57 protein-coding genes and 1 riboswitch (1 of these 58 cut by a window edge) are annotated in these 57671 nt (G+C 53.8%); of the genes, 38 read left to right on the top strand and 19 right to left on the bottom strand.

Annotated features, from left to right (window positions below; all coding sequences use genetic code 11):
* The 3 genes in view from ftsX to ftsY are tightly spaced (at most 2 nt apart) and all read right to left on the bottom strand, a layout consistent with a single transcriptional unit that may run on beyond the window.
* A protein-coding gene (ftsX, locus tag HV302_RS01400) for a permease-like cell division protein FtsX (RefSeq protein ID WP_016154839.1) crosses the window boundary here: on the bottom strand, positions 1-931 show its 5' portion. The gene continues 128 nt to the left of window position 1, outside the view; the window shows 931 of its 1059 coding nt (coding positions 1-931); the start codon lies at positions 929-931; its stop codon lies off the left edge, out of view.
* Entirely contained in the window at positions 924-1592 is a 669-nt protein-coding gene (ftsE, locus tag HV302_RS01395; protein WP_003023420.1) for a cell division ATP-binding protein FtsE, read from the bottom strand. The genes ftsX and ftsE overlap by 8 nt, the downstream gene beginning before the upstream one ends.
* A 2-nt stretch (positions 1593-1594) precedes the next feature.
* Complete coding sequence (ftsY, locus tag HV302_RS01390) at positions 1595-3121, bottom strand: signal recognition particle-docking protein FtsY (protein ID WP_181626830.1); 1527 nt, start codon at positions 3119-3121, stop codon at positions 1595-1597.
* A gap of 276 nt (positions 3122-3397) precedes the next feature.
* Between ftsY and rsmD the strand changes: the two genes are divergently transcribed.
* Positions 3398-3994, top strand: coding sequence for a 16S rRNA (guanine(966)-N(2))-methyltransferase (gene rsmD / locus HV302_RS01385; RefSeq protein WP_016157666.1), 597 nt, complete (start codon positions 3398-3400; stop codon positions 3992-3994).
* The gene (locus HV302_RS01380) at positions 3984-4259 is read left to right on the top strand and encodes a DUF1145 family protein (RefSeq protein ID WP_016154842.1); all 276 of its coding nucleotides are present in this window, start codon (positions 3984-3986) and stop codon (positions 4257-4259) included. The genes rsmD and HV302_RS01380 overlap by 11 nt, the downstream gene beginning before the upstream one ends.
* A gap of 84 nt (positions 4260-4343) precedes the next feature.
* Here HV302_RS01380 and HV302_RS01375 read toward each other — a convergent pair whose 3' ends face one another.
* Positions 4344-4718: a DUF2500 domain-containing protein gene (locus tag HV302_RS01375; protein ID WP_016154843.1), complete on the bottom strand. Its 375-nt coding sequence runs from the start codon at positions 4716-4718 to the stop codon at positions 4344-4346.
* Positions 4719-4859: 141 nt separating this feature from the next.
* Here HV302_RS01375 and HV302_RS01370 point away from each other — a divergent pair, with 141 nt between their 5' ends.
* Positions 4860-5486 (top strand): lysoplasmalogenase, encoded by a 627-nt coding sequence (locus HV302_RS01370; RefSeq protein ID WP_016154844.1) that lies wholly within the window; start codon positions 4860-4862, stop codon positions 5484-5486.
* Between the two features lie 74 nt (positions 5487-5560).
* Entirely contained in the window at positions 5561-7759 is a 2199-nt protein-coding gene (gene zntA / locus HV302_RS01365) for a Zn(II)/Cd(II)/Pb(II) translocating P-type ATPase ZntA (protein ID WP_181626829.1), read from the top strand.
* 46 nt (positions 7760-7805) lie between these two features.
* On the opposite strand, the gene tusA is transcribed toward zntA, so the two are convergent.
* Positions 7806-8051 carry a sulfurtransferase TusA gene (tusA, locus tag HV302_RS01360; RefSeq protein WP_003827551.1) on the bottom strand — a complete coding sequence of 82 codons (246 nt, stop codon included), beginning with the start codon at positions 8049-8051 and terminating at the stop codon, positions 7806-7808.
* 168 nt (positions 8052-8219) lie between these two features.
* Between tusA and HV302_RS01355 the strand changes: the two genes are divergently transcribed.
* The gene (locus HV302_RS01355; protein ID WP_019078120.1) at positions 8220-8885 is read left to right on the top strand and encodes a 7-cyano-7-deazaguanine/7-aminomethyl-7-deazaguanine transporter; all 666 of its coding nucleotides are present in this window, start codon (positions 8220-8222) and stop codon (positions 8883-8885) included.
* Positions 8886-8957: 72 nt separating this feature from the next.
* The gene (locus HV302_RS01350) at positions 8958-9515 is read left to right on the top strand and encodes a DcrB family lipoprotein (protein ID WP_016154847.1); all 558 of its coding nucleotides are present in this window, start codon (positions 8958-8960) and stop codon (positions 9513-9515) included.
* Positions 9516-9518: 3 nt separating this feature from the next.
* Here the strand turns inward: HV302_RS01350 and HV302_RS01345 are convergent, their stop codons facing one another.
* Positions 9519-10736: an MFS transporter gene (locus HV302_RS01345; protein WP_181626828.1), complete on the bottom strand. Its 1218-nt coding sequence runs from the start codon at positions 10734-10736 to the stop codon at positions 9519-9521.
* A gap of 133 nt (positions 10737-10869) precedes the next feature.
* On the opposite strand from HV302_RS01345, the gene HV302_RS01340 reads away from it, so the two are divergent.
* From HV302_RS01340 to acpT, 20 genes are all read left to right on the top strand, one after another.
* Positions 10870-11916 carry an AI-2E family transporter gene (locus HV302_RS01340; protein ID WP_181627428.1) on the top strand — a complete coding sequence of 349 codons (1047 nt, stop codon included), beginning with the start codon at positions 10870-10872 and terminating at the stop codon, positions 11914-11916.
* 470 nt (positions 11917-12386) lie between these two features.
* Complete coding sequence (locus HV302_RS01335; protein WP_029139728.1) at positions 12387-12764, top strand: hypothetical protein; 378 nt, start codon at positions 12387-12389, stop codon at positions 12762-12764.
* A 68-nt stretch (positions 12765-12832) separates the two neighbouring features.
* Positions 12833-13894: a class I SAM-dependent methyltransferase gene (locus HV302_RS01330; RefSeq protein ID WP_103928718.1), complete on the top strand. Its 1062-nt coding sequence runs from the start codon at positions 12833-12835 to the stop codon at positions 13892-13894.
* Positions 13895-13934: 40 nt separating this feature from the next.
* The gene (locus HV302_RS01325) at positions 13935-14657 is read left to right on the top strand and encodes a beta-ketoacyl synthase chain length factor (protein WP_019078117.1); all 723 of its coding nucleotides are present in this window, start codon (positions 13935-13937) and stop codon (positions 14655-14657) included.
* Complete coding sequence (locus HV302_RS01320) at positions 14636-15469, top strand: lysophospholipid acyltransferase family protein (RefSeq protein ID WP_181626827.1); 834 nt, start codon at positions 14636-14638, stop codon at positions 15467-15469. The genes HV302_RS01325 and HV302_RS01320 overlap by 22 nt, the downstream gene beginning before the upstream one ends.
* Positions 15450-15707 carry a phosphopantetheine-binding protein gene (locus tag HV302_RS01315; protein ID WP_016154854.1) on the top strand — a complete coding sequence of 86 codons (258 nt, stop codon included), beginning with the start codon at positions 15450-15452 and terminating at the stop codon, positions 15705-15707. Before HV302_RS01320 ends, HV302_RS01315 begins: the two co-directional genes overlap by 20 nt.
* A gap of 12 nt (positions 15708-15719) precedes the next feature.
* Positions 15720-15971, top strand: a complete 252-nt coding sequence (locus HV302_RS01310; protein WP_016154855.1) for an acyl carrier protein — start codon at positions 15720-15722, stop codon at positions 15969-15971.
* A gap of 6 nt (positions 15972-15977) precedes the next feature.
* On the top strand, positions 15978-16559 hold the full coding sequence (locus HV302_RS01305) for a hypothetical protein (protein WP_016154856.1): 582 nt from the start codon (positions 15978-15980) through the stop codon (positions 16557-16559).
* The gene (locus tag HV302_RS01300) at positions 16556-17917 is read left to right on the top strand and encodes an AMP-binding protein (protein WP_016154857.1); all 1362 of its coding nucleotides are present in this window, start codon (positions 16556-16558) and stop codon (positions 17915-17917) included. Before HV302_RS01305 ends, HV302_RS01300 begins: the two co-directional genes overlap by 4 nt.
* Entirely contained in the window at positions 17904-18257 is a 354-nt protein-coding gene (locus HV302_RS01295; RefSeq protein WP_016157672.1) for an ApeI family dehydratase, read from the top strand. Before HV302_RS01300 ends, HV302_RS01295 begins: the two co-directional genes overlap by 14 nt.
* On the top strand, positions 18248-19939 hold the full coding sequence (locus HV302_RS01290) for a glycosyltransferase family 2 protein (RefSeq protein WP_181626826.1): 1692 nt from the start codon (positions 18248-18250) through the stop codon (positions 19937-19939). Before HV302_RS01295 ends, HV302_RS01290 begins: the two co-directional genes overlap by 10 nt.
* Positions 19940-19942: 3 nt before the next feature.
* Positions 19943-20365, top strand: a complete 423-nt coding sequence (locus tag HV302_RS01285) for an acyl-CoA thioesterase (RefSeq protein ID WP_003827529.1) — start codon at positions 19943-19945, stop codon at positions 20363-20365.
* A complete protein-coding gene (locus tag HV302_RS01280; RefSeq protein WP_019078114.1) occupies positions 20362-20967 on the top strand; it encodes a LolA family protein in 606 nt (201 codons plus the stop codon). Before HV302_RS01285 ends, HV302_RS01280 begins: the two co-directional genes overlap by 4 nt.
* On the top strand, positions 20936-23254 hold the full coding sequence (locus HV302_RS01275) for an MMPL family transporter (RefSeq protein WP_181626825.1): 2319 nt from the start codon (positions 20936-20938) through the stop codon (positions 23252-23254). Before HV302_RS01280 ends, HV302_RS01275 begins: the two co-directional genes overlap by 32 nt.
* Complete coding sequence (locus HV302_RS01270; protein WP_077249789.1) at positions 23251-23925, top strand: DUF3261 domain-containing protein; 675 nt, start codon at positions 23251-23253, stop codon at positions 23923-23925. The genes HV302_RS01275 and HV302_RS01270 overlap by 4 nt, the downstream gene beginning before the upstream one ends.
* 1 nt (position 23926) lies before the next feature.
* Positions 23927-25096 (top strand): beta-ketoacyl-[acyl-carrier-protein] synthase family protein, encoded by a 1170-nt coding sequence (locus tag HV302_RS01265; RefSeq protein ID WP_049271830.1) that lies wholly within the window; start codon positions 23927-23929, stop codon positions 25094-25096.
* On the top strand, positions 25093-25569 hold the full coding sequence (locus tag HV302_RS01260; RefSeq protein WP_016154864.1) for an ApeP family dehydratase: 477 nt from the start codon (positions 25093-25095) through the stop codon (positions 25567-25569). Before HV302_RS01265 ends, HV302_RS01260 begins: the two co-directional genes overlap by 4 nt.
* Positions 25566-26297, top strand: coding sequence for a 3-ketoacyl-ACP reductase FabG2 (locus HV302_RS01255; RefSeq protein ID WP_181626824.1), 732 nt, complete (start codon positions 25566-25568; stop codon positions 26295-26297). The genes HV302_RS01260 and HV302_RS01255 overlap by 4 nt, the downstream gene beginning before the upstream one ends.
* A complete protein-coding gene (locus HV302_RS01250; protein ID WP_016157680.1) occupies positions 26294-27523 on the top strand; it encodes a beta-ketoacyl-ACP synthase in 1230 nt (409 codons plus the stop codon). The genes HV302_RS01255 and HV302_RS01250 overlap by 4 nt, the downstream gene beginning before the upstream one ends.
* A 1-nt stretch (position 27524) precedes the next feature.
* Positions 27525-28115: a 4'-phosphopantetheinyl transferase AcpT gene (gene acpT / locus HV302_RS01245; RefSeq protein ID WP_046274499.1), complete on the top strand. Its 591-nt coding sequence runs from the start codon at positions 27525-27527 to the stop codon at positions 28113-28115.
* On the opposite strand, the gene HV302_RS01240 is transcribed toward acpT, so the two are convergent.
* Positions 28107-28613, bottom strand: a complete 507-nt coding sequence (locus HV302_RS01240; RefSeq protein ID WP_019078109.1) for a phenolic acid decarboxylase — start codon at positions 28611-28613, stop codon at positions 28107-28109. The two genes, acpT and HV302_RS01240, sit on opposite strands and share 9 nt — an antisense overlap.
* Before the next feature lie 99 nt (positions 28614-28712).
* Between HV302_RS01240 and HV302_RS01235 the strand changes: the two genes are divergently transcribed.
* The gene (locus HV302_RS01235; protein WP_103928725.1) at positions 28713-29573 is read left to right on the top strand and encodes a LysR family transcriptional regulator; all 861 of its coding nucleotides are present in this window, start codon (positions 28713-28715) and stop codon (positions 29571-29573) included.
* A 91-nt stretch (positions 29574-29664) separates the two neighbouring features.
* Complete coding sequence (gene nikR, locus HV302_RS01230; protein ID WP_005121550.1) at positions 29665-30066, top strand: nickel-responsive transcriptional regulator NikR; 402 nt, start codon at positions 29665-29667, stop codon at positions 30064-30066.
* 79 nt (positions 30067-30145) lie between these two features.
* Here the strand turns inward: nikR and HV302_RS01225 are convergent, their stop codons facing one another.
* From HV302_RS01225 to HV302_RS01215, 3 genes are read right to left on the bottom strand one after another with little or no spacing between them, the layout of a single operon-like run.
* Positions 30146-31270, bottom strand: a complete 1125-nt coding sequence (locus HV302_RS01225; RefSeq protein WP_065554376.1) for an ABC transporter permease — start codon at positions 31268-31270, stop codon at positions 30146-30148.
* Complete coding sequence (gene rbbA, locus HV302_RS01220; protein ID WP_181626823.1) at positions 31270-34017, bottom strand: ribosome-associated ATPase/putative transporter RbbA; 2748 nt, start codon at positions 34015-34017, stop codon at positions 31270-31272. The genes HV302_RS01225 and rbbA overlap by 1 nt, the downstream gene beginning before the upstream one ends.
* Positions 34014-35081, bottom strand: a complete 1068-nt coding sequence (locus tag HV302_RS01215) for an HlyD family secretion protein (protein WP_016154872.1) — start codon at positions 35079-35081, stop codon at positions 34014-34016. Before HV302_RS01215 ends, rbbA begins: the two co-directional genes overlap by 4 nt.
* Before the next feature lie 411 nt (positions 35082-35492).
* A riboswitch (M-box (ykoK) riboswitch) is annotated at positions 35493-35676 on the top strand.
* Between the two features lie 55 nt (positions 35677-35731).
* Between HV302_RS01215 and HV302_RS01210 the strand changes: the two genes are divergently transcribed.
* Positions 35732-36745 carry a magnesium transporter gene (locus HV302_RS01210; RefSeq protein ID WP_046274494.1) on the top strand — a complete coding sequence of 338 codons (1014 nt, stop codon included), beginning with the start codon at positions 35732-35734 and terminating at the stop codon, positions 36743-36745.
* Positions 36746-36783: 38 nt separating this feature from the next.
* On the opposite strand, the gene HV302_RS01205 is transcribed toward HV302_RS01210, so the two are convergent.
* Positions 36784-37977 carry an NAD(P)/FAD-dependent oxidoreductase gene (locus tag HV302_RS01205; protein WP_016154874.1) on the bottom strand — a complete coding sequence of 398 codons (1194 nt, stop codon included), beginning with the start codon at positions 37975-37977 and terminating at the stop codon, positions 36784-36786.
* 229 nt (positions 37978-38206) lie between these two features.
* Here HV302_RS01205 and pitA point away from each other — a divergent pair, with 229 nt between their 5' ends.
* Entirely contained in the window at positions 38207-39706 is a 1500-nt protein-coding gene (pitA, locus tag HV302_RS01200) for an inorganic phosphate transporter PitA (protein WP_016154875.1), read from the top strand.
* A gap of 64 nt (positions 39707-39770) precedes the next feature.
* Here pitA and uspB read toward each other — a convergent pair whose 3' ends face one another.
* A complete protein-coding gene (gene uspB, locus HV302_RS01195; RefSeq protein ID WP_003023371.1) occupies positions 39771-40106 on the bottom strand; it encodes a universal stress protein UspB in 336 nt (111 codons plus the stop codon).
* Positions 40107-40499: 393 nt separating this feature from the next.
* Here uspB and uspA point away from each other — a divergent pair, with 393 nt between their 5' ends.
* Together uspA and dtpB are read left to right on the top strand one after the other, a co-directional pair.
* Positions 40500-40937, top strand: coding sequence for a universal stress protein UspA (gene uspA / locus HV302_RS01190; RefSeq protein WP_003023368.1), 438 nt, complete (start codon positions 40500-40502; stop codon positions 40935-40937).
* Positions 40938-41218: 281 nt separating this feature from the next.
* Positions 41219-42691: a dipeptide/tripeptide permease DtpB gene (gene dtpB, locus HV302_RS01185; protein ID WP_016157689.1), complete on the top strand. Its 1473-nt coding sequence runs from the start codon at positions 41219-41221 to the stop codon at positions 42689-42691.
* A 199-nt stretch (positions 42692-42890) separates the two neighbouring features.
* Here dtpB and HV302_RS01180 read toward each other — a convergent pair whose 3' ends face one another.
* A complete protein-coding gene (locus HV302_RS01180; protein WP_016154877.1) occupies positions 42891-43394 on the bottom strand; it encodes an RrF2 family transcriptional regulator in 504 nt (167 codons plus the stop codon).
* 232 nt (positions 43395-43626) lie between these two features.
* Here HV302_RS01180 and HV302_RS01175 point away from each other — a divergent pair, with 232 nt between their 5' ends.
* A complete protein-coding gene (locus HV302_RS01175; RefSeq protein ID WP_181626822.1) occupies positions 43627-44826 on the top strand; it encodes an NAD(P)/FAD-dependent oxidoreductase in 1200 nt (399 codons plus the stop codon).
* A 44-nt stretch (positions 44827-44870) separates the two neighbouring features.
* On the opposite strand, the gene rsmJ is transcribed toward HV302_RS01175, so the two are convergent.
* Both rsmJ and prlC read right to left on the bottom strand, forming a co-directional pair.
* On the bottom strand, positions 44871-45620 hold the full coding sequence (rsmJ, locus tag HV302_RS01170) for a 16S rRNA (guanine(1516)-N(2))-methyltransferase RsmJ (protein ID WP_181626821.1): 750 nt from the start codon (positions 45618-45620) through the stop codon (positions 44871-44873).
* Positions 45621-45628: 8 nt separating this feature from the next.
* Entirely contained in the window at positions 45629-47671 is a 2043-nt protein-coding gene (gene prlC, locus HV302_RS01165; protein ID WP_181626820.1) for an oligopeptidase A, read from the bottom strand.
* A 214-nt stretch (positions 47672-47885) separates the two neighbouring features.
* Between prlC and HV302_RS01160 the strand changes: the two genes are divergently transcribed.
* Together HV302_RS01160 and gorA are read left to right on the top strand one after the other, a co-directional pair.
* Positions 47886-48728, top strand: coding sequence for a 23S rRNA (adenine(2030)-N(6))-methyltransferase RlmJ (locus HV302_RS01160; RefSeq protein ID WP_016154881.1), 843 nt, complete (start codon positions 47886-47888; stop codon positions 48726-48728).
* Between the two features lie 104 nt (positions 48729-48832).
* The gene (gorA, locus tag HV302_RS01155) at positions 48833-50185 is read left to right on the top strand and encodes a glutathione-disulfide reductase (RefSeq protein WP_019078096.1); all 1353 of its coding nucleotides are present in this window, start codon (positions 48833-48835) and stop codon (positions 50183-50185) included.
* Between the two features lie 66 nt (positions 50186-50251).
* On the opposite strand, the gene dinQ is transcribed toward gorA, so the two are convergent.
* Both dinQ and HV302_RS01145 read right to left on the bottom strand, forming a co-directional pair.
* Positions 50252-50335 carry a damage-inducible type I toxin DinQ gene (dinQ, locus tag HV302_RS01150; RefSeq protein WP_003837776.1) on the bottom strand — a complete coding sequence of 28 codons (84 nt, stop codon included), beginning with the start codon at positions 50333-50335 and terminating at the stop codon, positions 50252-50254.
* Between the two features lie 381 nt (positions 50336-50716).
* Positions 50717-52111, bottom strand: coding sequence for a cytochrome-c peroxidase (locus HV302_RS01145; protein WP_181626819.1), 1395 nt, complete (start codon positions 52109-52111; stop codon positions 50717-50719).
* 425 nt (positions 52112-52536) lie between these two features.
* Here HV302_RS01145 and HV302_RS01140 point away from each other — a divergent pair, with 425 nt between their 5' ends.
* On the top strand, positions 52537-54186 hold the full coding sequence (locus HV302_RS01140; protein WP_103928732.1) for an alpha,alpha-trehalase: 1650 nt from the start codon (positions 52537-52539) through the stop codon (positions 54184-54186).
* Between the two features lie 27 nt (positions 54187-54213).
* On the opposite strand, the gene HV302_RS01135 is transcribed toward HV302_RS01140, so the two are convergent.
* Entirely contained in the window at positions 54214-55803 is a 1590-nt protein-coding gene (locus tag HV302_RS01135; protein WP_094168834.1) for an STY4199 family HEPN domain-containing protein, read from the bottom strand.
* A gap of 167 nt (positions 55804-55970) precedes the next feature.
* Between HV302_RS01135 and HV302_RS01130 the strand changes: the two genes are divergently transcribed.
* Both HV302_RS01130 and HV302_RS01125 read left to right on the top strand, forming a co-directional pair.
* The gene (locus tag HV302_RS01130; RefSeq protein ID WP_181626818.1) at positions 55971-56525 is read left to right on the top strand and encodes a GNAT family N-acetyltransferase; all 555 of its coding nucleotides are present in this window, start codon (positions 55971-55973) and stop codon (positions 56523-56525) included.
* 71 nt (positions 56526-56596) lie between these two features.
* Positions 56597-56947: a glycoside hydrolase family protein gene (locus tag HV302_RS01125; RefSeq protein WP_016154888.1), complete on the top strand. Its 351-nt coding sequence runs from the start codon at positions 56597-56599 to the stop codon at positions 56945-56947.
* An 18-nt stretch (positions 56948-56965) separates the two neighbouring features.
* Here HV302_RS01125 and HV302_RS01120 read toward each other — a convergent pair whose 3' ends face one another.
* Positions 56966-57568 carry a helix-turn-helix transcriptional regulator gene (locus HV302_RS01120; RefSeq protein WP_016154889.1) on the bottom strand — a complete coding sequence of 201 codons (603 nt, stop codon included), beginning with the start codon at positions 57566-57568 and terminating at the stop codon, positions 56966-56968.
* Positions 57569-57671: the final 103 nt, after the last annotated feature.

Raw genomic sequence — 57671 nt, 5'->3', positions numbered from 1 at the left:
TTCCAAAAACCTGCGCCACCTCAGTAACCGCTGACGACAGGCGCATCACCAAAATTTCTGACAAAATTAGTGAAAGAAATGCGCCGGAAAAACCGAGCAGCGCACCGCCGTAGAGGAACGGACGCAGGATAAACCCATCCGTCGCGCCAATCAGTTTCTGCACGTTAATGGTATCGCGACGCGCAAAAATACTCAGCCGCACACTGTTACCGATGACGAGGAAGACCGCCGCTACCATCAGCACGCCAATCATCGCGGAGACGCGTCCGACAAGGCCCGTCAGCGCCGCCAGACGGGCAAACCAGCTGTCATCCATGCGCACTTCATCAATACCGTTGATTTGTGCGATACGGTCGCGCAGCGTGTTCAGCGACTCCGTGCCCTGGAAGTCCAGTTTCGGGATAACTACCGCCACGGCCGGTAGCGGGTTCTCTTCCAGCATATCCAGCGCGCCGCCAAAGCCGGACCAGTTACGGAATTCGCCCAGCGCGTCATCGCGGGAAAGGTAATTCACTTTCTCCACGCCCTGCTCGGCCTGCAACTGACCAACCACCCGCGCCGCTGCATCATCATCCAACGTTTTTTGCAGGTAAACGGTGATCTGCGGAGAAGGATAATACTGGCTTGCCGCATGGTCGACGTTCTTATAAACCATGTAGCATACGCTTGGCAGCGTCAGGGAGATGGCAATAACCATCACCGTCAGGAACGTCGCCAGCGGCTTGCTTTTCAGGTCCTGTAACGCGCCCTGGAACGCGTAGCGTACCTGCTCGTTAAAAACATTGGTTTTACGCGAGTTCGGCTTTGGCGCGGCTTTCGCCCGCTTTGGCGCGTTACGACCGCCATCTCCCGGCGCGCCGCCCGATTTACGGAAGCGATCCAGTCGGCCGCCGAACTGTTTGATTTGATTAATAGCGTCACGTCTATTCATGCGCCAGGCCTCCATGCAGATGTCCATCGCTCAGAACCATTTGGCGATAGGAGCGACGGGAGATCAGGCCAATATCGTGCGTGGCCATCAATACCGTGACCCCGACGCGGTTAAACTCTTCAAACAGGCGAAGGATCCCTTCCGACAACGCGTCATCCAGGTTCCCTGTTGGTTCATCCGCCAGCAATACCGCTGGTTTGTTCACCACCGCACGGGCGATGCCCACGCGCTGTTGTTCACCGCCGGAGAGCTGAATAGGGAAGTTTTTCGCTTTGTCCAACAGTCCGACCTTATCCAGCGCCGCTGACACGCGACGACGAATATCGTCCCCGCTGGCGCCCGCGATGATCAGCGGGATTGCCACGTTGTCAAACACGGTTCTGTCCATCAACAGGTGGTGATCCTGAAAAATCATGCCAATCTGACGACGCAGAAACGGCACTTCACGGTTTTTCAAACGGCTGATGTCATGCCCGCTGAAGTAGATTTTCCCGGCGCTGGGCCGTTCAATTCCACAAATCAGCTTCAGCAGGGTACTTTTCCCCGCGCCAGAGTGGCCGGTCAGAAATGCCATCTCGCCAGGCTGCATATGGAAGGTAACTCCCTGCAGCGCTTGTCTCCCACCGAGATAGGCCTTGCTGACATGTTCAAAGCGAATCATTGTTAATCCTCTCGGGCAAAAAGTGCCTCTATAAAATCGTCCGCCTTAAACGGACGTAAATCCTCGATACGTTCGCCCACACCGATATAGCGGATAGGGATGCCAAACTGATCGGCAACCGAGAAGATGACCCCGCCCTTCGCTGTACCGTCCAGCTTAGTCAGGGTGATACCGGTTAAGCCCACGGCTTCATGGAACAGTTTGGCCTGGCTTATCGCATTCTGCCCGGTGCTGGCGTCGATAGTCAGCATAACTTCATGCGGCGCATCTTCGTCGAGCTTCTTCATGACGCGAACGATTTTTTTCAATTCTTCCATCAGGTGCGATTTGTTCTGCAAACGCCCTGCGGTATCAGCGATCAGCACATCTACATTACGCGCCTTCGCCGCCTGGATGGCATCAAAGATGACGGACGCGGAATCCGCGCCGGTATGCTGAGCAATCACCGGGATGTTGTTACGCTGACCCCAGACCTGCAGCTGCTCTACCGCCGCCGCACGGAAGGTATCGCCCGCCGCCAGCATCACCGATTTACCCTGCTGCTCAAACTGACGCGCCAGCTTTCCGATAGTGGTGGTTTTACCCACGCCGTTGACGCCAACCATTAAGATAACAAACGGCGTCTTGCCATCAACATTCAGCGGTTCTTCCACCTTCGCCAGAATCTCGCCCATCTCTTCTTTCAGCAGGCCGTACAGCGCTTCCGCGTCTTTGAGCTGCTTACGGCTGGCACCTTCCGTCAGATTCGCAATAATCTTGCGGGTCGTTTCTACGCCCACGTCGGCGATCAGCAGTTGCTCTTCCAGCTCTTCAAACAGATCATCGTCGATCTTTTTACCACGGAACAGACTGATAAATCCGGAACCAAGGTTTTCTTTTGTTTTCAGGAGGCTGCGTTTCAGACGCGCAAAGAAACCTTCTTTCGTTGGTTTTTCCTGCTCCTGGACTCCCTCTTCTTCTGTCGGTGCTTCTACGGCAGGTTCTTCTACCGGCACCACCATCACGGCTTCTTCAGCTGCCTCAGCAGCCAGCGCCTGCGCTTCCAGCTCTTCATCAGTCAGGTGCGGTTCGTTTTCGGCTTCTTCTTCAACCGCCTCAACGATTTCCACGGTTTCCGCTTCGGCCTGCCACTCTTCGGCAGAAACCTCTTCGGTTTTCACCTCTTCCGGCAGCGGCAATTCTTCGCGTTCGATAACCGTCGCTGCTGGCGTTTCCACAACGGGTTCTGCTGCAGGTTCAGCAACCCGCTCAATCTCCGGCTGCGATTGTTCGGCAACAGGTTCTGCTTCCGGCTGCAGTTTTTCGATTTCCGCAACCTGTTCAGTCACTTCAACAACTTCAGCTGCAAAAGCTTCTGTTTCCGCCTCGCTACGGGTTTCCTCGGCGTGCGGCTGTTCGTCAACGACGGTAGTTTCTTCAGCAACCGGTTGTTGTTCTTCGTTTTTTAATTCTGTCTCGTTTTCCGGTGCCTGCTCTTTTTGACCAAAGCCCAGCCAGGAAAAAAAGCCACGTTTTTTCTCTTTCGCCATTTGCGACTACACTCCCCCGCTGTTGCTTCATGGCACAGCGTCAACGCTATGTACATAGCAGCTAAAAAAATGATGAAATAGTCTATCACTTATACCCAATGAATTTCGAGTTACGTCAAGGTGGCAAGCGCACGAATCCCGATGAGCTTACTTTTAGTAAGTGATTCGGGTGAGTAAGTGCAGCCAACGAAGAGGTAACTTGAAAGGCGACGGGTTAACTTAACTCACATCACCGCCTGGAATGACACGTCAGCAGCGGATTGAGCAATAATTGAAATGAAAAAACCGAATCACTCTGGTAGCGGCCAGATCCGCATTATTGGCGGCCAATGGCGTGGCCGTAAACTCCCGGTTCCGGATAGTCCCGGTCTGCGCCCAACCACCGACCGCGTACGCGAAACCTTATTTAACTGGCTGGCCCCGGTAATGGTCGATGCTCACTGCCTGGACTGCTTCGCCGGCAGCGGCGCGCTGGGGCTGGAAGCCCTCTCTCGCTATGCGGCAAATGCGACGCTTCTGGAAATGGATCGCGCGGTATCACAGCAGCTACAAAACAATCTCGCCACGCTGAAAGCCCCCCATGCCCGGGTCGTCAACACCAATACCCTGACATTTTTGGCCCAGACGGGTACGCCGCATAACGTGGTGTTTGTTGACCCGCCGTTTCGCAAAGGATTACTGGAAGAAACATTAACTCTTCTGGAAACTCATGGCTGGCTGGCAAATGAAGCGTATATTTACGTTGAAAGCGAAGTAGAAAACGGTTTGCCGCCGGTTCCGGTGAACTGGTCGCTGTACCGTGAAAAAGTCGCCGGACAGGTCGCCTATCGCCTTTACCAACGTGAAGCACGAGGAGAACACGATGCTGATTAACCTGGGACGCCTGCTGATGTTGTGCGTCTGGGCATTTTTACTACTCAATATTTTCCAACCCTTTCCACGCCCGCTTAACATCTTCGTTAACGTCGCACTGATTTTTATGGTGCTGATGCACGGCATGCAACTGGCGCTGTTAAAAAGCACCATGCCTAAAGATGGCCCGCAGATGACCCGCGGAGAGAAAATCCGTATTTTTCTGTTCGGCGTCTTTGAGTTACTGGTTTGGCAGAAGAAGATTAAAGATCAGTTGAAAAAGTAACTGTGATCTTTTCGCCCGGCGGCGCTTAGCAGGCCGGGGCGACAAAATCTCCAGGCCGGACAAAGCGTAAGCCGCCATCCGGCATCAGTCAGATGAAACCTTAGCGTTCACTGTAAAATCAACAAAACGCGAACCTTTGTAACTCAGCGTTCCCTTATCCCCGACCGTTAACGCATGGTACTGCTGGGCATCCAGACGAAACGTCTGCTCGAAGCCGCCACTTTGTGGCTTAAAACTGACTTCATAGCGCATGCTGGTCCCCGCCGGGCTCACTTCCTGCTGGCGGGATCGCCGATCGTTAAGCGGTTTTTCCCGTTTGTTACTCACCACCACCTGCTTTTGCACTAACGGCGCCGTATCATTATCGGCTTTTTCACGCCGCTGCTGAACGAAGCGAAACGACGCAGCAACAACGATTAAGACAATGATAACAATGAAAAAAAGTGGTGGTTTGCTCATATTATTAACCCATCAGAAAATGCGGAAATAAGCATACATTGCCTGTTATGGTGTTGTCATCTGGCAGTGTCGACCTCTACACTGAACAGTAGAGCCGTGAGCACCCCGCTTACGAAAAAATAACGAATTCAAGGAACTAAGATGCTTTGGTCGTTTATCGCTGTCTGCCTTTCCGCATGGTTGTTCGTGGATGCTTCTTATCGTGGGCCCGCCTGGCAACGCTGGGTCTTTAAACCCCTAACCTTACTCCTGCTGGCGCTGCTGGCCTGGCAGGCGCCAATGTTTAATGCTGTCAGCTATCTGGTGCTGGCTGGCCTGCTTGCCTCGCTGCTGGGCGATGCGCTGACGCTGTTACCGCGCCAACGCCTTTTGTATGCCGTGGGGGCATTCTTCCTGTCGCATCTGCTGTATACCATTTACTTCGCCAGCCAAATGACGCTGTCGTTCTTCTGGCCTTTGCCGTTGGTGCTGGTGGTGCTGGGGGCGTTGCTGATTGCCGTGATCTGGACGCGACTGGAAGAGCTACGCATCGCTATCTGTACCTTTATTGGTATCACGCTGATGATGGTCTGGATGGCTGGTGAGCTGTGGTTCTTCCGCCCGACCGCTCCGGCGCTGTCGGCCTTTATGGGCGCATCACTCCTGTTCATCGGCAACATTGTCTGGCTGGGTAGCCATTACCGTCGCCGCTTCCGCGCCGATAACGCAATTGCTGCCGCCTGCTACTTCGCCGGACATTTCCTGATTGTTCGTTCGTTGTATCTTTAAAACGCTTGACTCTGGAGTCGACTCCAGAGTGTATCCTCCGGTTAATATGAAATGATTATCAACCGGAGGATGCCATGTCGACACCCGATTCCAGTGGCAAAAAAGCCCCACAATTTTCTTCTTTCAAGCTAGCGCCTGCGCCACAAAAGGCTGACGACTGCTGCTGCGAAGGAAGTTGCTCCACCCCACCACCCGTATCCGGTACCGTAATGGGTACCCGCTACTCCTGGAAAGTGGCAGGCATGGACTGTGCAGCCTGCGCCCGAAAAGTGGAGAATGCGGTCCGCCAGGTCAACGGCGTCAACCAGGTCCAGGTTCTGTTCGCCACCGAAAAACTGGTAGTCGACGCGGGTTCCGATATCCGCCTGCAAGTTGAAAGCGCAGTGCAAAAGGCAGGCTATACCCTGCGCGATGAGCAAGCGCCAGACGCCGCCCCCGAGTCGCGGTTTAAAGAGAACCTGCCGCTGATTTCGCTGATTATCATGATGGCGATTAGCTGGGGGCTGGAGCAGTTCAATCACCCCTTTGGCCAGATAGCATTTGTCGCCACCACGCTGGTAGGTTTGTATCCGATTGCCCGTCAGGCCCTGCGTCTGATGAAAACCGGCAGCTACTTTGCCATTGAAACGTTGATGAGCGTGGCCGCCATTGGCGCACTGTTTATCGGCGCGACGGCCGAAGCCGCCATGGTGCTGCTGCTGTTTTTAATTGGCGAACGCCTGGAAGGATGGGCCGCCAGCCGCGCCCGTAAAGGGGTCAGCGCACTGATGGCGCTCAAGCCGGAAACCGCCACGCGCCTGCGTAACGGCGAGCGCGAAGAGGTTGCTATCAATACTCTCCAGCCAGGCGATGTTATCGAGGTTGCCGCGGGTGGGCGTTTACCTGCCGATGGCAAGCTGGTCTCCGGGTTTGCCAGCTTTGATGAAAGCGCCCTGACCGGCGAATCGATACCGGTTGAGCGCGCCACCGGTGAGAAAGTCCCGGCGGGTGCCACCAGCGTGGACCGTCTGGTAACGCTGGAAGTACTCTCCGAACCGGGTGCCAGCGCCATTGACCGTATTCTGAAATTGATTGAAGAAGCGGAAGAACGCCGCGCCCCCATTGAGCGCTTTATTGACCGTTTCAGCCGGATTTACACCCCAGCCATTATGGCGGTTGCGTTGTTGGTCACCCTTGTACCACCGCTGCTGTTTGCCGCATCCTGGCAGGAGTGGATTTATAAAGGGCTGACGCTGCTGCTGATTGGCTGCCCATGTGCGCTGGTGATTTCCACACCCGCAGCCATTACCTCTGGCCTTGCCGCCGCGGCACGTCGTGGCGCGTTAATCAAAGGCGGGGCCGCGCTGGAGCAGTTGGGTAGGATAACGCAGGTCGCGTTTGATAAAACCGGCACCCTGACCGTCGGTAAACCGCGCGTCACGGCGATTCACCCGGCAAGCGGTATTGGCGAGGCAGAACTGCTGGCGCTGGCGGCAGCAGTAGAGCAAGGCGCGACGCACCCGCTGGCGCAGGCGATTGTTCGGGAAGCCCAAACGCGCGAACTGACTATCCCTGTCGCAAAAGATCAGCGGGCGCTGGTTGGCTCTGGCATTGAAGCACTGGTCAACGGCGAACGCGTGCTGATTTGCGCCGCCGGTAAGCAGCCTGCCGATGCTTTTGCCGGGCAGATAAGCGAGCTGGAAAGCGCGGGTCAAACGGTGGTGCTGGTGCTGCGTAACGATGCCGTTCTCGGCGTGCTGGCTCTACAGGACACGCTGCGCGACGACGCCCGTAGCGCCATCAGCGAGCTTAATCAGATTGGCGTGAAAGGGGTGATTCTGACGGGCGATAACCCGCGAGCGGCGGCAGCTATTGCCAGTGAATTGGGTCTCGAATTCAAAGCGGGTCTATTACCGGAAGATAAAGTACAGGCCGTTACCCATCTTAACCAACAGTCGCCGCTGGCGATGGTCGGCGACGGCATCAACGACGCTCCGGCAATGAAAGCAGCCACCATTGGCATTGCGATGGGAAGCGGGACCGATGTCGCGCTGGAAACCGCCGATGCCGCCCTGACCCACAACCGCCTGCGTGGTCTGGTGCAAATGATTCAGCTGGCCCGCGCCACCCACGCCAATATTCGCCAGAACATTGCGATTGCGCTAGGCCTGAAGGGGATTTTCCTCGTCACCACGCTGCTCGGGATAACCGGACTGTGGCTGGCTGTGCTGGCAGATACGGGCGCGACGGTACTGGTGACCGCTAACGCGCTGCGGTTACTACGTAAAGGATAATGCGTCTGTGCCGGACGGCAGTTGCATTAGCGCCATCCGGCTAAGATTACTGGCCTTTGCGCACCAGATAGCGGTACGGCAGAGAGTCGGTCTCTTTTGCTACCAGCTCATGCTCCATAAAGGTACAGAAGCCGGGAATGTCACGGGTTGTCGCCGGATCGTCGGCGACAATCAGCAGCGTTTCACCCGCTTGCATGCCGCGCACGGTTTTACGCACCATCATTACGGGTTCCGGGCAGCGCAGCCCCTGGGCATCAAGAGTATGGTCGGGAGAGGTAAACAGATCGCTCATCGTAGTCTCGTTCATTCAAAAACGGCGTTATTTTACGCTCTGTTGTGGCGTAAGCCAATCAGGTTAACGATTGCGTGAAAAACAACCATTGCAATGTGCTATTAAAGCAGTATCATGCGACGGTTTTTTATTGGGTTCCCTCACCCCATCCAACAAAAAGGTCACAATATGACTCCGTTTACACAATCTCAACGCGTAAAAGCGTTGTTTTGGCTATCGCTATTTCATCTGCTGGTGATCACCTCCAGCAACTATCTGGTGCAGCTACCGATCTCCATTTTTGGTTTCCATACCACATGGGGCGCTTTCAGCTTTCCGTTTATTTTCCTCGCGACCGATCTGACCGTGCGTATTTTTGGCGCACCGTTGGCACGACGTATCATCTTTGCGGTAATGATCCCCGCGCTGCTGATCTCCTATGTCGTTTCATCACTGTTCTATATGGGATCGTGGCAGGGATTCGGCGCACTGCTGCACTTTAATCTGTTTGTCGCCCGTATCGCCGCCGCCAGCTTTATGGCTTACGCGCTGGGTCAAATTCTGGATGTGCATGTCTTTAACCGCCTGCGTCAGAACCGTCGCTGGTGGCTGGCGCCAACGGCTTCCACGCTGTTTGGCAACATCAGCGATACGTTAGCCTTCTTCTTTATCGCTTTCTGGCGCAGCCCGGATGCCTTTATGGCCGAGCACTGGATGGAAATCGCGCTGGTCGACTACTGCTTCAAAGTGCTGATCAGCATTATTTTCTTCCTGCCGATGTACGGCGTGCTGCTGAATATGTTACTGAAAAGGCTGGCAGATAAATCCGAAATCTCTGCATTGCAGACGAGTTAAAGGTTCATTTTCCGAGTTGTGATAAGATGGACGAATGAGCCGTTATGGCCGTTTATCGAAAGGAAGAAGTCAATGCGCAATCTGGTTAAATATGTCGGTATTGGCCTGCTGGTTATGGGGCTTGCGGCCTGTGATAATAGCGATACAAAAGCGCCAGCAGAGGGTGCTGCCGCAGAAAGTAGCGCCACCGGACAACCGGTCAGCCTGTTGGACGGTAAACTCAGTTTTTCCCTGCCAGCGGATATGACCGATCAGAGCGGCAAACTGGGCACCCAGGCGAACAATATGCACGTTTATTCTGACGCAACCGGCCAGAAAGCGGTGATTGTGATTGTTGGCGACAATACCAACGAAGACCTGGCTGTGCTGGCAAAACGCCTGGAAGATCAGCAGCGTAGCCGCGACCCGCAGTTGCAGGTCGTCACCAATAAATCTATTGAGCTGAAAGGCCACACTCTGCAGCAGTTAGACAGCATCATCTCGGCCAAAGGCCAGACCGCTTACTCTTCCGTGGTGTTGGGTAAAGTCGATAACCAACTGCTGACTCTGCAAATCACGCTGCCTGCTGACGATCAGCAAAAAGCGCAGACTACCGCAGAAAACATCATTAACACGCTGGTTATCCAGTAACAGTTAAGACGATGACTCGGCCTCCGGTGACACCACCTGAGGCCGTTTTTTTAATCGCCAGGTCAGCAATAACGCCACCGCCACCAGCCCTGCCGCCGCCAGATAGATAACCGGCACGCCCGCCCAAGTCATGACCAGCCCAGCCAGCGGCCCCGTAATTCCCAGTGATAAATCCATAAACACCGTATACGTCGCCAGCGCAGCGCCCTGATTTTGCTGCGGGACGGCTTTTACCGCCACCACGCCCAGCGCCGGGAACACCAGCGAAAACCCTGCACCGGCCAGCAGGACGCCGCTTTTCGCCATCCACGGCATGGAAGCCATCCCCACCAGCAGCAGCCCAACAATCTCGACGGTAAAGCAGATCATCGCCACATTTAGTCCACCTAAACGGTTGATACCATTTGGGAATAACAGGCGGGTCCCCACAAACGTGCAGCTAAAAAGCGTCAGCGCGAAAGCGGCGCCGTCCCAGCCTTTGGCATCATAAAACAGGGTAATGAAAGTGGCGATCACGCCAAATCCGGCTGAGGCCAGGGCCAGCGCCATGCCGTACAACCAGACACGCCCAAGCACCGCGCGAAACGGCAATGGTTTGCCTTTGCTGGCCTTCACCGCCGGACGAGGGAGCGCCAGCAGTATTGCCAACAGCGCCACGCCCATCACGGTCAGCGCCAGTCCCTGTAAGCCACCCCAGGCATAAAACAGTACACCCAGCGGAGCGCCTATCGCCATCGCGCCATAGGTCACGATGCCGTTCCACGAAATCACCCGTCCGATGTGCATTGAACCAACGACCCCAACCCCCCACAGCGTAGAGCCAGTCCCGGCAAAGCTTTGCCCGATCCCTAGAATCACGCGCCCCAGGCATAACAGCAGCAGGCTGGCCAGCGGCCAGCCATTCGTGAAGCCCGCCAGGAAGTAGCCCAGACCACTTAAAAAACAGCCACACAGTCCGAATACCACAATCTTCTTTGGCCCCAGCAGGTCGGCATAGCGACCGGCATGTGGACGGCTCAGCAGCGTAGCGAAATATTGCAGGCTGATGACCAGCCCTGCCCAAAAAGCACTAAATCCCATCACATCATGGACATAGCCTGGCAATACAGCGAGCGGCAGACCAATGGTCAGGTAGCTGGCGAAGTTAAACATCACCACAGAGACAATACGCAGATTAAGGCGTAAACCGCTAAGCGTCGGTTCAGCGACGGGTTCGGGCATGGAGGATCACCACGTTTTCACAACAGTGTTTCATTTCTACCATGTTGCCGGGCAGAAATCAGTAGTCAGTTTAGGAATATCAGTCGCAAGCCAGCCGCTACACTTAATGCAAAAACGCAAACAGGAAGACGACATGACAACCGCCCAGCCCGATAAAACGGGTTTGCACATTCTGCTCAAACTGGCCGCTCTGGTGGTGATCCTCGCGGGTATTCATGCCGCGGCAGATATCATCGTACAGCTTCTGCTGGCCCTTTTTTTTGCCATTGTATTGAATCCGCTGGTCACCTGGTTTATTCGCCGGGGTGTACGTCGGCCAGTCGCGATAACGTTAGTCGTGGTGGTAATGCTGATCGTTCTTACGGCGTTAATCGGCGTTCTGGCGTCATCCATTACTGAATTCATGGCCATGCTGCCAAAATACAACAAGGAGCTGACGCGCAAGGTTCTGTATCTGCAAGAAATGGTGCCTTTTCTGAATCTGCATATGTCCCCGGAGCGCATGCTGCAACGTATGGACTCCGACAAGCTGATGACCTTCACAACCACGCTGATGACAAGTCTTTCCGGTGCCATGGCCAGCGTCATTCTGCTGGTGATGACGGTGGTCTTTATGTTGTTTGAGGTGCGTCATGTCCCCTATAAGCTGCGCTTTGCGCTGAACAACCCCCAAATCCATATTGCGGGGCTCCATCGGGCGCTGAAAGGTGTTTCTCACTATCTGGCGCTGAAAACGTTGCTCAGCTTATGGACCGGTGCCATCGTCTGGCTGGGACTGGCGCTAATGGGGATTCAGTTTGCTCTGATGTGGGGTGTGCTGGCATTCCTGCTAAACTACGTGCCCAACATTGGCTCGGTCATTTCCGCCGTTCCACCCATGATCCAGGCGCTGCTGTTCAACGGCGTTTACGAATGTGTGCTGGTTGGGGCGCTGTTTCTGGTGGTGCATATGGTAATTGGCAACATCCTCGAGCCCCGCATGATGGGGCACCGGCTGGGATTATCGACGCTAATCGTGTTTCTCTCTCTGTTGGTGTGGGGATGGCTGCTTGGTCCGGTAGGTATGCTGCTCTCCGTGCCGTTAACCAGCGTGTGTAAAATCTGGATGGAAACCACCACAGGCGGTAGCAAACTGGCAATTTTGCTGGGACCCGGCAGACCCAAAAGTCGGCTACCCTGAAAACTACCAACCGAGGTAGTTATTATATTTCCATATTGACGTTAAAATGACGTCAACACAGCTATATACAGTGGCTTATCTTAAATAAAGAGTGAAAAGGAATTCATTCTTTTATAAAGGAAACATATAATCCATATGCATTATTCTTTGCTAAAACACATAAAAATAACGAACACCTCCAAAGCATTTAACTTAAACTATCCACTTAGATTTAAAGGTTATTTTATTTGATACGTTTTCTCTAAAAATCTATACTTCTCGCCGATGATGACGCTGAAAAATTTCTGTTGAAGAAAGTCATAGAATATTATCATCCGGTCATCTCATTGCCTCGCTATCAACAGAGTGAAATAAAACGCTAATTTAGTTTAAATAAAATTGCAGGTGATAAAGGGTGCATCATGATTCCGGAGCTTATAAGTTAACATGTATAAACGGTACTTTGAGAGGGAGTTTTAATGAAACAGTATATTAAGTGGTTTGCAGCCATTGCCGTTGTCGGTGCACTGGCGGGTTGTGCACGTACTGCGCCGATTGATCAAGTTCACACCAGTGTGAGCGCGGGACATACTCAGGACCAGGTTAAAACCGCGATCCTAAAAGCCGGTATTCAACGCCAATGGGTCATGTCCGAAGCCGGACCAGGTATTATTAAAGCTCGCCAACAAACCCGCGATCATGTGGCTGAAGTCCGTATCACTTATACCGCCACCAGCTATGACATCAAATATGACAGCAGCCTCAACCTGCAGGCTTCTGGTGGAAAGATTCACAAAAACTACAACCGCTGGGTACGCAATCTGGATAAAGACATCCAGCTTAATCTGTCAGCCGGCGCCAATCTGTAATTACGCCTAAAGTCGGGCCGAAAAGGCCCGATACTCTTACTATCTGCCATTTAACAGGTTGTCCCCACATGTACGAACAGGATTCGCTTAGCGCACTGGATGCCATTACTGAAGCACAACGTATCGCCTTTGCCCCTATGCTATTTCAAACCGCGTTGTGTCTGCGAAATGCTGGAGTACTCACCTGGCTGGACAAGCAAGGTAAACGCGGCGCCACGCTCGACGAGATTACCGCAAACAGCACCATCAACGAATATGCCGCCAGCATCCTGTTGGATATGGGGTTAAGTGGGCGCATCATTACCCACAAAGAGGGATATTATTACCTCGCTAAAGTCGGTCATTTTCTTTTACATGACACGATGACGCGTGTGAATATGGACTTCACCCAGGATGTTTGTTATCAGGGGCTGTTCTATCTGGAAAATGCACTGAAAGAAGGAAAACCCGCAGGGTTAAAAACTTTTGGCGACTGGTCAACAATCTATCCTGCACTATCACAATTACCGCTGGCTGCGCGTGAAAGTTGGTTTGCTTTCGATCATTACTATTCAGATGGAGCATTTGATGCCGCATTGCCATATGTATTCGCCAGCGCCCCTGCAACCCTGTACGATGTCGGCGGAAATACCGGGAAATGGGCATTACGTTGTTGTCAACATGATGACAATATTACTGTCACCCTATTAGATTTGCCGCAACAAATTGCACTTGCCCGCGAAAATATAGAAAATGCAGGATTATCTCATCGCATAAATTTCCATGCTGTGGATATGCTTAGCGACTCGCCTTTACCTGCCGGCGCTGATATCTGGTGGATGAGTCAATTTCTGGACTGTTTTTCTCCGGAACAAATTATCGCTATGCTGCGCAACGTTGCCCGGGTGATGAAACCGGGCGCGAAGCTGTTCATTATGGAACTGTTTTGGGATGCCCAAAAATTTGAAGCGGCCTCATTTAGCCTGAATGCGTCTTCGCTTTATTTTACCTGTATGGCGAATGGCAACAGCCGTTTCTACAGCGTAGAGAGGTTTTATCACTATCTGAATCTGGCAGGTTTTCAGGTAGATGAACGCCACGACAACTTAGGTGTTGGGCATACTTTATTGATATGTCAGAAGAAAAAATAAGAAACAATCGGAACAACCGATTTACCGCGGATACGCGTTGATGAAATTTGCTTTCAACATTATAGACTGGCAGGCCAGGGCGCCAGGGTTAAGCGAAACAGAACAGTGGCATGAATGGTCACGGCTTTCGCACGCCATCGATCCCACTGCGCCATTGGCTAAGCTCAACGAGTTACCGATGATGACGGCTCGCCGACTCAGTTCCGGCAGCAAACTGGCCGTCGATTGTGGGCTGGCGATGCTACGCCGCCATGATATCAATGCTGTTTTGTATACAAGCCGCCATGGTGAACTGGAGCGTAACTACAGGATCCTGCACGCCCTGGCGACTGGGCAGGCACTCTCACCAACCGATTTTGCCCTCTCTGTACATAACTCTGCTGTGGGTAACCTGACGATCGCTGCGAAAAAACCGATTGCCTCCTCCTCGCTTTCTGCTGGCAGGGATACGTTCCAGCAAGGGCTATGTGAAGTCATCGGGCTGTTGCAGGCGGGATATCAGCGCGTATTGATGGTCGATTTCGACGGTTTTCTGCCCGAGTTTTATCACCCACAGTTACCACCAGACATGCCAACATGGCCGTTTGCCGTCGCGCTGGTCATTGAATCCGGTGATAGCTGGCAATGTGAAACCCGTCCGCACTGCGGGCGGGGTGAGACAACGTTGCCGCAAAGCCTATTGTTTTTACAACATTACTTGCAAGATACCAAGGCGTTTACCCTGTCTGGCGAACGCGTACAATGGCAGTGGAGTCAGGGATGAACACGATGCTCCTGCGACTTAACCGGGTATGGCGACTGGTGATGACCGGTCTTTGCTTTGCCCTGTTTGGCCTCGGCGGACTCCTTCTTTCTACGTTCTGGTTTAACGTCTTGCTGATCGCGATATGGGATAAAGCCCGACGTCGGCGTATCGCCAGACGCAGCATCGCCGCCAGTTTTCGCCTCTTTTTAACGGTGGCGAAACGGCTTGGTGTGTTGGACTACCAAATTGAAGGACGAGATATTTTACGCAATGAACAAGGATGCCTGGTCGTCGCCAACCACCCGACGCTCATCGATTACGTGCTACTGGCATCGGTAATGCCCGAAACCGACTGTCTGGTGAAAAGTGCACTACTAAAAAATCCGTTCCTCAGCGGCGTGGTCCGGGCGGCAGATTATCTGATTAACAGCCAGGCTGACGCGCTATTGCCCGCATGCCAGCAACGTCTGGAACAAGGCGATACTATTTTAATTTTCCCCGAGGGAACCCGTACACGCCCCGGAGAGGAAATGACGTTACAGCGTGGTGCGGCGAATATCGCCGTGCGCTGCAGCAGTGATTTACGCATAGTGACCATTAAATGCAGCGAACAAATGCTGAACAAAGAAAGCCAATGGTACGACGTCCCATCGGTAAAACCCATGTTTACCATTTCAGTACACGATCGGGTTAAGATCGACCAATTTTACGACGCAAATTCACAAGAACCGGCGCTGGCCGCAAGGCAGTTGAACCGGCATCTTTTGCTTCAATTACAACCAGGTACTTTACCTCTTTCAGGAATTAATGATGCAAGCGCTTTATCTTGAAATCAAAAATCTCATTATAACGACATTGAATCTCGACGAACTAACAGCTGACGATATTGAAACCGAAGCGGCACTCTTTGGCGATGGCTTAGGCCTGGACTCAATCGATGCCCTGGAGCTGGGTCTGGCGGTGAAAAACGAGTATGGCGTGGTCCTCTCAGCGGAGAGCGAAGAAATGCGTCAGCACTTCTTCTCCGTCGCCACGCTGGCATCTTTCATTCACGCGCAACGTGCCTGAGGATAGTCCGTTATGACCGAACAAAAAGCCATTTACGAAGAAGTCTCCTCACTGCTGGTCAAGCTGTTTGAAGTTGACCCGCAAGATATTAAGCCTGAGGCGCGCCTGTACGAAGATCTGGAACTCGACAGCATCGACGCAGTCGACATGATCGTGCATCTTCAAAAGAAAACCGGTAAGAAAATCAAGCCGGAAGAGTTCAAAGCAGTACGCACCGTACAAGATGTCGTCGATGCGGTTGAACGCCTTCTCATAGAAGCGTAATTCACCGTGTCAGGCACTCGCTCCCTGCCAGTCGTACAACTGCTGACAGGTCTACTGTTGTTGGCCTGGCCGTTTTTGATCTGGTTTGGCCTGGCGCATAACAGTCTGCACTGGTTGCTGCCGTTAATGGCGCTACTCCTTTTTTTACGCTTTCGCCAGGTCCGGCGACAGGCGGGACCGTTGCGCGTCGTGACACAGGTAGTGGTGATCGCGGGTATCACCTTATGCATTGCCAGTTATCTGCTCAAAACACACCAACTGCTGCTGTTTTATCCCGTAGTGGTAAACGCCGTCATGCTGTCGGTTTTTGGTGGTTCTCTGTGGTCAGCGATGCCCATCGTTGAACGTCTGGCGCGGCTGCGCGAACCAAATCTGCCCGAAGCAGGCGTGCGCTACACGTACCTTGTGACACTAATCTGGTGCGCCTTTTTCATCATCAATGGCAGCGTTGCGCTCTTTACTGCATTGAATGGCGATATGACCCTGTGGACGACCTGGAACGGTATGGTTTCCTATCTGCTGATGGGGACATTGATGGTAGGCGAGTGGTTAGTTCGCCAACTGGTGATAAAGCGAGATACCCAATGAAGCAGCCCCTCACACTTGCTCAATGGCTCTGTGCCCCACGACCGGACGACATTCCTGTTGCGTGGCAAGAAGATCATACGTGGACACTTGGCCATCTGCGCCATGATGTGGCCCAGTTGATAACGCAACTGCAGCAGCAGGAAGGTGAACGCTGGGCATTATGCTTCGAGAACAGCTATTTATTCATCGTCGCGTTGCTGGCAACGCTCCATGCTGGCAAAACACCGGTGATCCCGGGACATTGTCGCGTCTCGTTGTTAAACGAGCAGCACTTGCTGTTTGATGGCGTACTGAGCGATAAAGCGCTGGACTGGCAGGGAACGCTGCGAGTGGTCAGCTCTGCCATGACATCTGTGGCCCACGACATCACGTTCCCGATAATACGCAGTGACGCCTTTGTGGAGCTATTCACTTCCGGTTCGACCGGCCAGCCGAAACGCGTAATCAAACCGATTGCTCGTCTGGATAGCGAAGCAGCATTGCTCGCTACGCGTTTTGCTGATCGTCTGGCAGGTTGCCGGGTCGTCGCGTCAGTGGTACCGCAACACCTGTATGGTCTGACGTTTCGTATCTTCTTGCCGATGGCTTTAGGCCTCCCGCTGCATGCGGCGATGCTTTGGTATGCCGAACAACTGGCGGCACTGAGCCCTGATCATCGGTATGCGTTTATCAGCAGTCCGGCGTTTCTGAAACGCCTCGACCACCACCTGACACCGCCGCCAATCGAGTTGATTCTTTCCGCGGGCGGCATGCTGTCCTGGCAGGACGTCAAGCAGGCTGCTGACTGGCTGAATGTCTGGCCCGATGAGATCTACGGCAGCACTGAAACCGGAATCCTCGCGTGGCGCTATCGCCATCAGGATGATGTGACATGGCTGCCTTTTCCCGGAGTCAGATTCCAGTCAGAAGACGACGCGTTTCGTGTGTTTTCACCACTAATTGCAGCTGATGATGGCCTGTTACTCGATGATATTCTTCAGTTTATCGAAAACGGACAGTTCCGCCTGATGGGCAGACGCGGGCGGGTGGTCAAGATTGAAGAGAAACGCATTTCACTCAGCGAAGTGGAGCAACGTTTACTGGCACTGGACGGTATCCGTGAAGTCGCAGCATTGCCCGTCTCACGCGGAGGACGTCAGGGCGTTGGTGTCCTGCTGGTACTGGATGACGAAGCCCGGCAACGCTGGCTTGAGTGCGGTGGTAAACCGCAAGAACTGACCTGGCGACGTTCGCTGCTGCCCTGGCTGGAGCCGGTCGCTGTTCCCCGCTACTGGCGGGTGATTGATGAGATTCCGGTCAACAGTATGAACAAGCGTGTCTATGCGCAATTACAGGAGTTATTTCATGAAACCCCATGAAATCGAGCGCCATCAGGCACTGCCTCATCAGGCTGAGATTGTTTTACAACTCGACCCTTCTCTGTTTTGGTTCAGCGGGCATTTTAGCGTGCAGCCACTGCTGCCGGGCGTTGCACAGCTAAACTGGGCGATGGATTACGCCACCACGCTGCTGGTCCCTGGCTGGCGTTTTCACAGTATTCAAAACGTGAAGTTCCAGTCACCGCTATTGCCAGAGGCCACCGTCACCCTGAGTCTGAGCTGGCAGGAAGCGCGTCAGATGCTCACTTTTAGCTACCAGCGCCACGACGGTGACGTGCGCCATACCGCCAGCAGCGGGAAGATTCGGTTATGCCGCTGACCTTTTCCCCATGCGTGTTGATCCCCTGCTACAACCACGGCGCGATGATGTCGGACGTGTTGGTTCGTCTTCGGCCGTTCAATCTCCCCTGCATTGTGGTGGACGATGGCAGCGACGAGACTACACGAGATGAACTGGCACGCCTGGCGACAGAATACAGCAATTTGACGTTAATTCGCCTGCCCATCAACGCAGGCAAAGGCGCGGCGGTTATTCGCGGAATGCAGACGGCAGCAGATGCCGGGTTCAGTCATGCAGTGCAGGTCGATGCCGACGGGCAACATGCCATTGAAGATATTCCCAGGCTGCTTGCATTGGCAAAAGAACATCCGACAGCACTGATTTCCGGACAACCGATTTACGATGATTCGGTTCCTCGCTCGCGCCTGTACGGTCGTTGGGTAACCCATATCTGGGTGTGGATAGAAACGCTCTCGTTGCAGCTCAAAGACAGTATGTGCGGCTTCCGGGTGTATCCGGTGGCTCCCACGCTGCAACTGGCACAGCGTGTAACGCTTGGCAAACGGATGGATTTTGATACTGAAGTGATGGTGCGCCTCTACTGGCAAGGCAACACCAGCTATTTTATCCCCACGCGAGTCACCTATCCGCAGGACGGGCTATCCCATTTCGACGCGCTTAAAGACAATCTGCACATTTCATTGATGCACACTCGCCTGTTCTTTGGCATGTTGCCGCGCATCCCCTCCCTGCTGTGTCGTCGTTCATCGACACACTGGGCGCAGCAGCAGGAAGTCAAAGGGTTGTGGGGAATGCGTCTGATGCTGCTGGTCTGGCGTGTACTGGGCCGCAAAGCCTTCTCCCTGCTGCTGTATCCGGTCGTCGGCGTATACTGGCTCAGCGCTTCAACTGCCCGAAAAGCCTCTCAACGCTGGATTAGCCGCGTAAGAGCGCAACTGATCACACGCCGGATGCCAGTACCGCCAAACCTGACCAGTTATCAGCATTTCCTGCGTTTTGGCGGCGCGATGCTGGATAAGATTGCCAGTTGGCGCGGTGAACTGCACTTCGGTCGCGATGTGATTTTTGCACCAGGCGCAGAAAAAACGCTAAATGTCAGCGATCCTCGGGGAAAACTGCTGCTGGCTTCACATCTTGGCGATGTCGAAGCCTGTCGGGCACTGGCCCAGCTACAGGGCAGTAAAACAATCAATGCGCTGGTATTTAGCGATAACGCCCAACGCTTTAAACAGATCATGCAAGAGATGGCGCCGCAGGCTGGATTAAATCTGCTCCCGGTGAACAGTATTGGTCCAGATACTGCCATTCTGCTCAAAGAGAAACTGGAGCGCGGTGAATGGGTAGCCATCGTAGGCGATCGCATCGCAGTCAATCCCCAACGCGGCGGCGAGTGGCGTGTGTGCTGGAGCCGCTTTATGGGGCAAAACGCGCCATTCCCTCAGGGCCCGTTTATTCTTGCGTCTATTTTACGCTGCCCTGTAGATCTGATTTTTGCCCTGCGCCAGCAGGAGAAACTCCACATCTACTGCGAACCGTTTGCCGACCCGCTGCTCTTACCGCGCGCCACACGACAACAGGCATTACAGAATACTGTCGATCGATACGCCGAACGCCTTGAGCACTATGCGCTTCAGTCGCCCCTCGACTGGTTTAACTTTTTCGATTTCTGGCAACTGCCGGACACCAATGACAAGGAGTAAAGGGTGCTTAACGATCCCCGTTTTACGGCTGAAGTCGAGCTAACTATTCCGTTTCACGACGTCGATATGATGGGCGTAGCGTGGCATGGTAACTACTTCCGTTACTTCGAGATTGCCCGTGAGGCACTGCTGAACCAATTCGATTATGGCTATCGGCAGATGAAAGAATCTGGCTATCTGTGGCCCGTGGTCGACACTCGGGTGAAGTATCGCAATGCGCTGACTTTCGAGCAGCGTATCCGTGTACGCGCCCAAATTAAAGAGTACGAAAATCGCCTGCGAATCGGCTACGAAATTTTTGATGCCGAAACAGGTAAACGTGCTACAACAGGCTACACCATCCAGGTCGCCGTCGACGAAAAAAGCCGTGAACTGTGCTTTGTCAGCCCGGATATTCTGTTTGAACGGATGGGAGTGACACCATGAAATTATGGCCATTGCTCGTGCTGCTCGTCAGCCCTTTCGTCAGTGCCCTGACGCTCGACTCCCTACAACAGCGTTTTACCGAACAACCGGTGGTTCGCGCCCACTTCGATCAAACCCGGACGATAAAGGATCTACCACAACCGCTGCGATCTCAGGGCAAGATGTTGATCGCCCGCGACAAGGGGTTGCTGTGGGATCAAACGTCCCCGTTCCCGATGCAGCTGCTGCTGGATGACAAACGGATGGTTCAGGCAATTAACGGTCAACCACCGCAGACCGTTACCGCTGAGAATAACCCGCAAATGTTCCAGTTTAATCATCTGCTGCGGGCGTTATTCCAGGCGGATCGTAAAGTGCTGGAACAAAACTTCCGCGTGGAGTTCGCAGACTTAGGAGAAGGTCGCTGGACGCTACGCCTGACGCCAATCACCACACCGCTGGATAAGATTTTTGCGACAATTGATTTAGCAGGAAAGACCTACCTGGAGAGCATTCAGCTCAATGATAAACAGGGCGATCGCACCGATATCGCGCTTTCCCAACACCAACTAACGCCAGCGCAACTGACCGATGACGAACGCCAACGCTTTGCCGCCCAGTAAACGTCCCGCGCTGTTATGGGGAGTCATCTGCCTGCTTCTGCTGGGCATCTTTCTGACGCTGCTACCTCAGGCCCGCCTTAACAGCAGCGTGCTGGCCATGTTGCCAAAGCAGACGCTGGGCGCTATACCTCCGGGTCTGAACGAGGGATTTATGCAGCGCCTTGACCGTCAGGTGGTCTGGCTGGTAAGTCCCGGTAAGCAACCGGACCCAGCGATAGCCCGGGACTGGCTGGCTTTACTGCAAAAATCGCACGCGCTAGCCCAGGTAAAAGGTCCAATGGATGCCGACAGCCAGCAGGCCTGGGGGGCATTCTTCTGGCAACATCGTAACGGCCTGATAGATAACGAGACCCGCGCCCGGCTGCAAAACGGCGGCGAAGCGCAGGGCCAGTGGATCCTGTCCCAACTTTACTCCGCATTCTCTGGCGTCAGTGGCAAAGAGCTACAAAACGATCCCTTCATGCTGATGCGTGGCTCGCAGCTGGCCATGGCCAAAACTGGGCAGCGTCTGCGCCTGATGGACGGCTGGCTGGTCACCCAGGATGAACAAGGCAACTATTGGTATCTGTTACATGGCGAACTGACCGGTTCATCGTTTGATATGCAACAGACGCACCAATTGGTCACCACGCTGAATACGCTGGAAGGTGAGCTCAAAGCCCACTATCCACAGGCTCAACTGCTGTCTCGCGGGACGCTGTTCTATAGCGATTACGCCAGCCAGCAGGCGAAAAAAGATATCTCTACTCTCGGCATAGCCACTGTGCTCGGGGTGATCCTGCTCATCGTGGCTGTATTTCGTTCGCTGCGTCCGCTGCTGCTGTGCCTGATTTCGATTGGCATTGGTGCGCTGGCGGGGACCGTCGTCACGCTGCTGATTTTTGGCGAGCTCCATCTGATGACGCTGGTGATGAGCATGAGCATCATCGGTATTTCCGCCGACTATACGCTCTACTATTTGACCGAACGGATGGTGCACGGTGCGGAAACATCGCCATGGCAAAGCCTTGCCAAAGTGCGCAATGCCCTGCTCCTGGCGCTACTCACCACCGTAGCGGCTTATCTGATTATGATGCTGGCCCCCTTCCCCGGTATTCGCCAGATGGCGGTATTCGCGGCGGTAGGTCTGAGTGCCTCCTGCCTGACGGTCATTTTCTGGCACCCGTGGTTGTGTCGTCGGTTGCCGGTACGCCCGGTGCCGGCAATGGTACTCATGCTACGCTGGCTTGCTGCATGGCGACGCAATAAAAAACTCTCCGTTGGCCTGCCGGTGGCACTGGCGTTGTTCTCGCTGGCAGGAATAGCGACGCTGCGCGTAGATGATGATATCTCCCAGTTACAGGCGCTGCCGCAGGAAATTCTCGCTCAGGAAAAAGCGATTACCGCCCTGACTGGGCAAAGCGTCGACCAGAAGTGGTTTGTGGTGTACGGCAAATCCGCTCAGCAAACGCTGGAGCGGCTGGAAACCTTTACCCCCGCGCTGGAACAGGCAAAAAAAGACGGGTTACTCAGCGGATATCGCACTATTCCGCTCAATTCACTCGCCCGGCAACACCAGGATCTCTCTCTGCTAAAAGATGCTTCTCCCGCCATCACGAAAGCCCTAAACAACGCCGGGCTGGCAACGGTGAACCCCGATCTTAGCGCCATGTCTGTAACCGTCGATGCCTGGCTTGCCAGCCCAGCCAGTGAAGGCTGGCGCTTGCTATGGCTGTCTCTGGCTGATGGCGAAAGCAGCGTATTGGTTCCCGTTGAAGGGGTGAAACAAAGTGATGCTTTAAATACGCTCAGCGCGAAATATTCCGGCGTGGCGTGGGTGGATCGCAAGAGCAGCTTTGACAACCTGTTTGCCCTTTATCGCCATATTCTGACCGGCCTGCTGTGCATTGCGCTGGCGGTGATTGCCTGTGGCGCTGTCATTCGGCTTGGCTGGCGTAAGGGCTTAATTAGCCTGGTGCCCTCAGTGCTGTCTTTAGGTTGTGGTCTGGCAGTACTGGCCCTGAGCGGTCATGCGCTCAACTTGTTCTCGCTGCTGGCACTGGTGCTGGTACTGGGAATTGGCATTAACTACACGCTGTTTTTCAGTAATCCACGCGGTACGCCACTGACGTCGCTGCTGGCTATCACGCTGGCGATGATGACCACGCTCCTGACGCTCGGCATGCTGGTCTTTAGTGCCACTCAGGCAATCAGCAGTTTTGGCATTGTGCTAGTAAGCGGTATTTTCACCGCATTTTTGCTGTCACCGCTGGCGATGCCAACGAAAAGAGAGAAGAAAAAACGATGAGTAAACCGATATTTCGTTGGTTGAGTGGGCTTTTGCAGAATGGCGGCATTGCCTTATCCGATCTACGTCAGCACACCATTTGTAGACCGGATAAGCGCAGCGCCATCCGACGGGGCCTGCTCGTCGCCACGTTGCTGCTGGCAGGTTGCAGCCACTCACAGCCGGAACAGAAAGGCCGCCCGCAAGCCTGGTTAGAGCCGGGTATTCGTGTAACGCTACCTGCTCCGGGGATTTCTCCCGCGGTGAATTCGCAACAACTACTAACCGGTAGTTTTAACGGCAAAACTCAGTCACTGTTGGTCATGCTCAATGCTGATGACAAGAAAATCACACTTGCCGGGCTGTCATCAGTCGGCATTCGCCTGTTCCTCGTGACTTACGATGAAAAAGGACTGCACACCGAGCAATCGATCATCGTTCCACAATTGCCGCCAGCCAGCCAGGTGCTGGCTGACGTGATGCTTAGCCATTGGCCGATTAGCACCTGGCAACCGCAATTACCCACAGGCTGGACGCTCGTCGATACGGGTGATAAGCGTGAGCTGCGCAATGCACGCGGCAAAGTGGTCACGGAAATCACGTATCTGAATCGAAGAGGAAAACGCGAACCGATCAGCATTGAGCAGCACGTTTTTAAATACCACATCACCATTCAATATCTGGGTGACTGAGATGATCTACATTTCTGCCGTTGGCATGATTAACGCGTTGGGCAATAACACTGATGAAATCGCAGCCAACCTCACTCGTGGCATAGCGCCGGGAATGCGCCCGCGCACGGGCTGGCTGCAAGGACACCCATCCGCCGTGTTAGCAGGCGTTGACGGTGAGTTACCCGCTATTCCTCAGCACTTTAGCGCTCATCGTTCGCGCAACAACCAGCTATTGCTGGCAGCACTGATGCAAATCCAGCCGCAGGTGGACGACGCTATCGCCCGATTTGGTCGCGATCGTATTGCTGTTGTTCTCGGCACCAGCACCTCCGGCCTGGATGAGGGTGACGTTCACGTTGATTTGATGCTCAACGGCAAAGAGAGCACTGACTGGCGCTATCCGCAACAGGAACTGGGCGATCCGTCGCGTTTTCTTAGCCACTGGCTGGCGCTGGATGGCCCGGCCTTTACGCTCTCAACCGCCTGCTCGTCCAGTGCAAGGGCTATTATGAGCGGACGTCGTTTGATCGAATCTGGTCTGGTCGATATCGCCATTGTCGGCGGTGCGGATACGCTAAGCCGAATGCCAATCAACGGATTCCACAGTCTGGAATCACTCTCCCCAACGCTGTGTCAACCGTTTGGCCGCGACCGTTGTGGGATCACCATTGGCGAAGGCGCCGCCTTGATGGTATTAACCCGCGAGCCACAGCCTATCGCGCTCCTTGGCGTCGGCGAATCCAGCGACGCGTACCATATTTCGGCTCCCCATCCACAGGGGGAAGGTGCCATTCGCGCCATCGACCAGGCACTTAACGACGCAGGAATGACGCCGGAACACGTGGGCTATATCAATCTGCACGGTACCGCCACACCGCTAAACGATCAGATTGAGTCCAGCGTCGTGAGCGCGCTATTTGGCGAAACGGTCCCGTGCAGTTCAACCAAACACCTGACCGGGCACACACTGGGCGCCGCGGGGATCACCGAAGCAGCTATCGGTGTGTTGATTCTGCAACGCGACCTGCCGCTACCACCGCAGGATTTTAGCCAGTCACCACGCGATGAAACATTGCCAGCCTGCGGCATCATTGAACAGCCGCAGTCGCTGACTCGCCCGGTTATCTTGTCTAATTCGTTTGCCTTCGGCGGTAATAATGCCAGCATCCTGCTCGGGAGAATCTCATGAGCCACTATTTATCACCAGGCGACTATTTGCCGCATGATGCGCCGATGCTGCTTCTTGAAGAGGTCGTCAGTGTGGCGGACGAAACCGCCATCTGCCACGTGACGGTATCAGCAAACAGCGTACTGGCCCCTTTCCTCGACCCCGATGGCAATCTACCTGGCTGGTTCGCACTGGAACTGATGGCGCAGACCATTGGCGTCTGGTCTGGCTGGCACCGCCAGCAACAAGGTCAGGCGAGTATTACGTTAGGCATGGTACTGGGCGCACGTGAGTTAGTCTGTGCCACAGGTGTTCTGCCTGCCGGGAAGAAGCTGAGCATCCATGTCAAATTGCTGATGCAGGATGCACGATTTGGTAGCTTTGAATGTGCCATCCAGGCAGACAACGAGACGTTGGCAACCGGTCGCGTCAACACCTTCCAGCCGACATCAGAAGAAATTAACACGCTATTTCAACAAGGAGCGTCCACATGAGCCGTTCAGTTTTAGTTACGGGTGCCAGCAAAGGTATCGGTCGCGCCATCGCCAAACAACTGGCCGCGGACGGTTTTGTGGTCGGCGTACACTATCATCGCGATGTGCAAGGAGCACAAGAAACGCTGGATGCTATCCTCGCCGCTGGCGGCGCAGGGCGCCTGTTGACATTTGATGTTGCCAATCGCGAGCAGTGCCGTGAAATACTGTCGCAAGATATTGAGGCAAACGGCGCATGGTACGGCATTGTTAGCAACGCTGGGGTCACTCGTGATGCCGCTTTCCCTGCGCTCAGTGATAACGACTGGGATGCGGTGATCCATACCAACCTCGACAGCTTTTACAACATCATTCATCCGTGCATTATGCCGATGATCAGCGCACGCAAGGGGGGCCGTATCATCACACTGTCTTCGGTTTCGGGCGTGATGGGCAACCGTGGTCAGGTCAATTACAGTGCGGCAAAAGCCGGAATTATTGGTGCCACTAAAGCGCTGGCCATCGAACTGGCAAAACGCAAAATTACCGTAAACTGCATTGCACCGGGACTCATTGATACCGGGATGATCGAGATGGAAGAAGCCGCATTGAAAGAGGCGATGTCGATGATCCCCATGAAACGGATAGGTCAGGCTGAAGAAGTGGCCGGGCTTGCCAGTTATTTAATGTCGGATGTGGCGGGCTATGTAACTCGCCAGGTGATTTCCATCAATGGAGGGATGTTATGACACGTCGTGTCGTGATTACAGGCATGGGCGGCGTCACCGCCTTTGGGGAAAACTGGCAGGCTGTCTCCGCCAGGTTATTGGCATATGAAAATGCGGTACGCAAAATGCCGGAGTGGCAGGTTTATGACGGACTGCACACACTGCTGGGTGCGCCGATCGACGATTTCACTCTACCGGAACACTATACCCGCAAGCGAATTCGCGCCATGGGTCGCGTATCGCTGATGTCCACCCGCGCAACAGAGCTGGCGCTTGAGCAGGCCGGGCTGATTGGCGATCGGGTACTGACTAACGGTGAAACCGGGATCGCTTATGGTTCATCAACCGGTAGTACCGGTCCAGTGAGCGAGTTCGCGACCATGCTGACCGAGAAGCATACTAATAACATCACCGGCACGACCTACGTGCAAATGATGCCGCACACCACGGCCGTTAACACTGGATTATTTTTTGGTCTGCGGGGGCGAGTCATTCCGACATCCAGCGCCTGCACATCCGGTAGCCAGGCAATTGGTTACGCATGGGAAGCCATTCGGCACGGTTATCAAACCGTGATGGTCGCCGGCGGTGCAGAAGAACTGTGTCCTTCCGAAGCCGCCGTGTTTGATACACTGTTCGCTACCAGCCAGCGCAACGACGAGCCGAAAACCACCCCCTCCCCGTTCGATGAAAAACGCGATGGTCTGGTCATCGGAGAAGGCGCAGGTACGCTGGTGCTGGAAGAGCTGGAACACGCTAAAGCGCGCGGAGCAACGATTTATGGTGAAATCGTTAGCTTTGCCACTAACTGCGATGCTGCCCATATCACCCAGCCACAGCGCGAAACAATGCAGATTTGCATGGAAAAATCGCTGAATATGGCCGGTATTAGCGCCCGCGATATCGGATATATTTCAGCGCACGGTACCGCAACCGATCGCGGTGATATTGCAGAAAGTCAGGCAACCGCTGCAATTTATGGTGATAATGTGCCGCTATCCTCGCTTAAAAGCTATTTTGGACATACCCTTGGCGCTTGTGGCGCACTAGAGGCCTGGATGAGTCTGCAAATGATGCGAGAAGGCTGGTTTGCGCCTACGCTAAATTTGAGTCAGCCAGATGCTAATTGTGGAGCGCTGGATTACATTATGGGTAAAGCCCGCAAGATTGATTGCGAATTTTTGCAGAGCAATAACTTTGCGTTTGGCGGCATAAATACTTCTATCATCATTAAACGTTGGCCCTGATATGTACCGGATCGTTCTTGGGAAAGTTTCTGTTTTAAGCGCTGGCACACTGCCTGCCGCACTGCGTGAGCAGGCCCCGCAAGGCGCTCGTCGTGCGCGCTGGCTGGCAGGTCGCGTGCTGCTTTCCCATACTCTTTCGCCATTACCGGACATCGTCTACAGCGAGCAAGGAAAACCGGCCTTTTCCGCCGACACACCGCTGTGGTTCAATCTCAGCCACAGCGGTGATGATATTGCCCTGCTGCTCAGCGACGAAGGGGAAGTCGGCTGTGATATTGAAGTCGTTCGCCCGCGCGATAACTGGCAGACGCTGGCAAATACGGTGTTCAGTCTCAGGGAACATGCCGAAGTTGAGGCCGAACGCCCGGAGCAACAGCTGGCGGCGTTCTGGCGCATCTGGACGCGTAAAGAAGCTATCGTGAAACAGCGTGGCGGCAGCGCCTGGCAAATTGTCAGCGTCGACAGCACCGCGCTAACCTCCTCACTCTCAGTCAGCCAGTGCCAGCTCGATACCCTGAGCCTGGCGGTGTGTACCCCCACGCCGTTTACCCTGACCGCAGACGCCGTGCAGCGTCTGGAAGCCTTAGCGTAAATTTTCCGGGAAGTTTTCCGGCAATTCATTGGCCGCACAGGCAATAACGCTGTCATTATTCGCCCCACAGTCACGCACGAAGGTGATGGTCGCAAACTCGTCAATCACCTCCGTTGGATATGCCGGACCCGCATCGCGATATGACATCATCAGCGGAATATGGTCATTCTGGAAACAGACCGTTTTTTGCGGATTGTTAATCACCCAGCGCGGGAAAAAGATGGTGCCGTGAAAGAGTTTGTCGCCCAGATTTACGATCAGGCTGACGTCGGTCCCGGTCGGTTCGGTCCATGAAATTTTATAAACACTCTCGCCAACCCGCACAATGTACGCCCGCTGATCCTTCACCCAACGATTCCCCACAATGCCGCTGTGAATACGGTAATCCAGAGTGGTGTCGTTTTTCACGTAGATCTCGTAATTCCAGCCATTATCGTAGGTATAGACCAGATGTTTGCCGACAAAGCCGCTCAAATCATGTTTATCAAAAGTGCTCATATTCGTTCTCCTCTTACTTGATGCGAGGATCTTACCGCTTCAAAAATTGGATGAATAACGCTATGTTTACATCATATTCATTCAATTTTTAGATGAGTTATGCACAAGACAACGCTGGAGCAATGGGCCTTACTGGAGAAAGTCGTGGAGCTGGGCAGCTTTGCGAAAGCTGCGGAAGAGACCAACCGTAGCCAGTCTTCGGTGAGCTACAATCTGGCGCTACTGCAGGAGCGGCTTGGCGTGACGCTGCTGACGCCGGAAGGTCGCAGGGCGGTATTAACCCCTGCGGGAGAGCTACTGTTGGGCCAGGTCAAACCGTTACTGAAGGCCTTTTTATGGGTGGAAACCCGGGCAGCAACGTTGCAAAACGGCACGCGAACGCGGCTGGATTTCATGGTAGATAGCATCTTCCCACGCAAACGCCTGTTCGCGATCCTCAAGCAGTTTCAGCTGGCGTGGCCGCAGACGCAGGTGCGTTTGACCGAAGTGCTGGAGAATGCTGACGATCGACTGGCAGCGCATGCCGATGCGGACGTGATGGTCCTGACCCGACGCCAGGATATCACCGGCCGCGGCGAATGGCTGATGAATATTGACTTCGTGGCCGTTGCCCACCGCGATCACCCGCTCTGCATGTTGGATGCGCCGCTGGATGAAGACGCGTTACGCGCGTGGCCGCTGATTCGCATTGCCGATCGCGACAACCCGCAGCAAGCGGTGCGCGATGCCTGGACCTTCTCGACCATTGATGCCGCGATTGAGGCGGTGATGTATCAGGTCGGTTATGGCTGGTTGCCTGAGGAGCGAATTCAGCAGCAGCTTGAGCAGGGGCTATTACGACCGCTGCCGTTAAGCCATGGCGCTCGCCGTGCCACCCCGCTGCATCTGATCGTCAAAGACACGCTCGCGCCGCTGGATGAACAGGTAACAACCCTGCTGCGTTTATTGCGAGAGCATTAACCTTTTCCCCGGATGCCGGACGTGTGTTACAAAATACGCTATTCCCCTTACTCCCTGTGCGCCCACGCGCCACATGAAAGGTTAATTGCAGATGCAACGAGTCACCATTACCCTCGATGACGATTTACTGGAAACGCTCGACAGCCTGAGCCAGCGCCGTGGCTATAACAACCGTTCCGAAGCGATCCGCGATATTCTGCGCGGCGCACTGGCGCAGGAAACCACCCAGGAGCACGGCACTCAGGGATTCGCAGTGCTCTCGTATGTTTATGAGCATGAGAAGCGTGACCTGGCGAGCCGTATTGTTTCCACCCAACATCACCACCACGATTTATCAGTCGCCACGCTGCACGTGCACATCAACCATGACGACTGTCTGGAAATCGCTGTGCTAAAAGGTGACATGGGCGATGTGCAGCATTTTGCCGATGACGTGATTTCCCAGCGCGGCGTGCGCCACGGTCATCTGCAGTGCCTGCCGAAAGAAGAGTAATTGCTTGTTTTGTTGCCCGGCCTACATTCATTCCCGTTTGTAGGCCGGGTAAGGCGCAGCCGCCTTCCGGCAATAATATTTACGCCATCGTGCCAATCGTCTTTCTGAAACGCAGCAGCGCTATCACGAAGAACGTACTGCCAATCGCCAGCAGCGTCAGGAACTGCGGCCAGACAATGTTAAACCCTGCGCCGCGGTAAAGTATCGCCTGCGCAAGGCTAACAAAATGGGTAGTCGGCATCGTCAGCATAATGTCCTGCACCGCCTGCGGCATGCTTTCACGCGGTGTAGAGCCGCCGGAGAGCATCTGTAACGGCAGCAGTACCAGAATCATCAGCAGCCCCAGTTGTGGCATGGAGCGCGCCAGCGTGCCCATAAAAATGCCGATTGACGTGGTGGCGAACAGGCTCAGCGCCACTCCCAGCATAAACAGCGGTATCGAGCCTTCAATCGGTACGCCAAGCACACCTTTTACCATCAGCATCAGCGACAGACCGGAAACCACCAGCACCACCAGCCCCATCGACCATATTTTTGCCATCATGATTTCAAACGGCGTCACCGGCATCACCAGCAGGTGCTCAATGGTCCCGTGCTCACGCTCGCGAATCAGCGCCGACCCGGTAAGCACAATCGCCAGCATGGTGATGTTGTTGATAATCGCCATCACCGCGCCAAAGCGGGCGGGTTCCAGATTAGGGTTAAAGCGCATACGCATTTCCAGCGCCACCGGCAGCTCGCTGTTTTCGCGGTAACGCGACACAAAGCTGTTCACCTCGCCACTGATGATATTCTGGATATAGCTGTTGCCGGTAAAGGCCTGGCTCATTCGCGTGGCATCGACGTTAACCTGAATATCCGGCTGCCGCCCAGCCAGTACATCGCGCTGAAAATCAGGCGGAATGTTCACAGCGAAGGTATAGCGCCCGGCATCCAGCCCGGCATCCATCTCATCGGCGGTAATCATCTCCGGTGGTAAAAACCACGGACGATAAAAACTGTTCACAATGCGATTCGACAACTGCGACTGGTCCATATCGGCAATGGCAATCGGCGCCAGGTGCAGCGACCCTGGCAGAACGGTCGCAGAAGAGTAAACCGAGACCGTGAAGGCGAAGACGATCAGCGTCAGCATCGCTTTGTCACCCAGCAGGCTGCGTAACTCTTTGATGCCGAGGTTATAAATATTCCGTAATCGGCGCATCACCCCTCCTGTTTTTTCAGCAGCAATACGCTCAGACCAATGACCACTGGAATGGCTACCGCCAGCGGAATAAACAGCGGCCAGAGATCGGTCAGATCCAGCGCTTTAGAGAACGTCCCGCGCGCGATGGTCAGAAAATGGCTGGTCGGGTAAATTTCGCCAATCCACCGTCCCGGCCCTTCCAGCGAGGCGACCGGGTCGATCATCCCGGAAAACTGCGTCGCCGGGATCAGCGTAATAATCGCCGTACCAAAAATGGCGGCGATCTGACTTTTCATAAACGTGGAGATTAACAATCCCAGCCCGGTGGCAATGGTGACGTACAGCAGCGCGGCCAGCGTCAGGGTCACAAAACTCCCCTTATGCGGGACGCCGAATACAAACACCGACAGCGCGCACAGCAGCAGGAAGTTCAGCATGCCCAGCACGATGTAAGGCAACTGTTTGCCGAGTAAAAACTCGCTGCGGGTAGTGGGCGTCACGTACAGGTTGATAATCGACCCCAGCTCTTTCTCACGCACCACGCTCAGAGCGCTGAGCATGGAGGGGATCATCATCAACAGCAGCGGGATCACCGCCGGAACAATCGCTGGCAGGCTTTTCACATCCGGGTTGTAACGATAGCGAGTTTCAATGGTCATCAATCCGTTTTGCCCGCTGGTATTTGGCTGACGCGCCATCACATCCTGCAGCCAGGTCTGGTGCATCGCCTGCACGTAGCCTCTGACCGTTTCCGCACGGCTCGGCATTGCGCCATCGACCCAGACGCCAATCTTCACCGGCGTTCCACGCGCGATATCGCGGCCAAAATTTGGCGGGATCTCTATGGCTACCGCGACTTCGCCCGAGCGCATCCGTTTGTCCAGCTCGTCATAACTGGTGAGCGGCGGCTGCTCGATAAAATAGCGCGATCCCGCCAGATTCAGCGTCCACGCCTGGCTGCTGACTGTCTGATCACGATCGAGCACCGAAAAACGCAGGTTTTCCACATCCATGCTGATGCCGTAGCCCATGATCAGCATCAGGATCACCGTGCCCATCAGCGCCAGCGTTGAACGTACCGGGTCACGTCGCAGCTCCAGCGCTTCGCGGCGGCTGTAGCTGAACAAGCGCCGCAGGCTAAATCCCTGGTGCGGCGGCTGACTGTTTTCATGCACTGCCGGGACATTGGCTGGCGGTAACTGAGCCTCCGGCGCCGGACCTGCCGCTTCCTGTAACCAGGAGATAAACGCCTCTTCCAGACTGGCGGCACCACGCTGTTTCACCAGCTCCTGCGGCGTACCGCTGGACAGGACTTTTCCGGCGTGCATCAGCGACATGCGGTCGCAGCGCTCCGCTTCGTTCATAAAATGGGTGGAGATAAAAATGGTCACTTTATCCTGACGCGACAGATCGACCATCAGTTGCCAGAACATGTCTCTCGCCACCGGATCGACCCCGGAGGTTGGTTCATCGAGAATGAGCATCTCTGGGCGATGGATCACCGCCACCGCCAGCGACAGGCGTTGACGGATCCCCAACGGCAGCGCGCCGGGCAACGCGTCTTCGACTTCGGTCAGCGAAAAGCGCTGACTCATCTCTTGTACCCGCCCCGGGATTTCTGCTTCGGGGATATGGAACAACCGCGCGTGTAGCTCGAGGTTTTGCCGTACGGTCAGCTCGCTGTAGAGCGAAAACGCCTGCGACATATAGCCTACCCGGCGACGGGTATCGATATTCTTCGGGTCAACCGCTTGCCCAAACAGCCACGCCTCACCTTCACTTGCGGGTAGCAGCCCGGTGAGCATTTTCATGGTAGTGGATTTACCGCAGCCGTTGGAGCCGAGAAAACCGAAGATTTCCCCGCGCGGAATACGAAAGTTAACGTGGTCAACGGCCACGAACTTGCCGAAGCGCATGGTCAGATCTTTCGCCTCGATGGCAATCTCTTCATGCTCAGCGTGATACGGCGGGATCACCACTGGCTTATGCGCCTGGCGCTGGGCTTCGGGTAACAGCGCGATAAACGCCTGCTCCAGCGTGTCGGAGTTGGTTTTTTCGCGTAGCTGCTGCGCGCTCCCGGTGGCCAGCACCTCCCCGGCGTTCATCGCCACCAGCCAGTCAAAGCGCTCGGCTTCTTCCATGTAGGCGGTCGCAACCAGCACGCTCATGTTGGTCTGCCGCTGGCGAATGCTGTTAATCAGATCCCAGAACTGGGCGCGGGACAGCGGGTCGACCCCGGTGGTAGGTTCATCGAGAATTAACAGTTCCGGGTCATGGATTAACGCGCAGCACAGCCCCAGCTTTTGCTTCATCCCACCCGAGAGTTTCCCGGCCGGACGATCGCGAAACGGCGCCAGTCCGGTGCTGTTCAGCAGCTCGGTAATCCGCGCTTCGCGCTCCGCTTTGTCATGGCCAAACAGCCGGGCAAAGAAATCGACGTTCTCATACACCGACAGCGTGTGGTACAGGTTTTTCCCCAACCCCTGCGGCATCCAGGCAATGCGTGGGCAGACATCCCGGCGATGTTTCGGGTCGCGCATATCGCCGCCCAGCACCATCACGTTACCGTGTTCAATGACACGCGCACCGGAGATGAGCGACAGCAGGCTTGATTTTCCGACGCCATCCGGGCCAATCAGCCCCACCATACAGCGGGCGGGGATATCCAGCGTGATATTGTTCAGCGCTACCGTTTTCCCGTAATGCTGACTCACGCCGTCAAGGTGCGCCACGGGAGGAACAGGAACCAGCGCCAGATGCGTCATTGCGGCAACCTCACCATCAGGTCGTCAGGCCAGGCTCGATTTTCATCGACACGCACCCACGCCATGCCCGGCAGACCGGTTTTCACGTACTCGAGATGCTGCTGCAATAGCTCTGGCGGGATACGCGCTTTAACGCGGAACATCAGCTTCAGCCGCTCATCGCTGGTTTCGACCGTTTTCGGTGTGAACTGCGCAACGCTTGCCACAAAGCTGATGGTCGCCGGAACACGCAGATCCGGTGCGGCATCCAGCACCAGGCGCGCTTCGCCGCCAATCTTCAGTAAGCCAGCCTGTTCGGTAGGCAAGAAGAACGTCATGTAGACATCGCTGAGATCGACCATATTCAGGACGCGCCCACCCGCAGAAAGCACCTCACCCGGCTCAGCAACGCGGTACTGCACGCGACCATCGCGCGGGGCTTTCAGCTCGCTGTCATCAATATCAGCCGCAATACGACGTTCGGTGGCCTGCGCAGCTTCTACGCGGGTTTGCGCCTGAATGATGCTGGTGCGAGCGGCTTCAATTGCGGCTTTTGCCGCTGAGACCTGCGCCTTTGCGGATTCCAGCGCCGCACGTGCGCTTTCTGCCGCGGCCCGATCGTCATCCAGTTGTTGCTCAGACACGGCCCCACGCTGGGATAGCGAACGGGAACGCACGTGGCGTTTAGAAACCGACTGCAGCTCCGCCTCGCGCTGTTTTACTACCGACTGCGCGGCGCGCATTTCACTTTGCCGCTGTTCCAGCAGCGCTCGCGCCGCCGCCACCGCGCTTTCGGCCTCTTTGATTTGCGCAATCGCTTCCAGCCGCTGCTCCTGAAGCACGCGAGTATCCATTTTCGCCAACACCTCGCCCTGACGAACGAACTGCCCTTCCGACACAAGGATCGTGTCAATTCGCCCGGCAATCTTGGTAGCAATATCCACTTCGGTGGCTTCAATTCTGCCGTTGCTGGCTGCGAACCCCTCCGGTATTCCGGCAGGACGGAGCATCCACCATGCTATCGCAGCCACCACGACCAGGGTGCCCGCCCCCCACCACATCACATGACGCTTAAACTTATCCATATTCGACCCGCCGTAATCCCTGTTATCAAACGATGCGTGCCACAAAGCCCGCTGAATAGCTATTCAGCGGGAGATTCCATCCGGGATGAGAAGGAATAAGAAACCATGGCCAGAGAGCGGACAGGCGCTAAGGCAACCTGCGCCGCGCAGGAAGTGAATGACGAAAATGCTGTGAAATCGGGTAGTAATGTTGTCATCATCAGCGTTCCTGGCCGGAAATGAAACACGCATACTCATAACTGCTGTCTATTGAATACTAACACCTGGATTCAATATGTCTATTCGGTTGTAGTTTCCACTTCAGCCCTATCGCGCTCTGGCACAGGGAATATTTCGTATATCAACGATTGATAAACATTCACAACTATAAACATAATCAATAATTAGACATCGCTATAATAGTGGCTCATTTACCGATCTCGTTATGGCGAGGCTCCTGTACAAATACAAGTTACCGCCCTGCTGGTATCGAGAGAGGCCACTCAGGGAAATACAGGCATCCATCGAATCAAGGTGTTGCCAAGGTAACTTCTGACGATTTCACCATCGGACAGATACGTTGTTCAGTGCTAAAACCAGGACGTAGGGATCCGCCTGCGCTAACCCTGTCTTGTTCGCCCCTATGAGAGATTTTTATAGGGAATTACACCATGTCATCTATGCCACTCTGCGCCGCCCATCATCCTATGCCGGATTTCAATGGCGATGCTATCGCGCAATATATGCGCACCGATTTTATTACCCTGCCGGATCATCTCAGCGTGAACGGCGCTCGTGAATACTTTGTCTCCCAGCTCACAACGGATGATATTCCAGGCCAGGTCTTTGTTGTGGCTGGAAAAGCGCTGCGCGGGGTGTTATCCATCAAGCGCTTATTGCAGGAAAAAGATACATCGTTGAGCATCAACCATCTTACGGACAGTTGTTTGTTTCATGTAAAGCCTGATGATGAACGGGCACAGGTCGTTGCCGAGTTAGCCGAACGCGAACTCGATCTGGTGGCTGTCGTTGAGAAAGGTGAGCTGGTCGGTTGTCTGATGGAAAAAGAGATCGCTCATCTACAGGAAGATGATGTTACCGAAGATGTTCAGCTTCAGGGGGCAACGTTGCCGCTGGAAAAACCCTACCTGGAGATTAGCCCGTGGACATTGTGGAAAAAACGTTCTGTCTGGCTCCTGCTACTTTTTGTCGCAGAGGCCTATACCAGCAGCGTTCTTCAACATTTTGAAGAGGCGCTGGAATCTGCTATTGCACTGGCCTTTTTTATTCCACTATTAATTGGTACTGGCGGCAACAGCGGTACGCAGATCACCTCAACGCTGGTACGTTCAATGGCGCTGGGAGAAGTGCGGCTGCGCGATATGGGTCGGGTGATCCGCAAAGAAGTTTCAACTTCGCTGCTGATTGCCCTGACGCTGGGTCTGGCAGGCTGCTTGCGCGCGTGGATGATGGGTATCGGAGTGGAAATCACGCTAATCGTTAGCCTGACGCTGGTTTGCATTACGTTGTGGAGCGCCGTAGTGTCATCAGTGATCCCCATGGTGCTCAAGCGTATCGGCATTGATCCCGCCGTGGTTTCTGCCCCGTTTATCGCCACGCTTATCGACGGTACCGGGTTGATTATCTACTTTAAAATCGCCCAGTATTTTCTTGGTCTGAACTAATGATAACGCCCGGCAGCCCAGGTTGTCGGGCACCACGGTCAGGCAGGTGTCAAATCCTGCGCGCATGCCCAGGCGCTCGACCACGCCCACTGGAAGTTATAGCCACCCAGCCAGCCGGTGACGTCCATGACTTCGCCGATAAAGTAGAGTCCCGGCACTTTGCGCGCTTCCATCGTGCGCGATGACAGCTCGTTGGTATCGACGCCGCCCAACGTGACTTCAGCGGTACGATACCCTTCCGTACCGTTCGGCTGCACCCGCCACTCGGTCAGCGTCTCAACCAGCGTTTGCTGATCGCGCACATTAAGCTGCTTCAGCGAGACATCCGGGATTTGCCCTAACTGCTGTAAACATTCCACCAGACGCTTTGGCAACTGCATTGCCAGGGTGTTCTTTAAGCTTTGATTAGGGTGTGCGCTACGTTGGTCATCGAGGAAGCTCGCGAGGTCAACATCCGGCAACAAATTAATGCTGACAAATTCGCCTGGCTGCCAAAAACTGGAAATCTGCAGCACGGCCGGACCAGAAAGCCCGCGGTGCGTAAAGAGCAGGTTTTCACGAAATACGGTGCCGTCCTCGGCGGTGATAACGGAAGAAACGGATACGCCAGAGAGCACCTGAAGCTGCTCCAGTAGCGGCTTATGTAAGGTGAAAGGCACCAGCCCTGCGCGCGTAGGCAAAACGTTCAGGCCGAACTGTTCCGCAATTTTATAACCAAACGGCGTCGCGCCCAGACCCGGCATAGAGAGACCACCGGAGGCGATAACCAGCTTTTTCGTGCCGACACTCATCCCATTCAATTCCAGGACAAAATCGTCACCATCTCGCTCAACGCTCAGGATTTCGCTACGTAACCGCATAGTTACGTTACCTTTTTCACACTCATCCACCAGCATATCGACAATTTGCTGGGCGGAATCATCGCAGAAAAGCTGGCCTAGCGTTTTTTCATGCCAGGCAATACCGTGCTTACCCACCAGATCGATAAAATCCCACTGTGTATAACGCGCCAGCGCCGATTTGCAAAAATGCGGGTTTTGGCTCAAATACGCAGCCGGCTCGACATAAAGGTTGGTAAAGTTGCAGCGGCCCCCGCCAGACATGAGAATCTTGCGCCCGGGCTTTTTACCATTATCAATTAGCAGTACGCGACTACCTGCTTGTCCTGCCTGCGCGGCACAAAACATACCCGCTGCGCCAGCGCCTATAATAACGGTATCAAACCTTTCCACGTTGCGATCCTCTCTAAAAAGCGGGAGTGAATTGTAAAGATTCCTCAGTGGTCGCACCAGCACCAAACTACCGATAAAGGGTATTTATCTGAAATATATAGGATAATTCTTTAGTGGTGTAAAACAAAGCAGGAGACAAATCAAAAAAACTCTATATTTCACTTTGCCCGCGCCGCCAAAGTCACTGATAATGCGCCGCGTTCATGTCCTCAAAATGGCGTAACGTCCTATGCTACATTTGTTTGCTGGCCTGGATTTACATACCGGGCTTTTACTATTGCTTGCTCTGGCTTTCGTGCTGTTCTACGAAGCAATTAATGGCTTCCATGATACAGCCAATGCTGTCGCAACTGTGATCTATACCCGTGCAATGCGTTCGCAATTGGCGGTGGTCATGGCTGCGGTGTTCAACTTCTTTGGTGTTTTGCTGGGTGGTCTCAGCGTGGCGTATGCCATCGTGCATATGTTACCAACGGATCTGCTGCTTAATATGGGATCGTCACATGGCCTCGCCATGGTATTCTCCATGTTGCTGGCGGCAATTATCTGGAACCTGGGTACCTGGTACTTTGGTCTGCCTGCATCCAGCTCCCACACGCTGATTGGCGCCATTATCGGTATTGGTTTAACCAATGCGCTGATGAACGGCACCTCGGTGGTGGATGCACTTAACATCCCGAAAGTTATCGGTATTTTTGCCTCGCTTATCATCTCACCCATTGTCGGTCTGGTGGTTGCAGGTGGTCTTATTTTCATTCTGCGCCGCTACTGGAGCGGTACGAAAAAACGTGCCCGTATCCACCTGACGCCGGCAGAACGTGAAAAGAAAGACGGAAAGAAAAAGCCGCCGTTCTGGACGCGTATTGCACTGATCCTCTCCGCTATCGGCGTGGCGTTCTCCCACGGCGCGAACGATGGTCAGAAAGGCATTGGTCTGGTGATGCTAGTGCTGATTGGCGTAGCGCCAGCAGGTTTCGTGGTGAATATGAATGCTTCCGGTTACGAAATTACCCGTACCCGTGATGCAATTAATAACGTCGAAGTCTTCTTCCAGCAGCGCCCTGACCTGCTTAAACAGGCCACAGGCGTAGACCAGCTGATTCCGTCCCCGACGGACGCGGCACCAGCGACGCCGACCGAGTTCCATTGCCACCCGGCGAATACCATCAACGCGCTGGAACGTGCGAAAGGTATGTTGGCGAATCTGGAAACCTACGACAAGTTAAGCGTCGAACAGCGTGGTCAGTTGCGCCGTATTATGCTGTGCATCTCTGATACCACCGATAAAGTGGTTAAGCTGCCTGGCGTAAGCGCTGACGATCAGCGTCTGCTGAAGAAACTGAAATCTGACATGCTGAGCACCATTGAGTACGCGCCTATCTGGATCATTATGGCCGTCGCACTGGCGCTGGGTATTGGTACGATGATTGGCTGGCGTCGCGTGGCAACCACCATCGGTGAGAAAATCGGTAAGAAAGGCATGACCTATGCCCAGGGGATGTCGGCGCAGATGACCGCCGCAGTCTCTATCGGTCTTGCCAGCTACACCGGTATGCCCGTTTCCACCACACACGTTCTCTCCTCTTCCGTTGCGGGAACAATGGTTGTTGATGGCGGCGGTTTGCAACGTAAAACGGTGACCAGCATTCTGATGGCCTGGGTCTTCACCCTGCCAGCAGCAATTCTTCTTTCCGGCGGGCTGTACTGGCTCTCCCTGAAGCTTATCTAAGCGAATGCGCGGTAAAAAAGCGGGTCAGGAAACTGGCCCGCTTTTTTTGTATCTGTCATTGGAATCAGTGCCAGATAATCAGCGCAACCATGCTGATTAGCACCAGGCCGCATAGCGCGCTGGTGAGAATGAACTGACCGCGAACCCGCTCACAGCGGCGAATAAATTCATCATCATGATGATCGCGGTAACGCTGAGCGTAGATATACCACACCAGACGCATCTGCTTGTTCGGTTGCCCATGCGAGGTAAAAAAGCCCCCTCCATCTACATACTGGTAAAGCAATGGATCGCAACCACGAAGTACTACTAGCAGTGCGCGTAGCGAAGAAAAATAGCGCGCCATATTAACAATGCAAACGACACATAAAGCCCAGAACAATGCAATGGTGCTTATCATACCCCCTCCCCGGCGACCCGCCCACGGAACTCCTTTCCGGGACTACCGCTCCCCGATACCCTGCCAAACCATTCAGTGAAGAGTACTGAAGAAACCGTTCGTATTAGTATCACGCATTCGAACGCCCCTCTAGATAGTGTAGGAGATTAGTTAATTTTTTTGCCAGAAGGTTAATCGCTATCAATGCAATTAACTAAAAAATTTGTTTAACTGCTTGGCAAGCAAGGCGGATTGACGGATTATTCTGGTCGCTATAATGTAAGGATAGTCCTTATATGGTACGTTTTTACGACTGGGCTAGCCCCGCGCACAAGGTTCGCAGGACGCGGATGACGCGGCGGCAGAGAAACGCCAGCAGGCTAGTCATCGACAACTTATGGAAGGAGTAACACTATGGCTTATAAACACATTCTTATCGCGGTTGATCTTTCTCCGGAAAGCAAAGTTCTGGTTGAAAAAGCGGTCTCTATGGCGCGGCCTTACAATGCTAAAGTTTCCCTTATCCACGTTGACGTAAACTATTCCGACCTGTACACCGGCCTTATCGACGTGAATCTGGGCGACATGCAGAAACGCATTTCTGAAGAAACCCACCACGCGTTAACCGAGCTGTCCACCAACGCAGGCTACCCTATCACCGAAACCCTGAGCGGTAGCGGCGACCTGGGTCAGGTTCTGGTTGATGCCATCAAAAAATACGACATGGATCTGGTCGTTTGTGGTCACCACCAGGATTTCTGGAGCAAACTGATGTCCTCCGCGCGCCAACTGATCAACACCGTCCACGTCGACATGTTGATTGTTCCGCTGCGTGACGACGAAGAAGCATAAAATGCTTGCCGCCGGGAAATAGCCCGGCCTGCTGCAAGTAGTTAAGCCTGTAAACGCCCGCCTGTGCGGGCGTTTTTGTTTTTATCATTCGGACACAATTAGTACATCAATCCAACAAACAAATCATAATTAGTGTGATCAACTAATTGGATCGAAAACCATCTCTATAATACTCTACTCTCGCGGCTAATAGCCGCAGTCTATAACAAAATAAGACTTTTTCGGCGCGTTTAAGCATACGCGTTCATACTTTTCGGGATGGCTTTGAAAGGCGATGGAATATGAATAAAACTGCACCTACGGGCTTGCTGCAGCAACCTCGTCCGTTCTTCATGATCTTCTTTGTAGAATTATGGGAACGATTTGGCTATTACGGCGTTCAGGGCATCCTGGCGGTATTCTTTGTTAAGCAGCTAGGATTTTCACAGGAACAGGCATTTGTCACCTTTGGTGCCTTTGCTGCGCTGGTCTACGGCCTGATCTCGATCGGCGGCTACGTCGGCGACCACCTGTTAGGCACCAAGCGCACGCTGGTTCTCGGTGCCATTGTGCTGGCAATCGGCTACTTCATGACCGGGATGTCGCTGCTCAAGCCCGATCTGATCTTTATTGCTTTGGGTACCATTGCCGTCGGTAACGGGCTGTTTAAAGCCAACCCGGCAAGCCTGTTGTCAAAATGCTATCCACCAAAAGACGCCCGTCTGGACGGTGCTTTCACCCTGTTTTATATGTCGATTAACATCGGTTCGTTGCTGTCGCTGTCGCTGGCGCCGGTGATTGCCGATAAGTTTGGCTACGCGGTGACCTACAACCTGTGCGGAGCCGGGCTTATCGTCGCGCTGCTGGTCTACTTTGCCTGCCGTGGGATGGTAAAAAATATCGGTTCTGAGCCAGACCATAAGCCGCTGAATTTCCGTAATCTGCTGTACGTGCTGGCCGGTACGGTAGTGATGGTATTTGTCTGCGCCTGGCTGATGCACAACGTGCAGATTGCCAACCTGGTGCTGATCGTCTTGTCGATTGCCGTGACTATCATCTTCTTCCGTCAGGCATTCAAACTGGATAAAACCGGGCGCAACAAGATGTTCGTGGCCTTCATCCTGATGCTGGAAGCGGTTGTGTTCTACGTGCTGTACGCGCAGATGCCGACATCGCTGAACTTCTTTGCTATCAATAACGTGCACCATGAAATTCTCGGTTTCGCCATTAACCCAGTGAGCTTCCAGGCGCTGAACCCGTTCTGGGTGGTGCTGGCAAGTCCGGTATTGGCCGCGATCTATACCCGTCTGGGAAACAAAGGCAAAGACCTGACTATGCCGATGAAATTTACGCTCGGTATGTTCCTGTGCTCGTTGGGCTTCCTGACGGCAGCCGCTGCCGGGATGTGGTTTGCGGATGCGCAGGGGCTGACGTCGCCGTGGTTTATCGTGCTGGTATATCTGTTCCAGAGCCTGGGTGAACTGCTGATTAGTGCCCTGGGACTGGCGATGGTCGCCGCTCTCGTGCCGCAGCACCTGATGGGCTTTATTCTCGGGATGTGGTTCCTGACGCAAGCCGCCGCCTTCCTGATGGGCGGGTATGTCGCCACGTTTACTGCCGTACCGGAGAACATCACCGACCCGCTGCAAACGCTGCCTATCTACACCAACGTCTTCAGCAAGATAGGCCTGGTCACCCTGGCTGTCACGGTGGTGATGGCGATTATGGTGCCTTGGCTGAACCGAATGATTAATACGCCAGATAGCAGTAAATAAGCTTTTTTTAACATTAACCGCGAGTCACATCGCGGTTTTTTTGCCTTTTAAGTCCTGCATTGTAAGAGCGTAGTTTATACAAACAGGTCATCATGAATGGACATGACCATGAACGATATTGCGTTGATTAAGACTTCGGTCTTATCACGCCAGCGGAAAGCGCTTCTCACCGAGGATGAGCACCGGGCATTTTCAATCGCTACCCTTTGCGCGCGTTAATCCACTCCTGAACTTCGACCACAAAAGTGTCCGGCGCTTTGCGGTACATTTTGCGCGCCAAATCCAGAATCGTATGCTGACCGAGCGCTTCTTCCATTCGCTGCTGAGCCATATCCATTACCGAGCGCACACCACAAATGCCTTCACAGGCCCACTCCGGCGGATGCTCCTCAAATACCGCCAGCCGCTGGCGAATCTCACGACACTCAAAGATGCGCTTATCGCCATCAATGGCATTCACCACGTCCAGCACCGTAATGTGTTCAGCAGGTTTAGCCAACTGGAAACCGCCGCCCTTTCCCTCAATGCTGCGCACCAGGCCCGCTTTCGACAAACGGGTGAAAATTTTCGCCAGGTAGTCGTACGGCACACTTTGCAGCTCGGCAATTTCCCGCACGCTCATATCCCGCGCGTCGCCCTTGCTGTCGACCATACACATCAGGCTATGAATGCCGTACTCAACCCCGGAACTGTAAAATGCCATTCTCTTATCTCAGCCAAAATGAATCTGAGTTAATTGTAGCTTTTTCGTCTCATTCATTCCAGACAGCAGCACAACCCATATTTATATAAAAACTTTAATCATATATTTATCAAATAGATAATCAAAAACCCTACGACATCAGGACAAAAAGGATCCTGATCGCATTGCAATTCTTAACTACGACAAATAAAATCCGAGTAAATTATTCGTAGTCACCAGAGAGAACCCCCCAATGCGTAAACGAATTCTGATCGTGGGCGCCGGCTTTGCCGGTATGTGGGCAGCATTAAGCGCCGCACGACTGGCGGATAAATATCAGCAGGCCATTGATATTACAGTAATTGCACCACAGCCAGAGCTGCGTGTCCGCCCACGCTTTTATGAACGCGCCGTACAAACCCTGGTCGCCCCGCTGCAACCCTTGTTTGACGTTACCGGCGTCAACTTCCTGCAAGGTCACGTCGAGCAGATCATCCCGGACTCTAAAGAGGTGAGCTGGAAAGATGCCAACGGTGAAATTCATCTGCGCCGCTACGACCGCCTGGTACTCGCCAGCGGGAGTCACGTTAACCGCGACGCCGTTGTCGGTGCAGCCGAGCATGCGTTTGACCTCGACCAGCTCGAGAGCGCCACCGCACTGGAGCAGCACATTACAGACCTGGCATTACAGCCGGAAAGTGATACTCGCAATACGGTGGTGGTCTGTGGCGGCGGCTTTACCGGGATTGAGATGGCGCTGGAATTACCTGGTCGTCTGCGTGAGATTCTGGGTGCCGATGCTAAGACCAGAGTGGTCGTAGTTGAACGCGGTGCTCAGCCTGCCGGGCGCTGGAGCCAGGAATTACGCGACGTGATAATCGAAGCCTCCGCTGAACTGGGCATCGAATGGTTGGTAAATGCAGAAGTAGAAAGCGTGGATGCCGGCGGCGTAACGCTGAAAGATGGGCAGGTTATTGCCTCTCAGACAGTTATCTGGACCGTCGGCGTGCAGGCCAATAGCCTGACAGCACAGATTAACGCCCCGCGCGATCGACAGGGCCGCCTGCATGTGAATGCCAATCTGCAGGTCGTGGGTCATGATGATATCTACGCCACTGGCGATGTGGCCTACGCCGCCACCGATGACAAAGGCAACCATGCGTTAATGACCTGCCAGCACGCTATTTTGTTGGGTAAATTTGCCGGTAATAACGCCGCTGCAAGCCTGCTAGGAGTAGAACCTTCACCGTACCGTCAGGAGATGTACGTCACCTGTCTGGATCTCGGCGCGTGGGGCGCGGTGTATACCGAAGGATGGGATCAGCAGGTCAAACTCACTCGCGCAGAAGCGAAGAAACTGAAAGTATCGATTGTCAGTGAACTGATTTATCCGCCGAAAGCGGAAAGAGCCGTCGCATTTGAGATGGCTGACCCATACGCACCGTTTGTTTAAGCAGTAATGCCGGATAGCGGCTAACGCCTTATCCGGCCTACAAACTACGCGGTCCCCGCGTAAATATCAAACCGATGCCCTTTCGTAACTACCGCGTTCGGCGTGGCGACATCCGCCAGCGGCGGTGCGTAATCCGGGCGCTTCACTACCACACGTTTAGTGGCTAACTGACGCGCAGGCTCCAGCAGCCCATCCGCATCCAGGTCCGGCCCCACCAACGACTGAAACACGCGCATCTCTTTTTTCACCAGCGCGCTTTTCTGCTTATGCGGGAACATCGGGTCGAGGTACACCACCTGCGGACGCGGGGTGATATCGGTTAACGCCGTCAGGCTTGAGGCGTGGATCAGTTGTAAACGTTCCTGCAGCCACGGACCGATTTCCAGGTCAGCATACCCTCGCGCCAGGCCATCATCCAACAGAGCTGCAACGACCGGGTTACGTTCCAGCATTCGCACGCGGCAGCCTACTGAGGCCAGCACAAACGCATCGCGCCCCAGCCCTGCAGTCGCATCAACCACATCCGGCAGGTAATCGCCTTTAATGCCAACCGCCTTCGCCACCGCTTCGCCGCGACCACCGCCAAATTTGCGCCGATGGGCCATCGCACCGCCAACGAAATCCACGAAGATACCGCCGAGTTTGGGCTCATCACGTTTGCGCAGTTCCAGATGTTCCGGTGTCATCACCAGCGCCATCAGGTTATCTTCATCGTGCGTAAGATTCCAGCGGGCGGCAAGAACAGATAAGGCGCCGTCTCCGGCGCCTGTTTCATCTACTAAGCAGATTTTCACGTGAATAATCAGCCTTTAATCCCGTAATGCTCCAGCATTGCATCCAGTTGCGGCTCACGGCCACGGAAGCGCTTGAACAGTTCCATCGGCTCTTCAGAACCACCACGGGTGAGAATGTTATCGAGGAACGATTGTCCGGTTTGACGGTTGAAAATCCCTTCATCTTCAAAGCGAGAGAATGCATCCGCCGCCAGCACGTCGGCCCACAGGTAGCTGTAGTAACCCGCCGCATAGCCACCAGCAAAAATGTGGCTGAAGGCATGCGGGAAGCGGCCCCACGTTGGGCCCGGCACCACGGCGACCTGCTTTTTAATTTCTGCCAGCGTTTCGAGGATTTTCGCCCCTTGCTGTGGGTTAAACTCCGCGTGCAGACGGAAATCAAACAGGCCAAACTCCAGTTGACGCAGAATAAACAGTGCCGCCTGGTAATTTTTCGCCGCCAGCATTTTATCCAGCAGCTCCTTGGGCAGCGGCTCACCGGTCTCAAAGTGACCAGAGATAAATGCCAGCGCTTCGGGCTCCCAGCACCAGTTTTCCATAAACTGGCTCGGCAGTTCGACCGCATCCCACGGCACGCCGTTGATACCTGAAACACCGGCAGTTTCGATACGGGTCAGCATATGGTGCAGACCGTGGCCGAACTCGTGGAACAGGGTGATCACTTCATCGTGGGTAAACAGCGCGGGTTTGCCGTTCACCGGGCGGTTAAAGTTACAGGTCAGGTAGGCAACAGGCTTTTGCAGCGTACCGTCGGCTTTACGCATCTGGCCGACGCAGTCGTCCATCCACGCCCCGCCACGTTTATGTTCACGGGCATACAGGTCAAGATAGAAACTGCCGCGCAGTTCGTTGTTTTCGTCATACAGTTCGAAGAAACGTACTTCCGGGTGCCAGACGTCAACATCAGTGCGCTCTTTAGCGGTAATGCCGTAAATACGTTTAACCACTTCAAACAGGCCGCTAACGGCTTTGTTTTCCGGGAAGTATGGACGCAGCTGCTCGTCGCTGATGCTATAGAGGTGCTGTTTTTGTTTCTCGCTGTAGTAAGCGATATCCCACGGCTGCAGTTCATCGACACCAAATTCTGCTTTCGCGAAGGCGCGCAGTTGAGCCAGCTCTTTCTCACCCTGAGGACGGGCACGTTTCGCCAGGTCGGTAAGGAAGTCGAGTACCTGCTGCGGGTTTTCCGCCATTTTGGTGGACAGAGATTTAAAAGCGTAGCTTTCAAAGCCCAGCAGCTGTGCCAGCTCGTGGCGCAGCGCGAGGATCTCTTCCATTATCGGGCTGTTGTCCCATTTACCAGCGTTTGGCCCCTGGTCAGACGCGCGAGTGGAGTAAGCGCGATACATCTCCTCACGCAGCCCCTGGTTATCACAGTAGGTCATCACCGGCAGGTAGCTTGGGATATCCAGCGTTAACAGGAAGCCTTCCTGCTGTTTAGCATCAGCCTGGGCTTTTGCAGCCGCCAGCGCGCTTTCCGGCATGCCGGAGAGTTCCGCTTCATCAGTCACCAGCTTAGTCCAGCCCATCGTGGCATCGAGGACGTTATTGCTGTAGAGATTGCCCAGCTCAGACAGGCGTGTGGCAATCTCACCATAGCGCAGCTGTTTTTCCTTCGGCAGACCAATACCAGAAAGCTCAAAATCGCGCAGCGCGTTATCGACCGCTTTTTTCTGTGCGGTGTTCAGGGTGGCGTAATGATCGCCGTCACGCAGGTCGCGGTACGCTTTGTACAGACCTTCATGTTGTCCAACCCAGGTGCTGTATTCAGACAGCAGCGGCAGCGTTTGTTCGTAGGCTTCGCGCAATTCCGGGCTGTTTTTCACCGAGTTCAGGTGGCTAACCGGAGAGAAAATACGCCCCAGCACATCGTCAACTTCCGCCAACGGCTGGCAAAGATTTTCCCAGGTGTACGGCGCGCCCTGCGCAACCACTCGTTCAACGTTTTCGCGGCAATCGTTCAGCGCCTTAGTCACGGCAGGCACGACGTGCTCAGGCTGAATTTTAGAAAATGGCGGCAGTTCGAAGGGGGTCAGCAATGGATTGGTCATTAGCGCGGTCCTGTTGAAAAGAGTGAATGAAGCGCGTATCCGGCGCTGTGCATATTAATTTGTACAATGGGGTTAAGTGTAGAGGATTTCAATGCCAGGCGTTGCGCTTTCGCGGCAGTGACGACTTTTCTGTATACTGTGGCGATACGCTTTATTTTCGCCCGATATTGCGCTGTTTTCGGGCCTACGTTTATAACCTGGAACACGTTTACCCATGCTGAGTTATCGCCACAGTTATCACGCTGGCAACCACGCCGACGTCCTTAAACACACCGTCCAGAGCCTGATCATCGAATCGCTTAAAGAGAAAGAAAAACCGTTTCTCTATTTGGATACCCATGCTGGCGCAGGCCGTTATCAGCTGAGCAGTGAGCATGCCGAACGTACCGGTGAATATCTGGAAGGGATCGCCCGTATCTGGCAGCAGGACGATTTGCCTGCTGAACTGGAACCCTACATTGGCGTGGTGAAGCACTTCAACCGTAGCGGCCAGTTGCGCTATTACCCCGGCTCTCCGTTAATTGCTCGCCAGCTGCTGCGAGAACAGGACAGCCTGCAATTAACGGAACTGCACCCGAGCGACTTTCCTTTGCTGCGCGGCGAATTCCAGAAAGATGAGCGCGCACGCGTGGCCAAAGCCGATGGTTATCAGCAGCTAAAAGCAAAATTACCGCCGGTTTCCCGTCGCGGGCTGATCCTTATCGATCCCCCCTACGAAATCAAAAGCGACTACCAGGCGGTGGTGACCGGTATTAACGAAGGCTATAAGCGTTTCGCAACCGGCACCTATGCGCTGTGGTATCCGGTAGTTCTGCGCCAGCAAATCAAACGCATGATCCACGACCTGGAAGACACCGGTATCCGCAAAATTCTGCAGATTGAGTTGGCGGTGCGCCCGGACAGCGATCAGCGCGGCATGACGGCGTCCGGTATGATTGTAATAAACCCGCCGTGGAAGCTGGAGCAGCAGATGAACAGTGTCCTGCCGTGGTTGCACAGCAAACTGGTTCCGGCAGGAACCGGTCATACGTCGGTAAGCTGGATCGTGCCGGAGTAATCGCAGTCATCGGTGGAACCTTTTAATTTCAGGTATACAATCGCGAATATTTTGGCGGATGGCGTAACGCTTCTCCGCCCTACAATGAACATGAAGGAGCGGTCATGACCAAGCACTATGATTACATCGCTATTGGCGGCGGCAGCGGTGGTATTGCCTCCATTAACCGTGCAGCAATGTACGGCCAGAAATGCGCGCTGATTGAAGCTAAAGAGCTAGGCGGCACCTGCGTTAACGTTGGCTGCGTACCGAAAAAAGTGATGTGGCATGCCGCACAGGTCCGCGAAGCAATCCACATGTACGGGCCGGATTACGGTTTCGACACCACCATCAATAAGTTCGATTGGGATAAACTGATCGCCACGCGTACCGCTTATATTGATCGCATTCATACCTCGTACGACAACGTGCTGGGCAAAAATAATGTCGATGTGATTAAAGGCTTTGCCCGCTTTGTGGATGCCAAAACCATTGAAGTGAACGGTGAAACCATTACTGCCGATCATATTTTGATTGCTACCGGTGGTCGCCCGAGCCATCCGAGCATTCCGGGTGTGGAATACGGTATCGACTCCGACGGTTTCTTTGAGCTGCCCGCGCTGCCAAAACGCGTAGCCGTTGTTGGCGCAGGCTACATCGCCGTTGAACTGGCGGGCGTAATTAACGGTCTGGGTGCACAAACGCATCTGTTCGTGCGTAAACACGCGCCGCTGCGCAGCTTCGACCCAATGATCGTCGACACGCTGGTTGAGGTGATGAACGCCGAAGGCCCGGCTCTGCATACTCACGCGATTCCAAAAGCGGTCGTTAAAAACGCTGATGGTAGCCTGACCCTGCAACTGGAAGATGGTCGTAGCGAAACGGTAGATTGCCTGATTTGGGCGATCGGTCGTGAACCTGCCACCGACAACTTCAACCTGGCGGTTACTGGCGTGAAAACCAACGAAAAAGGCTACATCGTCGTTGATAAATTCCAGAACACCAGCGTGCCGGGTATTTATGCCGTCGGCGATAACACCGGGGCCGTTGAGCTGACGCCGGTTGCCGTTGCCGCGGGCCGCCGTCTGTCCGAGCGTCTGTTTAACAACAAGCCGGACGAGCATCTGGACTACAGCAACATCCCGACCGTGGTCTTCAGCCATCCGCCTATTGGTACCGTGGGCCTGACCGAGCAGCAGGCTCGCGAACAGCACGGCGATGATCAGGTGAAAGTGTATAAATCATCGTTTACCGCGATGTATACCGCTGTCACCACCCACCGTCAGCCGTGCCGCATGAAGCTGGTTTGCGTCGGTCCGGAAGAGAAGATTGTCGGTATTCACGGCATTGGTTTTGGGATGGATGAAATGCTGCAAGGCTTCGCGGTCGCTCTGAAAATGGGCGCAACCAAGAAAGACTTTGATAACACCGTTGCCATTCACCCAACGGCATCTGAAGAGTTTGTCACCATGCGTTAATCGCGCTTCAGGAATGTTAAAGGGCAAAGAGGGGTTAGCTCTTTGCCCTTAGTTACGTTTCCGCTATCAGTTCAGCAGTTGCAGCAGATAGCGGATCAGCTCCAGCAACGCGATTAACGCTCCCAGAACGATGATTGCTTTATCAATCACCCGTTTTCTCCATCAGATGGAGTGAGAATGCATCCGCTTACTCATCCATTGCCTGTCACGGCGCATGTCCCAGTGTTAGATGATGGAACTCTCACTCCGGCCAGAGCATCGGCCAACGGCACCACCCGTACAGCCGATCAGGACTTAGAAAGCGTTTAGCGCGCGTCCGGAATGAAAATGCTTCAGAGCTAACTGGATAAGTATACAGTTGTTTTAATCAAAACAACCAGCGTATTCTTGCAATACTACCGGTAAGGTAATACGATTGAAGCGTTAGATGATGGAACTCTCACTTCGGCCAGAACCACCAACTCGGGCTGAAGCGTAAAAAAACCGACGTGAAGTCGGTTTTTTTACGTCCGAATCTGGACCACAGAGAAATTATTTACCCTGCATATACGGTGTATATACCCCATTAAGGCTTTCGAGGAATGCCACGATATCGTCGATATCTTCCTGCGGCAGTTCTTTACCCACTTGATAACGCAGCATCAGTTTTACCGCGCCGTCGAGCGTAGGCACATCACCGCGATGGAAATAGGGCGCAGTCAGCGCAACGTTACGCAATCCAGGGACTTTCTGACGCAGCTTGTCACGTAATTCATTGGTGACGTTCATGCGGCCAATATCTGCAGCAGTGACCTCGCCGAAATTAAAGTCCTTTTTCAGCCCCAATGGCTCAAATGAACGTCCGCCTAAAATAATACCGCCATGACAGGTCGCGCACTTATTATCTTTAAACAACTGATAGCCATGTTTTTGCTGAGCGGTTAAGGCCGCTTCATCACCACGCAGCCATTTATCAAACGGCGAATTTGGCGTAATCAGCGTTTTCTCAAACTCAGCAATCGCATCGGTAATATTATCCCCACTGAATCCCTGCGGATAAACGGCAATGAACTCTTGCTTAAGCTGCTGATCCTTGTCCAGTTTCTGGATAATTTCATCCCAGGATTTAGACGCCATTTCGATAGGGTTCAACGGTGGACCACCGGCCTGCGCCTGCAATGTTGGCGCACGGCCATCCCAGAATTGCTCAACGTTAAAGACCGAGTTAAATACCGTTGGCGCATTGATAGGGCCAACCGCGCCGCCTACACCGATTGACGTTTTCCGGCCATCCACGCCGCCCGCATTCAGGGCGTGACAGTGCGCGCAAGAAATCGTGCTATCGCCGGAAATACGCGGGTCATGGTAAAGCGTAAAACCAAGCGCTACTTTGCGGGCATCGGTCGGGATGCTTTCCGGTATCGGCTGTACAGGTTCATTACGATGCTGCGTGGCAGTATCGTTACTGGCGTAGTACTGCTCACGCTGTTTCGCAATCCAGCCCAGGATCTCTGCTCGCTCCGTATCGCTTACCTTGCCAGCCCAGTGCAATGCGGTATAACGCGTCGGCGGCATGGTCTCGTACTGCATCACCCACTCAATTTTATTCAGATCGCTTTGCGAAACGGGTTTATCCGCGACCAGCGCCGCACGAACGGCCTCCAGATTGAATGATTTGTATCCCAGTTGAATATCGTAATTCATCAACTGCTTAGCGACGGGAAAAGAAGAATAGAAAGGTAATTCAGCCGAAGGAGTGTGACAATAATCGCATCCTTTTTCACGTAAGAACCCTAGTACTTTATTATTTTCTTCCAGCGTAGAGGCCTGAACATCAGCCTGTTTACTCCGTTGATTATCGTGATACCACACATAACCGGATAATCCAAAATAACAAATCGCGACGCCAGCTATGGCAATCACGGTAAGACGGGTAATGATTTTCATTATTTTACCCTCACCGTTGTGAGTTATTGTTACCCAGAAAATTAGAATAATTAATAGACAGTCTTTGTCAGACCTGACCATCATAGGAAATGAGGGGATTACTATTTTGATAAGTATCAAGCAATTACATGGAGGAGAACTATCGATAGAATAGCCTGTGCCTATTATAGAGTTAAACGTTACCAGGTTGTGTTCACACCTCGTTGCAATCGAATGTTCTGAAAATGGAATATCCTCAGGTTGTGCAGAATTCGGAATTCTGCATTATTTTCATTGGGATAGATTTATTTTTTGGATATTGCGCAGCACTAAAATGTGATCGACCGCACGCTTTACTCACCAGATACCGAAGCGAATGTCTACGCTTATTTGACGAGCGGGCAATAGCCTTAATCTTTCAACGTCCATCGGAGGTCTTTCGCATTATGCTCAACCAGAAACTACCCCACGCCCCTTCTGAAGAAATGACGATCGACATCGATCTGCTTTATGAAATGGATCCGTGCGAGTTAAAGCTGGATGAAATGATTGAGGCGGAGCCTGAACCAGAGATGATTGAAGGGTTACCCGCCTCAGATGCGTTAACTCCCGCCGATCGTTACCTCGAGCTGTTCGAACACGTTCAGTCGTCGAAACTGTTTGCCGATAGCAAAACCTTCCCCGACTGTGCACCGAAAATGGATCCGCTGGATATTTTGATCCGCTATCGCAAGGTTAAACGCCACCGCGATTTTGATCTGCGACGCTTCGTCGAGAACCACTTCTGGCTCCCGGAAACGCCCTCCAGTGAATATGTTTCTGACCCGGAAAATTCGCTGAAAGAGCATATCGATCAACTGTGGCCGGTGCTGACGCGCGAACCACAGGACCACATTCCCTGGTCCTCGCTGCTGGCGTTACCGCAGTCATATATTGTGCCCGGCGGACGTTTTAGTGAAACCTACTACTGGGATTCCTACTTCACCATGCTGGGTCTGGCGGAGAGCGGTCGCGAAGATCTGCTGAAATGTATGGCGGACAACTTTGCCTGGATGATTGAAAACTATGGTCATATCCCGAACGGTAACCGTACTTACTACCTGAGTCGCTCGCAGCCGCCGGTCTTTGCGCTGATGGTCGAACTGTTTGAAGAGGATGGCGTACGCGGCGCGCGTCGTTACCTTGATCATCTAAAAATGGAGTACGCGTTCTGGATGGATGGCGCAGATTCCCTGGTACTCAACCAAGCCTACCGTCACGTGATCAGAATGTCGGACGGCTCCCTGCTCAACCGCTATTGGGACGATCGTGATACGCCGCGCGATGAGTCGTGGCTTGAAGACGTCGAAACCGCCAAGCATTCGGGTCGACCACCCAATGAAGTGTATCGGGATTTGCGCGCGGGCGCGGCCTCCGGCTGGGATTACTCCTCGCGCTGGCTACGCGATGCAGGCCGTCTTGCCAGCATACGCACCACTCAGTTCATCCCTATTGATCTGAACGCGTTCCTCTACAAGCTGGAGAGCACTATCGCCAATATTTCCGCACTGAAAGGCGACAAAGGCACTGAAGCGCAGTTTCGCCAGAAAGCCAATGACCGCCGCGATGCGGTGAATCGCTATCTCTGGGACGATGAAAACGGCTGCTATCGCGATTACGACTGGCGGCGCGAACAAATGGCCCTGTTCTCTGCCGCCAGTATTGTGCCGCTGTATGTCGGCATGGCAACGCATGAACAAGCCGACCGACTTGCCAATGCGGTCCGCAGTCGCCTGCTTACCCCCGGAGGGATTTTAGCCACGGAGCATGAAACGGGTGAGCAATGGGATAAACCCAACGGCTGGGCGCCGCTGCAGTGGATGGCGATCCAAGGTTTCAAACTTTACGGCGACGACCATCTCGGGGATGAAATCGCCCGTAACTGGTTGAAAACGGTGAATCTCTTTTATCAGGAACACCACAAGCTTATCGAAAAATACCACATCGCCGACGCCGCGCCGCGCGAAGGCGGCGGCGGAGAATATCCGTTACAGGACGGCTTTGGCTGGACCAATGGCGTGGTGCGCCGACTCATCGGTCTGTATGGCGAACCCTAGCAGCTGACGGTCTGAATTATCAGACCGTCAGTTAATCGCATCGTACAGTTCGGCGTGAATTTTCTGCCATTTCTTGTTCTCTGGGCTTGGCTGCGCGCGAACGCGTAGCTCGGCCTGTTCAAGGTCATACTGCTGACGCGCGACAACCGCCGGCACCGAGCAAAAACTTTGCAGATAGCTTTTATGCAGCGATGTGAGTGACGCCCCATTCGCCATCGCATGGCTGACCGTGGTCATAAACTGCCGACATGGCTTACTCTCACTCATCTGCGAAGGGTAACGCAGCAGCAGCCTCAACACCTCGGTATTGCCTGCCGAGAATGCCTGCTCCGTCCACGCCAGCTTCCAGTCCATCCCGCCCTGCAGGAAAAGTGACGTCACACGGGTGTCGTTGCGCTCGATAGCCGCGCGCATGTTAAAGGCATCCCAGGTGATGCCCATTCGGGTCACCGACTCCCGCGCACCAGGGGCATCACGCCGTGGCTCCTCCTGCACGATTTCAACAGATTGCCCGGAAGACGCTTGTGGCGCTGGCGAAGTGAATAACCAGAACGCGCCCAGCGAAATCACCAGCACCATCACACCGACCGCTACCCACAACATGCCGGAAATCAGCTGTTCACGTTCTTCCGCCGTGCGCCTGGCCCGCTTCTCCGGCGGATCGATACTGTCTGCGATTTCCTGTTTATCGCCCCCCGCCTGCTCGTCTTTTTGCTTTGCGCTTTCCCAAAACTGGCGAACCATCGCCTCATCGGACTCCATATACGACGCAGGATTAATGCGCGTACGCCGTTCTTCAAATGCCCGCTGCACAGAGTGAGTAATCTGTCGGTACTGGCAATCCAGCAACAGCAGTTGTACTGAGGTTAGCGGTTGCTGCGCGATAACGCAGTTACGGGCCAGGCGGCAGTCATCCAGGAACATCCTCAGCGTGATACGTGGCTCAACAAACGACATGAGCACCGAGGTATCGTTAAAAATCTCGCTAAAATGCCGAACGAATAACTTCTTATCGACAACCATCAGCGCCAGTTCGCTAAACATCATGCCGTCCAGCGCATCCCGACTTTCCCCCAGCTTTAACCAGCGACGCAGACGTTCACCGCCAAAGTGCTGTTTCAGGAAGCTGTTGAGCGGATGTTGATCCGGCCATACCCGCGCAATCAGGGATTTGAGGGTTAATTCTATTGCGCGAAGCTGACGCTGCGCCCGCATCTGCGCATCCGGCTCTGCACGTTCAATCTCGGTTGGATACTTCAGGAGGGGCTGTTGCTGGCGCAACTGTTCCAGAGAAGCGACAAAGCGCAGCGCAGAAATCAGCTGGTTTTCACTGACGTCCTGGCCATTTTCATATTGCGGCACGCTCTGCTGAAGATGGCGTAGCCGCAACGTGAACTGACTCAATTGCGCGTCATTCATCTGCAACCGCCTGGCGACAACACCCCAACCTCCCAGATTCAATCGAGCCTGGTCAAGCTGCTCAAGAAACCAGCGTGGATCTTTACCCTCTGCGACGCGCACGCCAAGCATCAGTAAAATTTCTACCGAGGCTTGCCGGATTATCCCCAAACAATGTTCGAATGGTGTACATGTCGCCTGTAACGCGCTATTGGTCATTATCTTCCCTAAAAGGACCCAAAAAGTGCGGCCTCACAATGGTGTGTAGTTATCTTTTTTAAATGCAGCGCTGTGCCGCCACAGACTAAAACATATTCATATAGCAAATAAATATGTTTTACAGTGACTTCCACACAATCATTGAAAATTATTCTGGAGATAAGCCTGTGCCTGTACTGAAAACCTCGCGTTTGATCTGCCGCCCGCTCACACATGACGACTGGGCGTTTTTCTTAACGTTACAGAAGAACGCAGATGTGATGCGCTTTGTCGCTGACTCGCGTACCGAAGAGGAGATACGGACAGTCTTTGACTCCCGCTTGCCTGAATGGTCTCCCGGCAGTCCACACTGGCTGTGCCTGGTCCTGTGCGATAAGGCATCGGGCGTACCGCTTGGGGTAACCGGATATATTCAGGATAAAAATGAATGTGCCGAGGTCGGCTTTCTGCTCACTCCCGAGGCGCAGGGCAAAGGTTATGGCGCTGAATCCCTGCATGCCGTTTGCGATTATGCGTTTACCGCCGGAGGACTACGCCGACTGACGGCCTGCGTCACCGCAGGAAACGATGTCTCACGGCGTCTACTGGAAAAGGTCGGGTTCATTCTCGAAGGCACGCTGCGAGAAAGCTACTGGCTACATCAAACCTGGCATGATGACTGGATTTTCGGCCTGTTAAAACATGAATATCAGCCGCCCGCGCCATCAGGCGTTTTGCTGTAAAAAATGGCTGGATGGCGGCTGGCGTAACGGGGTGTGTTTCTTAAAATAGGTCTCTTTGTACAGAGATTATTATGCCGCTGCATTCGACGCATTTCACGCCCGCCTGTATCGCATTTATTAAGCAATGGCAGGGCCTGTCGCTGGAAAAGTATCAGGACAAAAAGGGGATCTGGGTCATTGGCTACGGGCACGAAATCACCGCAGATGAATCCTTTGATGCCCCAATTATGCTGATGCAGGCCGAAACATTGCTGCTCGCGGATATAAATATCTGCGAGGCATTCATCCATAAGGAAATGCCGCAAATACAAGATCGTTTTCAACAGGAAGCGTTAATTGCATGGATGCTCAGCGTGGGGATTAGCCGGTTTTGCACTGCTGAATTCTGGCCGGGGGCTATTTCACAGCCAGAAACAGTCTGACTGTGAAATATTTGCCCATTATAGGGTGTCGTTTAGCATCATTGCCGCCTGCGTACGGTTTTTTACCTCCAGGCGCTGATACAGCGATTCAAGATGGGCTTTTACCGTTCCAGTGCTGATATTTAATAATCGACCAATTTGTTTATTAGATTCTCCGGCGGCCAGCATCGTCAGAATCTCCCGCTGACGCGCGCTGAGCAATCTGATATTTTGCCCGCCACATTCGGTCGCTGTGATGCAATCTCTGGGGATAAACATCATACCTATCGCGACGCTATTGAGTGCCAGCGTGAAGGTTTCCGCATCAGAATCGCGCGGAACAATGGCCAGCACGTTTAATTGTGTGACTTCCTGTAGCCATTTTTTACGGCAGTCCGTTGCGGTTACCAGCACTTTTACCTTCGCAAAGCGCTCTGCTATCTGTTGCAGCAAGCTACGGCAGAACTCAGCGTCAAAATCTCCATCCAGCATTACCAGTGCATCAGGATTGTCTTCCAGCGTCCGCCAAAGATCATCTGCCTGACTGACACCCTGAACATTCACTCCTGGAATACGCTCTTGCAAAATTACATTCATTCCATGAATAAATATTGACTGCCTGTCAAACATTATTAACTGCATTATTTATCTCCGTCTGAATAAGATATTAGCCTTAACACGCGGAAGGGTATTATCCGAGGGGCAAAATATGAAGTCACCATTTGGCGGAGGCCATTTTACCGAT

Origin of the sequence: Citrobacter sp. RHBSTW-00859 (assembly GCF_013729795.1) — a bacterium.
GTDB lineage: Bacteria > Pseudomonadota > Gammaproteobacteria > Enterobacterales > Enterobacteriaceae > Citrobacter > Citrobacter braakii.
The sequence above is the reverse complement of the archived record's forward strand: the minus strand, read 5'-3'. Positions and strand labels throughout refer to the sequence as shown.

Bases quoted from the DNA above. Each gene is read 5' to 3' on its own strand.
- HV302_RS01175 (WP_181626822.1), top strand. From the start codon at position 43,627: ATGCGTAAACGAATTCTGATCGTGGGCGCCGGCTTTGCCGGTATGTGG.
- gorA (WP_019078096.1), top strand. From the start codon at position 48,833: ATGACCAAGCACTATGATTACATCGCTATTGGCGGCGGCAGCGGTGGT.
- rbbA (WP_181626823.1), bottom strand. From the start codon at position 34,017: ATGACGCATCTGGCGCTGGTTCCTGTTCCTCCCGTGGCGCACCTTGAC.
- HV302_RS01235 (WP_103928725.1), top strand. From the start codon at position 28,713: ATGCACAAGACAACGCTGGAGCAATGGGCCTTACTGGAGAAAGTCGTG.
- HV302_RS01180 (WP_016154877.1), bottom strand. From the start codon at position 43,394: ATGGCATTTTACAGTTCCGGGGTTGAGTACGGCATTCATAGCCTGATG.
- uspB (WP_003023371.1), bottom strand. From the start codon at position 40,106: ATGATAAGCACCATTGCATTGTTCTGGGCTTTATGTGTCGTTTGCATT.
- HV302_RS01320 (WP_181626827.1), top strand. From the start codon at position 14,636: ATGGCAGTGGAGTCAGGGATGAACACGATGCTCCTGCGACTTAACCGG.
- HV302_RS01250 (WP_016157680.1), top strand. From the start codon at position 26,294: ATGACACGTCGTGTCGTGATTACAGGCATGGGCGGCGTCACCGCCTTT.
- HV302_RS01225 (WP_065554376.1), bottom strand. From the start codon at position 31,270: ATGCGCCGATTACGGAATATTTATAACCTCGGCATCAAAGAGTTACGC.
- HV302_RS01160 (WP_016154881.1), top strand. From the start codon at position 47,886: ATGCTGAGTTATCGCCACAGTTATCACGCTGGCAACCACGCCGACGTC.
- HV302_RS01310 (WP_016154855.1), top strand. From the start codon at position 15,720: ATGACCGAACAAAAAGCCATTTACGAAGAAGTCTCCTCACTGCTGGTC.
- HV302_RS01375 (WP_016154843.1), bottom strand. From the start codon at position 4,718: ATGAGCAAACCACCACTTTTTTTCATTGTTATCATTGTCTTAATCGTT.
- HV302_RS01140 (WP_103928732.1), top strand. From the start codon at position 52,537: ATGCTCAACCAGAAACTACCCCACGCCCCTTCTGAAGAAATGACGATC.
- HV302_RS01260 (WP_016154864.1), top strand. From the start codon at position 25,093: ATGAGCCACTATTTATCACCAGGCGACTATTTGCCGCATGATGCGCCG.
- HV302_RS01340 (WP_181627428.1), top strand. From the start codon at position 10,870: ATGACAACCGCCCAGCCCGATAAAACGGGTTTGCACATTCTGCTCAAA.
- HV302_RS01290 (WP_181626826.1), top strand. From the start codon at position 18,248: ATGCCGCTGACCTTTTCCCCATGCGTGTTGATCCCCTGCTACAACCAC.
- dtpB (WP_016157689.1), top strand. From the start codon at position 41,219: ATGAATAAAACTGCACCTACGGGCTTGCTGCAGCAACCTCGTCCGTTC.
- HV302_RS01355 (WP_019078120.1), top strand. From the start codon at position 8,220: ATGACTCCGTTTACACAATCTCAACGCGTAAAAGCGTTGTTTTGGCTA.
- HV302_RS01295 (WP_016157672.1), top strand. From the start codon at position 17,904: ATGAAACCCCATGAAATCGAGCGCCATCAGGCACTGCCTCATCAGGCT.
- acpT (WP_046274499.1), top strand. From the start codon at position 27,525: ATGTACCGGATCGTTCTTGGGAAAGTTTCTGTTTTAAGCGCTGGCACA.
- zntA (WP_181626829.1), top strand. From the start codon at position 5,561: ATGTCGACACCCGATTCCAGTGGCAAAAAAGCCCCACAATTTTCTTCT.
- uspA (WP_003023368.1), top strand. From the start codon at position 40,500: ATGGCTTATAAACACATTCTTATCGCGGTTGATCTTTCTCCGGAAAGC.
- HV302_RS01145 (WP_181626819.1), bottom strand. From the start codon at position 52,111: ATGAAAATCATTACCCGTCTTACCGTGATTGCCATAGCTGGCGTCGCG.
- ftsY (WP_181626830.1), bottom strand. From the start codon at position 3,121: ATGGCGAAAGAGAAAAAACGTGGCTTTTTTTCCTGGCTGGGCTTTGGT.
- HV302_RS01280 (WP_019078114.1), top strand. From the start codon at position 20,362: ATGAAATTATGGCCATTGCTCGTGCTGCTCGTCAGCCCTTTCGTCAGT.
- rsmD (WP_016157666.1), top strand. From the start codon at position 3,398: ATGAAAAAACCGAATCACTCTGGTAGCGGCCAGATCCGCATTATTGGC.
- HV302_RS01215 (WP_016154872.1), bottom strand. From the start codon at position 35,081: ATGGATAAGTTTAAGCGTCATGTGATGTGGTGGGGGGCGGGCACCCTG.
- ftsE (WP_003023420.1), bottom strand. From the start codon at position 1,592: ATGATTCGCTTTGAACATGTCAGCAAGGCCTATCTCGGTGGGAGACAA.
- HV302_RS01380 (WP_016154842.1), top strand. From the start codon at position 3,984: ATGCTGATTAACCTGGGACGCCTGCTGATGTTGTGCGTCTGGGCATTT.
- HV302_RS01330 (WP_103928718.1), top strand. From the start codon at position 12,833: ATGTACGAACAGGATTCGCTTAGCGCACTGGATGCCATTACTGAAGCA.
- HV302_RS01275 (WP_181626825.1), top strand. From the start codon at position 20,936: ATGACGAACGCCAACGCTTTGCCGCCCAGTAAACGTCCCGCGCTGTTA.
- HV302_RS01135 (WP_094168834.1), bottom strand. From the start codon at position 55,803: ATGACCAATAGCGCGTTACAGGCGACATGTACACCATTCGAACATTGT.
- HV302_RS01210 (WP_046274494.1), top strand. From the start codon at position 35,732: ATGTCATCTATGCCACTCTGCGCCGCCCATCATCCTATGCCGGATTTC.
- HV302_RS01370 (WP_016154844.1), top strand. From the start codon at position 4,860: ATGCTTTGGTCGTTTATCGCTGTCTGCCTTTCCGCATGGTTGTTCGTG.
- HV302_RS01315 (WP_016154854.1), top strand. From the start codon at position 15,450: ATGCAAGCGCTTTATCTTGAAATCAAAAATCTCATTATAACGACATTG.
- HV302_RS01350 (WP_016154847.1), top strand. From the start codon at position 8,958: ATGCGCAATCTGGTTAAATATGTCGGTATTGGCCTGCTGGTTATGGGG.
- nikR (WP_005121550.1), top strand. From the start codon at position 29,665: ATGCAACGAGTCACCATTACCCTCGATGACGATTTACTGGAAACGCTC.
- HV302_RS01120 (WP_016154889.1), bottom strand. From the start codon at position 57,568: ATGCAGTTAATAATGTTTGACAGGCAGTCAATATTTATTCATGGAATG.
- HV302_RS01265 (WP_049271830.1), top strand. From the start codon at position 23,927: ATGATCTACATTTCTGCCGTTGGCATGATTAACGCGTTGGGCAATAAC.
- HV302_RS01255 (WP_181626824.1), top strand. From the start codon at position 25,566: ATGAGCCGTTCAGTTTTAGTTACGGGTGCCAGCAAAGGTATCGGTCGC.
- HV302_RS01300 (WP_016154857.1), top strand. From the start codon at position 16,556: ATGAAGCAGCCCCTCACACTTGCTCAATGGCTCTGTGCCCCACGACCG.
- pitA (WP_016154875.1), top strand. From the start codon at position 38,207: ATGCTACATTTGTTTGCTGGCCTGGATTTACATACCGGGCTTTTACTA.
- HV302_RS01125 (WP_016154888.1), top strand. From the start codon at position 56,597: ATGCCGCTGCATTCGACGCATTTCACGCCCGCCTGTATCGCATTTATT.
- prlC (WP_181626820.1), bottom strand. From the start codon at position 47,671: ATGACCAATCCATTGCTGACCCCCTTCGAACTGCCGCCATTTTCTAAA.
- HV302_RS01345 (WP_181626828.1), bottom strand. From the start codon at position 10,736: ATGCCCGAACCCGTCGCTGAACCGACGCTTAGCGGTTTACGCCTTAAT.
- HV302_RS01270 (WP_077249789.1), top strand. From the start codon at position 23,251: ATGAGTAAACCGATATTTCGTTGGTTGAGTGGGCTTTTGCAGAATGGC.
- HV302_RS01325 (WP_019078117.1), top strand. From the start codon at position 13,935: ATGAAATTTGCTTTCAACATTATAGACTGGCAGGCCAGGGCGCCAGGG.
- HV302_RS01240 (WP_019078109.1), bottom strand. From the start codon at position 28,613: ATGAGCACTTTTGATAAACATGATTTGAGCGGCTTTGTCGGCAAACAT.
- tusA (WP_003827551.1), bottom strand. From the start codon at position 8,051: ATGAGCGATCTGTTTACCTCTCCCGACCATACTCTTGATGCCCAGGGG.